Here is a 55269-nt window from a genome sequence, read left to right on the forward strand (position 1 = left end):
GGGCTGTGGGTCTGTTTTTGAAGGAATTGATAGGGGCCGCTTTGGCGACACCACCCGGATTACACGGATTTACCGGCGCAGGACGTCCAAAGCCGTCTCCCGTCGTGGCGTTGTTTTCGTTTCTGGTCGATAGCGAGATTTTGGACCAGCGTATTGAGATCGAAGGCCGTATGGAGCGGCCTGCGCACCGTGCCCATGGCCCTTCCACAGACACCTCTATGGATCGTTGCGTGCCACATGACGTGGATGGTCAGGCCGGTCCGACCGTGACGTGCCGGTTGGAGGAGCTCGCCTGGGCAAGATCCGGGGACAAGGGAGACAAGGCCAATATCGGTGTGATCGCGCGCCACCCTGATTATATGCCGTGGATTTGGAAGAGTTTGACGCCGCATGTCGTGACGCGCAGGTTCAAGGGAGAAATCAATGGGCCGGTTGAGCGGTTTTACTTGCCCGGGTCGGTTTCGATGAACATCCTGTTGCATGAGGCGCTGGGCGGAGGTGGGGTGTCAAGTTTGCGCAATGACTCTCAGGCCAAAAGCTTCGCTCAGGTGTTGTTGGATCTGCCCGTGAATATCCCGGAACACCTGCTGCACTGCAAACCGGGATAACGCGTTCTCGACTATTCAGCCGCGTTCGGGGTCGTGTGTGCTGTGGCCGTTCGGCAAAGGTCGCCCGCGTTTTTGGGGGACATCCAGCGCCGCACCAGCAACCTGGATGCGTAGAAACTGAGGTGTCCACATCGAGAAGCATCCACAGCAGACCGTGAAAGTCGGCTATTGGGATTTCGACCTGGTGCTGTCCCTGTTTGTGGGGCCCGCACATGCCCAAGGCGGCGGCAATATCTGTGGGTTCGAATGTTAGGTCAATCCACAGCACACCTACGGCAAGCGCCATCCCGACCGATATCAGCAGTTCTGATGGTAGCGATGCATGAAGCGGAACGTGCCCGACCTGGTAAACCTAGGCCGCCTGAGATGTCGGGATGGCAAACCCCAGAACGGGATGTGAAATATTGTGCAGGTTGATTGCTCCCAAAGGTTCTGCATCGGGGCAAATTTCTGAAAACTCATGACTGACCACGATGGGGCGGTCGATTTTCTTGCCATAGTCACCTAGCCGGGCAGCTGTATTGGCAGCGCTGCCAATAACGGTGAAGTCCAGCCGCTCGCGCGAGCCAACATTGCCGTAGGTGACTGACCCATAGGCAATGCCGATGGCACATTCGCTCCGTTGCCCGCCCGCGCCGTGATCCGCCTGGTCGAGATGGGTGACGATTTCACGCGCCGAGGTCAGGGCATTGATCCGCGCCTGTCCCGGGTCGGTGTCGGCGGGAAAGACGGCCAGAACCGCGTCGCCAATGAATTTGAGCACTTCGCCACCGTGATCGTGAATAATAGTCGATGTGGTTTCAAAAAACTGGTTCAGCAATTGAATATAGGGAACGCGCCCCAGTTCTTCCTCCAGGCGGGTCGACATGCGCAGGTCACAGAACATGATTGCGGCATCTATGTCATCTCCGTCGCCCCGTCGAATTTCGCCGCCCAATACACGCGCGCCTGATCGTTTTCCGACATAAGTTTCGAGCAATACCTGGGCGTTTTCGCGCTGCATGAAGACTTCATAGTAGCGGGCGATGACCGACGAACATTCAAAAATCAGCCCCAGATTCGAAGTCGAGAACCCGTCGGGGTGGTCGCTGGTCAATGTCAGAACATTGATCCTGCCGTCAGAAAACCGCAACGGCATGGCAACATAATCGGTTGCCCCTTCCTTGCGCAGGTCGTCGATGATTGGAAACGCTTCTGGTGCGGAGGCACTGTTGATCCGGTGACGTACGCCGCCCAACCCATTCGAGACATGACGCAATGGGCTGTTGATATAGGCGGGGTGGTCGTAGATCTCATAAGACGGCGCGTAGGTTGTGATTTCTTCGGCCTTGCGCTGCCAAATGAAGTTTTTACCCGCGATCAAGGGGTGCAGGGACCAGGCCATGACAGACAGACGCGACAGAAACACGCCGTGTTCTACCAGCTTGTCAGCCAGGGCGGCGGTGAAGTCTTCGGGAGTTGGTAGGAAGGCCGCGTCGCGCAGGAGCCAATCTATGACCGGACCACTGATATTGCCGTAATCGGGGGTGGTGAGATCATTGCCGTCCAGATCGACGTCCGTGAATGCATCGGGCATAAAACCGATGTAGCCGCGAATGTCTTCGGCTTCGTGCATGGGGGTGTCGTACATCCAAACAGCGTTTTCGATCTGCTGGTCGGCCAGGATCATATGGCGGTATCCTGCGGTGCCTTTGAACGGGCAAAAGGTCTGAAGGGCAGTGGGGCTGGTCAGGTCGGCCTGAATGTCGTCAGGCGGGAAATAGAGCGCCGGTTTCAGCCTGGTTTCGAACATCACTTTGGCTCGGGTGCTGGAGGCAAGCACCTGTCCGTGGTGGCGGATCGTCACGCGCCCCTTCATGGATCGGATTTCAATTCCGTAGCCAGGGGAAGGAGAAGAGGAGTTGTGAATGTTCATGAGCGCGCGGGTCCTGCAGTGGGCACCTGGTATTGTATCATGTGGGGAGTGCAGGGCAAAATTCCAACCGTGATGCGAAGAATGTCCACGAGGCTCCCGCCCGTCAGCAGGACATCCTGGATGTCCTGCCGCCCGTTGGGCATGGCATTGCGGAGCAGGGCCCGCAATGCGGTTGCACAGTGAATCCGCGCGCCGCTCAGATCATTTGAATCACGTTCTTGTTGATCGCCAGCACATAACCGCGACGGGCGATGTTCTTGACCAGTAGTTCACTGACCAGTTGATTGCCCAGGGTATCGCGCAGCCGTTTGATGCGCGTTGCGCCTGCCGCTTCGTCGCAGTCCGAAGTATCGCGGCCCGAGATCATCGCTTCGATTTCGACACCGGACAGGACATCGTCGTCCAGCCGGGCCTCGGCCAGAACGGACAATGTCTCCATCGCAGCCGCAGTCAGCTTGAATCCCATCGAATTCAGATAGACGGTGTTTTCTTCACGGCTGATCAGAAGTTCGGTGACTTGGATGCCGGATCGTTCGATTTGCGCCATGCGACGGTTCATCGTGACCAACATTACCAAAAACACCAAGGCCGCAATCAACATGGCGGTGGCGAATATCAACAGAACAAAGATCACCATCCGATAGCTGACCAGCGTGTCTGAAAATGCCGTGCCGGATTGTGCCAGAATTTCGAGCAGCTTGATTTCGGCCTGGGTCGTCAGGTCGCTTTCAATGAACAGCCGCTCAACGCGGGCGTTGAACGCATTGGCATCGGGCAAGGTTGCCAACAGGACCGTTCCAGCCACAATCAGAATGGCGACGATCGCGGCCATTCCATAGGCGACAATACGGGTGCCGGATCTGCGTGTTTCAGAAACGGAGATAGTAGGTTCCGGCATTGGCCTTCCTTTGTTGCAATCCTTCGGGACCAAAGACGGCGAGAACATTCAGCAATGTCCATCCTGCCGCCGACAGCCGGGGCGAGATCTCGGATTTGGCGGATCCCTTGTCGCAAGAACCATTCAATTGCGCGACACCGTAATGGAGCCGCAACGGATTATCCTGTTTCGCCTTGTAGTCGGCATAGCATGCGTCGGCAAAGGAAGGCGCAGGCAACAGGCCGACCAAAAGGCCGACCAGGGCGGAGATCATGAGCATGTGTTTCATGTCGGTATCCTGCGCTGGTTGGGGCGGTTATTCAATAACAACAGGGATTTGAGCGAGTTGATATTCGATAACAAGGCCCCGATATTGCCTGTCGGAGCCGAGAAACACCAGGTTCAGGTCATGCCGCGTTCGCCGATGGTTCAAACGAAAAACCGGGCTGGGCGAACAGAACACGGATCACACCTGAAAGGAAAAACGATGTCTCTTGCTTCCTCCCAATCCAACCGCCCTGCTTTGCATCGCCGGTTTATTGCCATCGTGCTTGCTGCATCTGTTGCTGTGACCGGGTTTACGGCCGCTCCCGCCCGTGCCGGTGATGACCTGGGTAAAATTCTGGCGGGGCTGGCCGCGATTGCTCTCATCGGGGTTGCAGTTGAAAAGCGCCGCAAAGACAAGGCAGAGGTCGTCACCCGAAATCCAGTCCATGTCGACCCATACAAACCCAAACATGGCGGGCCGCGGAATTTGCCGCCGCGTGTGGCCCGGTATGACTTGCCCCGTCATTGTGTCAGGACGTTTCCCGGGGCTGGGGAAACGCGGATTCTTGGTTTGCGTTGTCTGAAGAACAATTACAGTTATGTCGGTTCATTGCCCCAGGCCTGTCGTGTCACGGTGGATACGGGGCACAAGCATCGCACCGGCTACGTTGCTCGTTGCTTGAAGAAACGCGGATATCGGATCACCCGCCGCTAAGTGCGGGATCGAGCAGGCCCCCACGTTGCAAGGGGGCGGGAAGAGGTGGGCGGTGTGCCTGCCTCTTTTCCCTTGTGTTGAACAGGTGTTTTCTGGTTTTCAGAAGGGTATGAATTTACCGAATTTCGAGATGGAAACCCATTTGCAGGCGCAAGGATACTTGCACATCGCGGGGGTTGATGAAGTCGGGCGGGGTCCATTGGCCGGCCCTGTCGTGGCTGCGGCGGTCATTCTGGATCCCGATGCGATACCGGATGGGTTGAACGATTCCAAAAAGCTGTCGCACAAGCGGCTGATCGCGCTGGAGGCCGAAATCCTTGCTCTCGCCAAGGTTGGGATCGGCGAGGCGAGCGTCGAAGAAATCGACGAACTCAATATCTTGAGAGCTTCGCACGTGGCGATGATGCGCGCGGTTGCTGCTCTGAAACCGGCAGCGGATTTCCTATTGATTGACGGCAATTTGCTGCCGCGGGGATTGGAGCGGCCCGCCGAAACTGTCATCGGCGGAGATGGGCGTTGCGTGTCGATTTCGGCAGCTTCAATTGTGGCCAAAATGTGTCGCGATCGGATGATGGTGGATTTGGCGCAACAGTATCCAGGATATGGATGGGAAAAGAACGTTGGTTATCCCACCAAACAGCACCGTGAGGCACTGCAAAATCTGGGGGTAACCCCACATCATAGACGTTCATTCAAGCCCATACACAATATCTTGTATCAAGAGTGAACCGTAAGCATTTGTTTCAAAAAAGAAATTGACCCTGATTCGCCTTTGACTCATCCTGTCATTAACCAAATGAGCGCAAAAATGCGCCGCGGTTTAGAGGCAGAGTGATGACAAAGACCATGACCCAGAGCGCAACTGCGCTCCCATTAAACACGATTCTTGACGGGGACTGCATCGAAGTGATGAACAGTCTGCCCGCGAATTCGGTCGATCTGATTTTCGCGGATCCCCCGTATAACCTCCAGCTCAAAGGGCAATTGCACCGCCCCGATAACAGTCAGGTTGATGCTGTTGACGACCATTGGGACCAATTTGCGAGCTTCAAGGTCTATGATGATTTCACCCGCGCATGGCTCAAGGCGGCGCGTCGCCTGCTGAAACCCAATGGCGCGATCTGGGTGATCGGATCGTATCACAACATCTTTCGGGTGGGATCTGCCCTGCAGGATCAGGGCTATTGGATTCTCAATGATGTCGTATGGCGCAAATCAAATCCGATGCCGAATTTCCGTGGCAAACGGTTTACCAATGCGCATGAGACGATGATCTGGGCCTCCAAGGAAGAAGGGGCCAAATACACATTCAACTACGAAGCACTGAAATCCCTGAACGAAGGAATTCAGATGCGTTCGGATTGGGTGTTGCCGATCTGTACCGGGCATGAGCGCTTGAAAGATGAAAACGGCGACAAGGCACATCCGACACAAAAACCGGAAAGCCTGTTGCACCGGATTCTTGTCGGCTCGACGAATCCTGGTGACGTCATTCTGGATCCCTTTTTTGGAACTGGGACAACCGGTGCCGTCGCCAAGATGTTGGGACGGGATTTCATTGGTATCGAACGCGAGGAGAGCTACCGCAAGGTTGCAAAAAAACGGATCTCCAAAGTGCGAAAATTTGACCGTGACGCGCTGCAGGTGAGCACGTCCAAACGGGCCGAACCACGCGTTCCCTTTGGGCAATTGGTCGAACGCGGCATGTTGCGTCCTGGCGAAGAGCTGTTTTCGATGAACCAACGGCACAAGGCCAAGGTTCGCGCTGATGGCACGCTGATCGGAGGTGACGTAAGGGGATCGATCCACCAGGTTGGTGCCGCGCTGGAGAACGCCCCATCGTGCAACGGTTGGACCTACTGGTGCTTCAAACGTGATGGTAAAACGGTACCAATCGACGTGTTGCGCCAGCAAATTCGCGCAGAAATGCGAAACTGATCAAAAATACCTCATAAACAAGAACACCGCCGGTGCCTGTGGCCTGTCACGTGGCACTAAACTGCCCCGCCTTGCGGCGGGGCTTTTTTATGTGGGCGATTGCCGACATTTGTAATTGGTTTCCGAGTTCATTTGCTCCGGCGGCGCTCGAACCTCCGTCGGCCGTGGGTCCGCTGCCAGCCACCAAAGTTTGATTGCGGTTTTGTGAGTGACGAACAGGATGGTCTTTGGCCCGATCACAGCTCAGCAAAATACCGGCTAAAGAGGTCCTTTGTCCGGTCTGCTGAAATCCGCTTGCGCCGCTGCTCCAAGGCCCGAAACCCTTCCTGTTTGACTGTGGGGAGGGCGATAGACCACAAGAGGCCATGCGCAAATAGATTTCTCGCTTGACCGCACCCAGCTTTCATTCGTCGCCGCAGCTGCATGTCCATGTGGAATCCGCACGGCTGCAGCGACCGGCCTGTGTGCGCAAGCACTCGGGCCAATGCACCGCCGGTTGGACCGGAAGCCTAACCGACATGCACAGAGTTCAGCCGGGTCAAGACGTTGATGTGCCAGCTTGGTTTCTCCCGATGGACAGGTGAAACTCATCACCGGCCCACCTATGTTTGACAACAACGTAACCGAATAAGTCGTCTTGTGAACATCGAGACCGACCACGACATGTTGACCCTCGAACACTCTCACAAAACACGACAGATGTGTTGCTTGCTTGACCGGGCTGAAGACGATTTTGTGTGGAGTATTCGGATATCGCAGCAGGTCGCCGCGCCGCCGTCCCGAATGGTGGGGCATCAATCCGGCCAATGTGTGAGGTGGCCAGGTTTGATTGCGGCAGAGGGTCAGCTGCGGCAGTGCATCTTCCCTATTGTCGAGCCTCTCGGCATACTTTTTATTCAATTCTAACCGTGACAGATGTGAACAAGATCTGCTGGAGCAAAGAAACTGTCCGGAGACTTGGCTATTGGCGATGCCATTTTGCAATCTTTTCCAGTATTTCCGTTTTTCTGACCGGTTTGCTCAGGAAGTCATCCATGCCGGCCTGTAGACATTTCTTTTGATCTGCAGGCATCGCGTTGGCCGTCAAGGCCACAATGGGGCATCTCTCCAAGCTCAAGTTCTTTTCTATCTCTCGAATGGATCTTGTGGCCTCAATCCCGTCCATGTCTGGCATGGACATATCCATCAGGATGATATTGGGTGATAATTTTTCGAATTGGTCCACTGCCACCCGTCCATTTTCAGCAAATGATACAGATGCCAGAGTCGATTTCAGCATCTTTTCCACAACGATTTGGTTGGTTCTGTTGTCATCGGCCACCAAAATGCTCAAATTTGAAAGGTCCAAATTGTCCTTCGGCGGGAGGGGGGCTGTATCACTCTTTGGTCCTTTGGGGGGAAGTAAGCTTCTTTTCAAAACCGACATCAAGTGATTTGATCTGATTGGCTTCAAGACCATTTCGTCAATGCCAAGTTCCTTTTTCGTGACCAGATCCAACGTGGTGTCGGTGGACGACAGGATAATCAGCGGAGCGCTCTTCAGCGCTTCAATCTGACGAAGTTTCTTGGCAAGGCCCAAGCCATCAAGGCCGGGCATTTGATAATCCTGGATAATAATTTCAAAAGGCTCTTCAGGTGAGCACTCGTCAATCAAGCGTAAGGCGTCATTGCCGGAAGACGCCAAAGTCGGCCGCATGTCCCACGAGGAAAGCCGTTCAAAAAGAATTTGACGGTTCAGAGACAAATCATCGATAATCAATATACGTCTGCCCTTCAAATCTACCCCTGTATCACAGGGAGGTGACACGGGGATCGCACAGGGGATCAGAGGAAGAGTGAGCGTAAATTCCGAGCCAACATTGGGTTCTGATTTGACCGAAATACTCCCGCCCATCAGCGCAGTGAGACGAGTGGATATCGCGAGTCCCAGACCTGTTCCCTCAAATGTTCTGGTAGCAGTGGATTCCACCTGTTCGAATTCACCGAAGATTTGCCGGATCATATCTTTGTGGATGCCGATGCCTGTATCGACAATGTTTATTTTGATGTCGTAGGCTTCACCGGCTTGTTCCCCCGAGACGTCGATGAAGACATATCCCTCAAGGGTGAATTTCACTGCATTCCCCGCGATATTCGTCAGAATCTGACGTATGCGCCCAACGTCTCCCAGAAAGGCAATTGGAAGCGTTGGGTCATAGCGCATTGTGATTTCAACACCCTTTTCAGCTCCTTTTGGGGACAGAAGGGTGACAACATCCTCGATGGCGGTTTGTAAATTGAACGGTGCCTTTTCCAGCTTGAGCTTTCCCGCCTCAATTTTGGAAAAATTGAGAATATCATTTATGATCGCGAGAAGCGCAGAGCCGGATTTGAAAATCGTTTCGGCATACATTTGCTGATCTTCATTCAGATCTGTTTCAAGCATCAGTTCCGCCATACCGATGACGCCATTCATTGGCGTTCGAATTTCGTGGCTCATATTGGCGAGGAAGTCGGATTTCGCTCTGTTTGCTGAATCAGCAGTCTTGCGGGCCAACATTAGCGCATGTTCACGCTCATCTCTTTCCGCAAATGTATCTTCAAGGACGCCAACAGACATGTTCAACGCCTGAAATTCATGAGAGGCGAACCAGGGGAGTGTTTTTGTCGGGGGGATGGCTCCTGCAATTGCATGTGACATCCGTTCGTGGATCAAGTGCAACGGGCGCATGGCCAAAACATGAGTGAGAGACAAAAAAACCAGGGACAGTGTTGCTACGGTTACAAGGGTCGTCAACAACGCCTGTGTAACATTCTGGCGGATCATTTCTTCGCCTTTGCGTGTCGACCATTCGACAATCATTGTGCCAAAGTTCATTCCCTCCAACTCGATGTGGCGCCTGAATTCTGCGACACTTTCGGGGGTTCTTTCGATATGACTTTGTGCAGAAGCGACGACTTTCCCGCTGGTGTTCAGCAGGGAGATGGAAACAAGATTGATGTTTCGTGTGACAGCCTCCTGCATCGCGGTTTCCAGGACCGGGGTATCTTCGACGAGTATCGCTTCGAGCATCAAGCCGCTGAGCAGTGACACCGTCAGGTCGGCTTGTGAGGTCAATTGGGCCTCGAGCCGTTGGGTTTCGATCCTGCGCTCAATCAGCCCAACCGCAACGGCAACACCAATTGCTGCGATAAGCAGCGATCCAACGATTTGAACCAGGATGCTTGCACGCTTCATCGTTGTCGTCCGTATTTGCTGTCTTAAAAGGAAGTGGAGTGTTCGATCGCGCGACGAACAAAGTCATAGTCGGCATCGCTGCCCTGCAGAAAACCGTGTTTGGCGACCTTCATGACATGGTCGGCGTTTTGCGGATCAACCATGATTTCTTCAATATGCGTCGAAATCTCATTGGATAGTCCAGCTGCCGCAAGCCAGGGCTTGGTGACGTTTTCAAACCTGAAAAGGGCACGGATCGGGACACCCTTGGCGACGAGCTTTAGGAAAGTGCTTTCCTTTAGGGCACCAGCCGAAAACTTCCCGGCACCGACGGCCTCTCCCACGATGTCATGGCGCCCCAGAAAAGTGTAGGAACTCAGGTCATTACCTGAGATCCCCGCATTCAGGAGATGGCTTTGTGCGAGGTATCGTCCGATCGTGGACAGTTCGTCGCCAAACGCAAAGCTTTGCCCTTTCAGATCAGCCAGGGTTTCAAATTCGCTGTCGGTGCGAACGGCAATGACGCCATTGAACCGTTTGGTCCCGTTCCTGGCTTCGATGGCAATGATCCGAACGTTCGGGTTCAGGTTCTTGACCTTGATATAGGATGCGGGACCAAATCGCGCAAAATCGACAGATCCGTTTGCCAGATTCTCGATGGCGGCATCGTAATCCTTGTCGATTTTCATCTTTATTTTTACCGGCTTGCCCAATCGCGTGGTGAGCTGATCCGACAAAAACGCCAGAAAGGGGCCGTATTTGCGGACAGTTTCGGTCGGCTTGTCCGCAGCGTAAGTCCCGAAAACCAAATTGAGTTCCGCCCGACCCAGGTTCGGAAACATCAAAACCGAGAGTAAGATCGCGAGATGGAGCAGGCGGGCGAATGTGATGCTCAACCCACTGCCCCGTGTGAAAGTCGCGGTTTTGTTACGCATTGCGGATCCCTCCGTGGTTCAAAGCTGGCACCGCATAAGGGCGCGCGTTCACCAACTGTGCCTGATGGGATCAAAATATTTCGTTAACCCACCCGGGTTTTACCTGATTTGACTCAGGCGAAGATTCCTTGGTGGCGTTAACCATTCCGTAGGATTTTCCGAGTTTTTTAATGAGATTGAAATAAAAGTTGAGGCACAACTTTAAGTATAGGCGGAACATAACGTGATCAAATCTGTCAGCCGCACCGTGTTGCACTCAGTGCTGTTTGTGCTCTTTGGAGGGCTGTTTTCGGTCTTCCTGTCGACGCCTGTTGCGGCGATCCCATCCCCGGAACTTGTTATCGGTTCAGTTTCGTCTCTCTCCCAGATCCTTACAGTTGCAATCGCAACGGTATCGGGTGTCGGCGCCATGCTGTTTGGTCGATTGGGGATAAAGCCTCGGTCTTCCAACAAAGCGAGACGAGTGCCCAGCTCTGTCAAATGGGCGCTCGCCGTGATGATCGCAGGGTTGATCGGTTTGAACGTCTGGCAATATCAAACGGCTCAACAATCTGAACAGGACAGATTGCAGGCGACACTGGTACGACCGGCGAGCTTTTCCGGAACCAAGATCCAAGACGAGACGCTTAAGGAAAAGCGGTTTTCGGCTCAGGTTGAGCACCCCTTGGCAATTTCGACAGACAGGGCAGCGCAATTGTTGAGCATGCCTGCGGGAGAATCGACCTCTTTGTTCTATGATATTCGTGAAGCCGGCGAGAACGAGATGGGAACCCTGCCGGGGTCGACCCATGTTCGGTTCCCGGATTTTCTCCAGAGCACACCGCTGGAGCCGGGACAAAGTGTAGTTCTGTTCTGCCACAACGGGAATCGAAGCTCGGAAACATGCGAGGCGCTGGCAGCACAGGGTATTGACTGTAGGTTTATTGCCGGAGGGATTGAAAAATGGATCGTCGAGGGGAGACCATTTTCGGATGCCGAGGTCGAAAGCCTGTCAGATCTGCGTGCCATCCCGGAATACCCAAACAAATCGGTGTTGATGAGCACCAGCAAATTCAAGGGTCTTCTGGAACAGGGAAACGTGCAGGTGGTGGATACAAGGTACCCGGGGGATTTTGAGGCCGGGCATCTGCCAGGTGCGGTCAATATTCCGATCCGGGCTTTGCCAACCAGCGAACTACAGTCCAGAATTGCTGACTTGCGCAGAGATTTGCCGACGGTGGCCGCGTGTTATGACCGGCGAAGTTGCTTTATGGCTCAGGTTTTGGGGCTGGAGTTGACCCGTGCCGGGTTGGACTTCAGGGGACGCTATACCACACCCTGGGACTATTTTATTCCCCCGGCACCAAAACAGCATGTGCAAAACTGGCTCGCAGATCAGCAAAAGACCCTGTGGTCTCGGGCGATTGATTATCTGGCTTCGGCGCTGGTCTGGGTTGGGGACAAAAGCCATCTGATCCTGGCGCTCATAGGTCTGTCGGTGATCACGCGCCTTCTTATCCTTCCCGTCGCGCTCAAAGCCGAGAAGGACCAGATGATCACATCGGCATCAGCAGACGAGATGTCCGACATCAAGGATCGGCTGCGAAACGATCCTGTGCGCAAAGCCCGGGCCATTCAGGCCTTCTACAAGGACAAAGGACTGACGCCGGGGCGTAACCTGATAGCTCTGTTGTTCCTGCCGGTGACCATGTTGGGGGTCTCCGCTGCGCAGCAGGCGGGGGAACGGACACAGGCTTCGCTCTTGTGGCTGGACGAATTGGGGGTACCTGACTCCAGCTATGCCGTGCCTTTGTTGTTCACAGGCTTAGCTGTTGTGTATTTGTGCTGGGCGATCGCCAAAACCCGCCGTCAGGCATGGCTATGGGCGATTTTTGGCGGCGCTGGGCTGTTCTTTCTGGTCTTTGGATTGAATGCAGCGGCCGGTCTGTATCTGTGTTCTGCCTTGGTGCTGCTCCTGTTTCAGCGGGCCTATGTTACCGGGCATCTGGCGCGAGCGCTGACATTGGGGCGGGGGCTTGTGCATCAGGTTTTCCGAACCCGGCTGCCGCGCGGCTTGGTCCCGCTGAGCGACACCGAGGCATTGATTGGTGCCGGTAACAAGGCGTATCGCCTATCGGTGCTGACCAAGGCTGGCATTCAGGTGCCCAACGGCGTCGTGTTGCGGCAGTCTGCGTTGACCGATTTCAGCGCCCTGACTGGCGCAGATCGGCGTCGGTTTTCCAACAGGGTGTGGTCTCTTGCTGGTGGGCATCTGTGCGCAGTGCGCAGTTCTGCGGCCAACGAAGATGGGGCGAGCCAAAGTTTCGCCGGTGTCTTCGAGAGTGTTCTGGATGTGCAAGAGGATGGTATGGCTGATGCTCTGGATCATGTCATCGCTTCGTTCCAGTCTGCCCGGGCATTGAGTTATGAGGGCGAAGGCGCAGCGGATGGCAATGTTCTGGTCCAGCAGATGGTAGACGCAGAATATGCCGGAGTGCTGTTCACCCAGGACCCATTGGCACCGGGCATGTGTATGGTCGAAATGGTTGCAGGGTGCGGTGAGGATCTGGTTTCCGGTCGCGTGACCCCGATCAGCCTGCGATTTGGTCGCTATACCAGAGAGCTGCTCGACGGTGACCCTGGTGAAATTGATCTTGGGCCCTTGCTGGCGTTGGGTGAGCGTATCGAGAAGATCTTTGGAGGGCCGCAGGATATCGAATGGGCTTATGCCAATGGGCGGTTTCAAATTGTTCAAAGCCGTGACATTACCACCTTGTCCGCGGGTTCGGCTCTTGAACAGGTCCGGGTCCGGGAATGGGCGCGAATCCTGATACGCTTTGCAGGTTCGACCCCGGGGCCCGCAATTCTGGAACAGGATGAAATGTCCGAAGTTTTGCCGCGCCCGACACCCTTGTCCTATTCCGTCATGGCGACCTTGTGGGCTCCGGGTGGAAGCGTTGATCTGGCGTGCCGCGACCTGGGTGTCCCCTATAAGCTGCCCGAAGGTGGCGACGGACATCTGGTCCACCTGTTTGGCAAGACATTTGTTGATGCCAAGCTGAAAGAAAGCATGACCCTGCATTTGACAGAGTCCCAGGCGCGCAAGCTGCGCAAGAAGGCATCAACCTATCCGCAGGAGTTTCGGCAGAACACAATCCCGCGGTTGGCGGAGGCGCTTTCGTTCTATCAGGCGGTGGATTACGCCAAGTTGCCTGTGGATCGGATCGTGCACAGCATTACCGAGCTTCATGATCTGTTGGTGCATGACATTTATGTCGAGGCGGAAAAGATCAATATCCTGGCTGGTTTCACCATGACCGAAGCCCGGACAGCCGCAACCGGAGATCTGAGTCTGAACAGCCATCTCATGCAGGCCGAACTTCCGCATGCGCCCAGCAGCATTATGGCACGGTGTGCCGCATTGGGCGCCACGCAGGGCAAGGCCCAGGCGCTGCGCCTGATGGGGCACCGGGCCCTGTTCGATTATGAATTGAGCAGCCCGCGCTATGGGGAGGCGACTGAATTGTTGTGGCCGTTGCTCAACACCTCTGTTCAGACTCTGGGGCCGGACCCACAGGTTCCGGCGAACCTTCCTGCGGACTTGGCGAAAACCATCGATCTGGCGATTGCCTTGCAGGATCTGAAGGAACAGGCAAAACACGAAGCCTTGCGAATCTATGCAGAGCTGCGCCGGGCATTTCTGGCCCTGGGGGAGGTCAGCACGCTGTCCGATCTGATTTTCCAATTGCGCCTGGAGGAGATCACCCAGGCAGACTGGAGCGACACGGCGGACCTTGTGGCAATGGCAGAACTCAGAAAGGCAGAGGCCGAGATCAAAAGGAAGCTTGCTCCCAAAGCGGCCTCGCTGACCTTGCGCGATTGCGAACTTTTGTCGATGGGTCTCAAATCCACGGCCCATGCGGAGTCGGCGTTGTCGGGAACCTGCGTGTCCGGCGAAGGCCAAAAGTCCGGCAAGGTGTTCTGGGTCGACCAGGACGACGGCGACCCCGAAGCGCTGTTTGAAGGTTTCGAGGACGGAGACATTCTGGTCTGTCAGATGGTCCATCCAGCATGGTTGCCATGGGTGCAACGGTCGGGAGCCGTGCTCAGTCAGGTTGGTGGGTGGCTCAGCCACATGGCAATCGTTGCTCGTGAAAAGAAGGTCATGATGCTGGTGGCCTGTTCCGGTCTCGAACAGCTGACCCACGGCGAAATGATCACCGTGGGAGAGTCCGGGGACATCGAAAAACTGTCCGTAGAGCAGAGTGTCGAAGTCGCCTGACGCTTTTCCCCGGCACGGGTTTGTCGTGCCGGGGAAACCTGCCCGTTAGGCGAAATGCTGGTCAACGATGCGTTGGACCATCGGTGCAAAATGCCAATAGTCCGGCGTGTCCATATCCGCGCGTTTTCCGGCCTCATCCAGATAGCGCACTGCAATGATTTGCTTGAGATTGGGGTTCTGTTGAAAAACCTCCACCTCTTCGGGTGTCATGGGCCCGCCCTGAAGGTTCAGAGAGTGGATCGAGGCATCGGACAGGCGGTTGAAATATTCCGGCTTTGTCGCGCACAGATACCGCTTTGCGGCCACATGGTAGCGCACGCAATCGGTGACGACGGTCGGGAAGAACTGTTCCAGAACCTTGGCACCGGCCTCTTCGTGGTACCGGTCTTCGGTGTCGTTCATGGTGAAGGTGCCAAATTCCGATGTGAAATGGCCGATGTCGTGCAACAGCGCCGAGACGATGATGATTTCGTCCTGGCCATTCTGTTCTGCGATGGCTGCGCCTTGCAGCATGTGCTCGGCCATGGTCACGGGTTCACCCAAGTATTCTTCACCGCCGCGCCGCTCAAAGATATCCCCGAGAAAGGCGACAATGTTCGTCTGGGTCAGGGTCGAAAAATCAGGTGCGTTCATTCTGCAGCTTCCTTGAATTCAGACAGGACGGCCAGGGTCGACAACAGGCCATCCTTGTCAGCATAGCATCCTTGCAGCCAACGCGATCCCGCGCCAGAGTAGCCTTTGCGGGCATGGAGCACCCGTGTGTTGTCGACGATAAAGCTCTCGCCCGGTTCCAGCTTGAATGCCACGCCCATGTCCGGGTCGTCGATGTAGGACCCCATTTGGCGGTACGCCGCGTAATAGGCTTCCATCTGGTCAAAGGGGATGTCTACAAAAGGGGCCGAAGACCGGTTGTTGAACCGGATGCCAATCAGCTGCCCATCCGGCGACAATTCGATCATCGGGCGTCGTGACCGCAGCCACACGCCATCCGTTCCCTTGTATTCGAACCGGGCCGGATATCCGGACAACAGGGCAAATCCTTCGGGATTGTCTGCGCGCAGACGTTCGGCGACGCGAAAGCCATCAACGACAATACTCTCGCCACCCTCGGCGGAGTTTTCCAGGCAATACAGGATCTGTAGGGACGGAACAGGGTCGCGATAGGGATTGTCAGTATGGGCCTGCAGACCCAGTCCAGTATAGGCCAGATTCGTAGGGTTCACTTCGGTGCGAACTTCAAAGTGGCGGCCATAGTTGGTTTCGCGCACATAGCCGAATTGGTCAGCGACCTGGATCAGCGCACCTTCGGTTGTCGGACCGGCGGTCAGTTTGGCAAAACCCAATTCCGCAATAGCGGCAAGCCAGTCTCGCTTTGCTGAAGAACTGGATTGTACCGCCGTCCAGTCAAAGCTGGGTGCGGTCCGGGCGCCGTCCCAGGTTGTCACGTTCCCGGCCAGCCAGCCCAACGGTGCGGTTTTGTCCCGGTCATAGGCATTGTTGACCAACCAGCTGATGGGGAAGGCAACGGTTTTGTCTTCAGGCGCAAAGGTCACGCTCAGGGTCTCTGCCGCGACCGAAGCCGTGGCAATGCGGGTATCTGCGGGGATGTCTCCGATGGTGATCAAACGCTGACCGTTTCCCGGCGCGCGGGTCTGGTCATCCAATGCATTGTCACGCAGCCAGACGGCATGAAACCGCAAGGGGCGGGACGTGCCATCAACAAGGGTGAGGAAGGTGCCTGAAGCATCGACGTGAACGGAACTGGACATGACTGGGTCTCCGATTTGCCTGGTTCTGGTTGCGCATCTACCCGTGAAATGACATTAAAAGAATTAATTCTTTTTGGTAAATAGGCCAGGAAAAACTAATGTCTCAATCGCGCAAGCAATCTGGGCTGCCTCCTCTGGACTGGTTGCGTGTGTTCGAGGCAGCTGGCCGACACGGGAATTTTACCGCAGCAGCCCAGGAACAAGGGGCGACACAGGCAGCCGTCAGCCAACGAATCCGCAATTTGGAAAGCTGGTTGGGACGGCCGCTGTTTTCGCGGGGGGCCCGTGGAGTGACCCTGACCGTAGATGGCGAAAGCTATTTGCCGCTGGTCCAGGAGACGCTCAGAACCTTGGAACAGGGCACGGTTGATCTGTTTGGAAAAAGCCCCCGTGAAATTCGGTTGGCCGCCCTGTCATCGCATCTGGATACGCTTGTTCTGCCGCGGGTGGTGCCGTTCTTGGCCGCCTATCCGGACCTGCGTTTTGTCACCAATTCGGTGCCACTGCGTTCGGCTTTTGCGGATGAAAGCACAGCTTTGCAATTGCGCTATGGTCGCGGGCCCTGGCCTGGGCGGCAGGCGCATCTGTTGCACCCCGAAGTGTTGCAACCCATGATGCCCACCCACTGGGATCCGGACGACTGGAAACTCCGCCCGGCGATCGAACTTCGGGGCGAACGCCCCGGATGGCAGGAATGGGCACGTGCCTTAAACCTTCCGGTGCCCCATTTCAGCGGGCTGAACGTGGATTCCATGGGGCATGCCTTGCGCGCGGCGCGGTTGGGCCAAGGCATTGTTCTGGGCTCCCGTGTGCTGGCCCGGCATTTTCTGGCAACCGATCAACTGACCCTGATTGATGTTCCGCCACTGCCCTGCGCCGAAGGGTATTGGCTGACCTGGCCGGACAGTTTTTCGGCATCCCGTCGGCGGCGCAAGCTGCTCGAAGAGTTGATCGCGGCCCTGAGCCAGCCTTAGGTGTGGCCACAGATCACGCGGGTTGCACGGCATCCGGATAAGCCGCAACAAAAGCCGAGTGTTCGGCACAGGCCACCTCTACGCCCAGCAAACGGGATAGGTCTGAAATTTCGACGCCCCAACGCCGAGCGTTGTAAAGTTGCGGCATCAGGCAGATATCGGCCAATCCCGGGCTGTCGCCGGTACAGTAGGGCGACTGGTCAAACTGTGCCAGAAGGGTTTCGAAGGCCTGCAATCCGGGGCGAATGAAATGTTTCATCCAATCGCCGGGCATTCCTTCGGCACCGCCGCTTAACCCTGTGGCATATTTGGCGACTTGCAGGTTGCAAACCGGGTGAACATCCACGGCAATAGAGTGCGCCAGCGCCTGAACCTTGGCCCTCTGTGCGGGCCCAGTTGGCAAAAGCCTCAGATCACGGGTCTGGTCAAGATAGTCTAGAATGGCCAGGGATTGGGTCAGTTGCAGCCCGTCAATCTCCAGGACCGGCACAAATCCCTGTGGATTGCGTGCCAGATGATCGCCAGATCGCTGTTCGCCCTTTGTCAGATCAATCGAAATGGCCCTGTATTCAATCCCGGCCAAATTCAGCGCAATGCGCAGTCGATAGCTCGCGGACGAGCGCCAATAATCAAATAGAATGGTGTCGGTCATCTCGTGCCCCTGTCCGTTGGCAAACAACCGGCTCGCAGGAGCCGGTTGTCATCAGTTTAGTGCGACTATGTGCAAAGGATAGCAGGATCAGGCGTCCTTGTTGAGTTCCTTGGCGTGCAACCAATCGGCGTGTTTGGGCGCTTTTTTGGTCACGGACCATTCATTCAGCATGTCCCACTTCACCTCGTCCATGCGTTTCAGCATGGCTTCTTCCTCTGGATCCGGGCAGGCCAGCTCGACACGGTGGCCATTGGGATCAAAGAAATAGATCGAATGGAAGATCGAATGGTCGGTCACGCCCAGAACATCGACGCCATTGGCCTCCAGATGCTCTTTGAATTCGATCAGGGTAGCGCGGTCCTTGACCTTGAATGCGATGTGCTGCACCCAGATCGGGGTGTTGGGGTCGCGCCCCATTTCCGGCTTGGTCGGCAGTTCAAAGAACGCCAGCACGTTGCCGTTCCCCGCATCCAGGAACAGATGCATATAGGGGTCGGGTTCATGGGTTGATGGGACATGGTCCTCGGCAATTGCCAGGATGAAATCCATGTTCAGCATCTTGCCATACCATTCAACGGTTTCCTTAGCGTCCTTGCAGCGATAGGCAACGTGATGGATTTGTTCGATTTTCATGTTCATCATTCCTCTTTCAGAGCGGCAGCCTTCAGCGCCTGGGTCAGCACGGTGCGATCACCAATGTGATTGGCCAACACCAGGATCAGCCGGGCGTTCAGCGCGTCACTGTCGGTTTTCTCCAGACCTTCGTGGGCAGACAAAAGTTCGGCATAGAAATCATCTGCGCCGTTGATGTTTGGGGTCAGGTTTAGATCGGACATGGGTGTTACTCCTTGCCTGTTGCCCGGCGGATCGCGTGCCGGAACTGGTTTTCATCAAAGCTGGGTCGACGGGCGGCGACGTGCTGGTCCGGGCGGATCAGATAGACACCGCTGTCATTGTCCCCCAGGTACCGTGCCTTGAGCGCCAACGTCGGGTCGTCCTTGACCGACAATGCCAGGCGGGTGACTTCGATGCCGTCCTCTTCGATCAGATCGGGGGCATCGGCGTCGATGGTCAGCAGAGTGAATTTGTCAGCAAGTTTCGGCAACAGGAACTCATCCCCCAACGGGACATCCGGGCAAGGTGATCCTGGCCGGGTGCGGGCCGGACCATCCAACGCATCGGCCGAATTCAATGGCGATCCGTCATAGGTGCACGGCACCGACAAACGGCCCGAATTCACCAATGGGCGGGCGAATTCATACTGTTCGCTCAGATCCAGAACCGCATCGCGCAGGACGCGGGACATATCGGATTTTGGCGTAATGAAATCGGTCGACCGCGATGAATTCAGAATGTTCTCGTCCGCGCCGTACACACGTTCGTAATCATAGCTGTCCAACAGGCTTTCGGGTGCCTTGCCGTCCATCACCAGTTTCAGTTTCCAACACAGGTTGTCGGTGTCCTGCAGGCCCGAATTTGCACCGCGAGCACCAAAGGGGGAGACCTGATGCGCGGCATCGCCGGCAAAGACCACCCGACCATGACGGAACTGCTCCATCCGGCGGCACTGGAAGGTATAAATCGACACCCACTCCAGTTCGAACTCGACCTCTTCGCCCAACATCGCTTTGAGCCGCGGGATCACGTTTTCGGGCCGCTTTTCGCGCTCCTTGTCAATGTCCCAGCCCAACTGAAGGTCAATACGCCAGACCCCATCGGGTTGCTTGTGCAACAGGGCGGACTGACCACGGTTGAACGGCGGGTCAAACCAGAACCAACGTTCGGTTGGGAATTCGGCCTCCATGATCACGTCGGCGATCAGAAAGTTGTCCTCGAACACGCGGCCGACAAAATCCTTGCCCATCATTGCGCGGATCGGGGATCCGGCCCCATCACAGGCGATCAGCCAATCGGCTTCGACGGTATAGGACCCTTCAGGGGTTTCCACTTCGACCTTGACGTGATCATCATGGGTGCCAATGGCTTCGACCTTGTTGCGGCCCCGAATTTCGATGGGTGCCCCTTCGGCCTGCAATTCGCGGACCCGGTTTACCATGTATTCTTCGAAATAATATTGCTGCAGATTGATAAAGGCGGGACGCTGGTGGCCCTCTTCGGGCAGCAGGTTGAAATCATAGACCTGCCGGTCATCAAAGAAGACCTTGCCGATGTTCCATTTCACACCCTTGTCGACCATCGGCTGGCCACAACCCAGACGGTCCAGGATTTCCAGCGGGCGTTTGGCATAACACACAGCGCGCGAGCCAAAGCTGACCTTGTCATTGTCGTCCAGCACCAGCACTTCGACACCCTGCTGGGCCAGATCAATTGCCGCGCCCAGGCCGATGGGGCCGGCGCCGACGACGATCACCTTGTGACGTGCTGGGGATGATGCATCCTGATCCGCATGGCGTTCATACGGATACAGGGGAACTTCGAAAATCTTGTTCATCTGTTCTCCTCCTGAATTCGGGCTGTGCCATGGGCACATCTTCTCTGTGTCCCGGCACGGGTCTGCGCCGGGAGGATGGTTTCATGGTCTCATCGATTGGACCGGGGCAACACGATCTGGATCAAGGTGCCCCGGGCGGCCGTTTTGGGTCAGCCTTGCAGGGCGGCCCACATGTCCAGATCGCGCTGGGCAGTCCAGATCCGCGGTGTGTCGATCCCGCGTGCTTCGTCATAGGCGCGCGCCACGTTGAATGGCAGACAGTGTTCATAGATCGCATAATCGGCGAACTTGGGGTCGCATTCGGCGCGCACCGCGTCCCAGGCTTCTTTCAGCGATCCACCGCGGGCGGCCACTTTGGCGGCCGGGCGATAGGTGCTTTCGACAAAGTCACGGGTGCTCTCGATGGCGCGGTTCACAGCCTCTTTGCCGATCAATGCACCACCGCGACCGGGCGCAATCGCGTCCACGTCAAAGGCCGCGATGTTGTCCAATGTGCTGCCCCAGTCGCCAAAATGTCCATCACCGCAATAACAGGCGGAATGGTCTTCGACGATGTCACCGGTGAACATGACGTTCTGATCCGGCACATGAATGACGATGTCACCTGCTGTATGGGCACGACCCAGATGCATCAGGTCCACACGGCGGTTGCCGAGATAGACGGTCATATCTTCGGAAAAGGTCGTGGTCGGCCATGTCAGGCCTGGGATGCTTTCGTGACCTTCGAACAGGCGGGGAAACCGTTGGAATTCGCTGTCCCAATCTTCCTGGCCGCGTTCGACAACCATTGCACGGGCGGAGTCGCCCATGATGATCTGCTGCGCATCGAACGCCGAGGCCCCCAACACGCGGACAGCGTGATAATGGGTCAGGACCACATGGCTGATCGGTTTGTCGGTAACCGAACGCACGCACTCGATGACTTTGTTGGCCAAACGCGGTGTGGCCTGGGCTTCGACGATCATGACGCTGTTGTCACCGATGATTACGCCCGAATTTGGGTCGCCTTCGGCCGTGAACGCATAGAGGCCGTCACCGATTTCGTCGAAGGTGATTTTCTTTTCTGTCATGTCCCCTTGGGACGCGAATGCTTTTGCCATTTGTCAGATCCTTATTCTGCGGGCCATGTCACGGCGGGCAGGATGGTGCCCACGCAATCGCCAAATCCAATAGTGAACCCATCGCCGCGGGCATTGCCGCGCAGGGTCAGCGTGTCTCCGTCTTCGATAAAGCCGCGGGTTTCCCCGGTGTCGAGCGTGAAGGGTTCGCGCCCGGCCCAGCTGAGCTCCATAAGAGAGCCGTATTCCTCGCGCACAGGGCCAGAAATCGTGCCCGATCCCAGCAGGTCGCCGGCGTTCATCTCGCAGCCGCCAATGGCATGGTGGCACAGCTGTTCGGCCGCCGAGTAATACATGCGGTTGTAGTTGGTTTTTGAGATAACCGACGCGCTGTCAGCGCCGTTTGGCTGCATCAAAACTTCGAGCTCGATGTCATACAGGCCGTCTTTGCTGCCGTTCAGATAGGGCAGCAATTCCTTGTCCCGCGGCGGGGTGGGCGCGCGGAAGCTCTCCAGCGCGGCGGCGGTCACGATCCATGGGCTGATCGAGGTGCCAAACGCCTTGCCCTGAAACGGGCCGAGCGGCTGGTACTCCCAGCCCTGAATGTCGCGTGCTGACCAGTCGTTCAGCAACACATAACCAAAGATCATGGCATCGGCCTGATCCACCGTCACGGGCTGGCCAAATTCTGAACCGGTGCCGACAATCGCGCCCATTTCCAGCTCGATGTCGAGCCGCTTGGAGGGGCCAAAGGACGGCATATCTGCGTCCGGTGCCTTGGTCTGGCCATTGGGGCGGTGGATCGGGGTGCCCGAAACCACAACCGACGAGGCGCGGCCATTGTAACCGATCGGAATATGCAGCCAGTTGGCGGGCAGATCCGGAGAGCCGCGCAGGATGGCCCCCATGTTCTGGGCGTGCTGCTTGCCGGCATAAAAGTCGGTGTATTCGCTGACACCAAAAGGCATGTGCAGCGTGACATCGGCCATTGGAACCAGCAACGGTTCGACCTTGTCGCGTTCGGCGGCCCCATCGGAGAGCAGAGCAATCAGGCGATCACGCAGGGCGGCCCAAACGGCAGGCCCTTCGTCCATCAGGTCGTTCCAGATGGGCAGTTCGAACAGGGCATAATCTGCAAGCGTGATCAACCCGGCGTCTTCAGCGGCCTGCATGTCCAGGATCATGTCACCGATGGCGACCCCGCAACGGGCATCGTCGCTATCGGTTGAAAACACGCCATACGGCAGGTTGTTCAGCGGGAACGGGTGGTTGGCATCATTTGCCGATGTCACCCAGCTTGTCATCAAGGGCATTGGTTTTCCTTTGTCGGGAGGTGCGTGCAAGCACACACCCTACATTGTGTCGATGCGCCGTAGGGTGCGTGCTTGCACGCACCGTTGGCCTTATTTCAATCCGGGTGTACCATCGAATTTCTTTTCGATGTCGGCCCAGCAATCGATATAGTCATCTTGCAGCGGTGCGTCATTGGCTGCAAATGCGGTGAGATGTTGCGGGAAGCGGGTTTCGAACATGAACGACATGGTGTTTTCCAGCTTTTCCGGCCCCAGGTTCGAATTCGACGCGCCCTCGAACGCATTCTTGTCAGGTCCATGTGGGAGCATCATGTTGTGCAGGCTCATGCCACCAGGAACAAAGCCCTGTGGTTTGGCGTCATACTGGCCGTAGATGTTGCCCATCAGTTCGGACATGATGTTCTTGTGGTACCACGGCGGGCGGAAGGTGTTTTCCGCCACCATCCAGCGGTCCCGGAACAGAACAAAATCGATATTTGCCGTGCCCGGTACACCCGATGGCGCCGTCAACACGGTAAAGATCGATGGATCCGGGTGGTCGAACAGGATCGCACCCACAGGGCAGTACGTTTTGAGGTCATATTTCACGGGTGCATAGTTGCCGTGCCAGGCCACCACATCCAAAGGCGACTGACCAATATCCGTGCGATGGAACTGGCCACACCACTTGACGGTGACAGTCGATGGGACCTCCCGGTCTTCAAACGCCGCCACCGGGGCTTTGAAATCACGCGGATTGGCCATGCAGTTGGCCCCGATCGGCCCGCGACCTGGCAGTTCGAATTTCTGACCGTAGTTTTCACAGACAAACCCACGACAGGGGCCGTCCAGAACTTCGACGCGATACACGAGACCACGCGGAATGATGGCAATTTCCTGTGGCTCCAAATCAATGATCCCCAGCTCGGTCGCAAAGCGCAGGCGGCCTTCCTGTGGGACGACCAGCAGTTCGGAATCAGCGGAGAAAAAGTAATCGTCCACCATCGACTCGGTGACCAGATATACATGGCTGGCCATGCCGACCTGGGTGTTCACGTCCCCTGCGGTGGTCATGGTGCGCATACCGGTCAGCCAGGTTTGGCCACCGTCGGAATGGGCAACCGGATCCCAGCGATACTGGCCCAGGCTGATGACATCCGGATCGACGCAGGGCGCGGATGTCCACAGGGGCAGGTCGATCTTGGTGTATCGATGTGAATGTTTGACCGATGGGCGGATGCGATAGCACCAGGTCCGTTCTGGTGGGTCAGCGGTAAAAGCGGTGCCGCTCAACTGTTCGCCATACAAACCATAGTCGCATTTTTGTGGGCTGTTCATACCCTGGGGCAGGGCGCCGGGCAGAGCCTCGGTTTCGAAATCATTGCCGAACCCGGGCATGTATCCTTCATTCGGACCGGCAAGTGATGGGGCCTGTACCATCCGATGCGGGGCAATTTGAGGTTTCATTTCGCGCGTTCCTTTTACTTACTGCTTGCTTCGGTAATAGTTGATTTTGTAACTAACAAGGGGAAGGAGATCACAATGACCCAAAAAGATGACTTTGCCTTGCGTGAATTTCTGCCGTTTTTACTGAACCAGGCAGCCGAAGAAAGTTCGCTTGCCTTTCAACAGGTTTACAAGGATCGCTATGGGATGTTGCGCACCGAATGGCGGGTCCTGTTTCATCTGGGAATCTATGGTCAGATGACGGCCAAAGAAATTGGTGATCGGGCAAAAATCCATAAAACCAAGATCTCAAGAGCTGTCCACAAGCTGACGCAAAAGCGATTCGTATCACGGACCAGGGATGAATATGACCGCCGGTCCGAACATTTGGCGCTGACTTCGGCCGGAGAAACCGCCTATCGCGATCTGCGGGCTGTGGCCGAAGACTATGATGTGAAACTGGCAGCCCAGTTTACCAAAGGCGAAGTTGCCCTGCTGCGGATGATGTTGAGACGCCTCGCGGGGATGGAATAAACTGTTGCTCTGGCTCTCGAAATTTCCGAATCCAGACCCATATCAAACGTAACATGCGCAAAGGGGCCGAGGATGGTTGCTGAACCAACACTGACATTGGAATCGGCCGGCCGGGCAATGCCGCTGATCTCCTGGCTCATGCAACAGGGGCTTCAAGGTGCGGGCCAACAAGAGATGCTGCAGGGATACTGCCAGCGTCTCGAGGATATGGGGGTGCCCCTGTGGCGCCTGCATCTGGCACAACGTGCGTTTCATCCGAAATTCGGCGGCCTTGGGTTTAGTTGGACCAGGGCGGATGGCCTGTCGCATGAACATTACGAACACCGCGACTCCCCCCGTGACGAATGGGTGCGCAGCCCATTTTATCAAATTCTGACAAATGGCCTTGATGAGTTTCGGGCTGGGTTGGATGTGAACGAGGATTTCAGTGTTTTTCCGCTGCTCGAGGATCTGCGCGGTCAGGGCGCAACAGAGTATTTCGCCACCGGATTGTGGTTTGAAAAGCCGGACGATCGTGAAATCGACCCCAATCATGCGCCCGAAGGGGTTTTGATTTCCTGGACAACTGACCGGTTGGGCGGGTTTGAGGATGACGACCTGAACATCATCCGCGGGAGCCTTCCGTATTTGGGGCTGGCGTTAAAGTCATCGTCAAATCGGCAGATGGCTGCCGACCTGTTACGGGTCTATCTGGGGCGGGACGCGGGAAAACGGGTGCTCTCTGGCGAAATCCAGCGCGGCTCTTCGCAGCGGATTGATGCGGTGATCTGCTATTTTGACCTCAAGGATTTTACCAGCCTTGCCGAGAGCATTCCGGGCACCGAGCTGATCGAGATGTTGAACGATTATTTCGCCTTGGCGGTTGCAACAATCCAGAACCACGGCGGCAATATTCTCAAATTCATGGGCGACGGCATGTTGACCATGTTTGATCTGGGCAGCATCGAAGAGGATGCCACTGCCGCGTTGAATGCGGCATCCGAACTTCAGGTGAAAATCCGTGACCTGAACCGGACGCGCGAGGCCCAGGGGTTGACCACCACCGGCTTTACCCTCGCGTTGCACGCTGGCGAGATTCTCTATGGCAATATTGGTGCCGAAAACCGCCTGGATTTCACCGTCATCGGGCCGACTGTGAACTTGACCTCGCGGATTTCGGGGATGCACCGGTCCGTTGGGCAAAGCATTATTATTTCAGAATACGTGCATCGCGCCGCGCAACCTGCCTCCCATGATCTGGTGTCATTGGGGCGATATATGCTGCGTGGCGTCGCTGCGCCGATCGAATTGTTCACCATCTTCGAAGGGTGACACCCCCGGCGGCGGCTCAGATCTCGATTTCGACGCCGGGCAGGTTCAGGGCTTTCATCATGTCCCGCAATTCCTGACGCGCAGCGATGTTCGAAATGTTCAGCTGCTTGACCCCGATGTCCTTGAGATCCAGCAGGGTCAATCCGCGGGGGAACAATTCGCGGAAGATCACCCGTTCGGAAAATCCGGGCGCGACCCGGAACCCGATGCGTTTGGACAGCATGGTGATGGCGCGTTCCATCTTTTCCTTGTTGACCATACGTTGGGTGCCGACACGGTTGCGCACGACGATCCAGTCGATTGGCTTCAGCCCGGCCTGGGCCCGCAGCTGGCGGGCATTCCACACCATTTCCGAATAGACCGATGGTCCGACGATCTTTTCGCCCATTTGATCGGTATGCGCCAACAAATCGAAATCAACAAAGCTGTCGTTGAGCGGTGTGATCAGGGTGTCGGCCAGCGAATGCGCCACCTGGCTAAGCCGCGTGTGTGATCCGGGGCAATCAATCAGGATAAAATCATTGTCTGGCTCCAACGCGGCCACCGCAGCGGACAGTCGATGGTCATAGATGTTTTCGCCGGGTTGCAAAATGGACGCGTCGATTTCGGGCAGATCGTGGCATTCCACCATCGGCAGGTTCAATCCCGCCTTGTTGGCAAAGTCCTGCCGGTTCTCCAGATAGCGGCCCAGCGACCTTTGACGCAGGTCCAGATCCAGCGCGCTGACCTTGTGTCCCAGACGAACCAATGTGGTTGCGACATGCATGGACACCGTCGATTTCCCTGCGCCGCCCTTTTCGTTGCCGACGACTATGATATGCGCCATTGCCTGCGTTCCCCTGCCAATGCGAAACCCGCACGATTTAGTTGACGCGACTATATGTTGTGTCGCGCTTCAAGAAAAGCGTTTGGATGACGAAAGACGCACGGCCCAATGGATGTCGGGCCATGCATGATTGTTTTTTAACTTTTGCGCGGCTTGGATGGGGGCCGTTTTGGGCGGGCATCACCGCCTTTGGGTGCGCCCCCGCTGGTCTTGCGTGCTTTGTTCTTTTTGCTGCTTGGCTTGCCTTTTGGCGGCTGTGGCCCCTTGAGCGTTGGCCGTTTCAACTGGGTAACGGTCATCTTGGGCTCTTCGACGGGTTGCTCTGTCCGTGGCTTTGGCGCGCTTTTCTTGGCAGCAGAGCGTGGCTTGTCCGAATTGTAATCGGGTTTCTCCGACCAACCTTCGCCCTTGCGGTGTTCTTTCGCGCCATGGGGTTTGGGTTTGCCACCATAGGGTTTGGGCTTGTCGCCGTATGCCTTGGGCTTGTCGCCATACGATTTGGGTTTGTCACCGTATGCCTTGGGTTTGTCACCGCGGGGTTTGGGCTTGTTGCCGAATTTGGCGCGACCGCCCTGTCCCAGGTCAGGGGCCTTGTCCAGACGCTTCAGGACTGCTCCTGGTTCTATTTCACCCTTGTCGCCAATGGCTTCCAGGAATGCCGCGACTGCGGTTTCCTTGATTTCTACAAAGGTTTCGGTGTCCTGCACCCGGATGGCACCAAACACATCGCGATCGGTGTTGCCGGCCTTGCACAGCATGGGCAGATACCGACGCGGTTCGGCTCCGGCGTCGCGTCCACCCGCAATCGAAAACCAGACGCTGGGACCAAATGCGGCCCTGTTGTCCGAACGCTCCGGGCGGGAATCCGCTGCGCTCAGCTCTTCGGGGGCCGAGCGTTGGGCGTGATACAGGCGCAAATAGGCGGCGGCGATCTGTTGGGGCGTAAACTGATCCAACAGGCTCTGAACAACCGGCGTTTCGGCGTCGGTCACGGCGTCGTGCCAGGTGGCGTCTTGCAACATACGCTCTTGATCGCGGGCACGGACATCATCCGCAGATGGTGCTTCGCCGAATTGCGCGTCCAACTTGGCCCACCGCAACAGACGCGTCGCCTTCGAGCGCATCTTGGGGGGGGCGATCAGCGCGCTGACACCCTTGCGCCCGGCGCGTCCTGTCCGGCCGGACCGGTGCAACAAGGTTTCATGGTTGTTGGGTAGCTCGGCGTGGATCACCAGATCCAGCCCCGGCAAATCGATGCCACGCGCCGCGACATCTGTGGCCACACAGACACGAGCACGGCCATCACGCATGGCCTGCAATGCATGGGTCCGTTCCGTCTGGCTCAATTCACCGGACAGCGCAACGACCGAGAATCCGCGGTTGGACAGTCGGGTAGTCAGCCGGTTCACCATGGCGCGGGTGTTGGCAAAAACGATGGCGTTGGGCGCTTCGTAGTACCGCAGTACATTGATGATTGCGTTTTCAGCGTCCTGATGGCCGACATGCATCAGCCGGTATTCGATGTCGGCGTGCTGTTCCTTTTCGGCCACTGTGGTGACACGCTGCGCGTCCTTCTGATAGCTCTGCGCCAGCGCCGCGATACCTTTGGGCACGGTGGCAGAAAACATCAGGGTCCGGCGGGTTTCCGGGGCTTCGCCCAGAATGAACTCAAGATCTTCGCGGAACCCCAGGTCCAGCATTTCGTCAGCTTCGTCCAGAACGACACCGCGCACCTGGCTCAGGTCGATGGTGCCGCGCATGATGTGGTCACGCAAACGGCCCGGCGTGGCGACGACGATATGCGCCCCACGCGCCAGCGCCCGGCGTTCGTCGCGCATGTCCATGCCGCCGACGCAGGATGCGAGCGTTGCGCCCGCATTGGCAAAGAGCCAGGACAATTCGCGTTTGACCTGCAAGGCCAGTTCCCGCGTTGGCGCGATGATCAAGGCCAGCGGCGCGTCCGCAGCTTCGAATTTTTCACCTTCCAGCAACGTCGGTGCCAATGCCAGGCCAAACCCGACTGTCTTGCCCGATCCGGTCTGTGCCGACACCAACAGATCGCGTTCGGTCAGATCTGGGTCGGTCACGGCGGTCTGCACCGGAGTCAGGGTTTCATAACCACGCTGTTGCAGCGCATCGGCAAGGGCTTGTTTCACGACGGAGCGGCTTTCTCGTGGCAAGGCCACGCAGAGGAGGGAGAAGAGAAATCAAAAAAGGCTGCCTCGAACCAAGGCAGCCTTTGGTGTTTTGGTCCGGCTTGGGAAGCTTAGAAGCCCAGGCCTTCGTATTTTTTCTTGAACTTGGACACACGGCCACCGGTGTCCATCAGGCGCGCACCGCCACCGGTCCATGCGGGGTGCACGGATGGGTCGATGTCCAGCGCCATGGTGTCGCCTTCTTTGCCCCAGGTGGAGCGCATTTCCAGCATGGTGCCGTCGGTCATCTTGACGTTGATGACGTGATATTCGGGATGGGTGTCTTTTTTCATGATACCGCTCCTCAGGCTTTCTTGGGCTTGTAGTGTGCGTCTTCGGCGATACGTGCGGATTTACCACGACGTGCACGCAGATAGTACAGCTTGGCACGACGAACACGACCGCGACGAACGACGGTGATGCTGTCGATATTGGTCGAATGCAGCGGGAACACACGTTCTACGCCTTCGCCAAAGGAAATCTTGCGAACGGTGAACGAACCGGCAATGCCGCTGCCGTTTTTACGGCTGATGCAGACACCTTCATAGTTCTGCACACGCGAGCGCGAGCCTTCGGTCACCTTAAAGCCGACGCGAATGGTATCGCCAGCTTTGAAATCGGGGATGTTATGCCCCAGGGCGGCAATCTGTTCCGCCTCCAGTTCTGCGATCAGGTTCATCTGATCATCTCCTAACTGCTTGCGGTTGTTCCGCAAAGGTTTTCGCCGTCCAAGAGCTCTGAGCCTTCATCGGGTCCGCGTGTCGCGCCCGCCAGAGATTAGCCGTCGTTGCTTTCCATTGCTGTTCACGTTGACCAACCGGTCGAAGAAAACCGGGCGTATGTCAAAGCGGAACAGGCCCAGACGACTCAGACGAGTCCCGGACAGGCGGTGTATAGGCAGGTCAGCCGTTTAGATCAAGGGGCGATTGCGGCATCAGCCACAGCGAAAGATAGCGTTCCAAATGCGCGGACGCTGGTCTGTCATTGTGCAGCGCACAAAAGTGCAAGGCGATGGTGTTGATCAGAAAGGCCTGAACACCTTCGGCGAGGATTTCAGGCGACGCATCTGTTCGAAAGACCGAACCGCACAGCCACGGTGTGAGGATCTCGATAAAGCGGCCAAATGTCATGGCGATAGGGCCGATGTCATCCTTTTGGGCAGCCCCTGAATGGCGCAATATTACATCAAAAACATATCGTTCATGCGCCATAAACCGCATCAGAGGGGTTAGCGCCGAAATCAGGTTTTGGAGGGATCCCGGAGCGTCCTGTCCCGCCAGATCATCCAGAATTACGTCGACCCGCGCCCCGATCAGACGATCCATCAGCGCGTCTTTGTCGGGGAAATGGGCAAAGAATGTTCCTTTGGCCACACCTGCGCGGCGCACGACCTCTTCGACACGCAGTGCGCCATAGCCGGTTTCGGAAATCACCTCTTCGGCTGCCGCAACCAAACGGGCGCGGGTTTTGAGCGTGCGGGATTGGAGTGCTTCGGGCATGCGAGGGTTTTTACACAAAATGTGACCGGGGTCAAAAAATATAATTGACCACGGTCAATTTATGGTATTTAAAATGACCGTGGTCAATTATGGAGAACGTGATGACACGAAAACGCATTCTGATTCTGGATGGGCACCCAGCTCGCTCTTCGATTTCCCATCAGTTGGCGCGCACCTATTTTGATGCGGCCAAACAAAATGGACATGACGCCAGAATCGTGGCGCTCCATGATCTGGATTTTGATCCCGACTATGGGTTTGGGGGGTATAAAAACCAAAAACCGCTCGAACCGGATCTTGAATCGTTTCTGGACTCTCTGGAGTGGTGCGAGCATTTCGTCATGACCAGCCCCATGTGGTGGGGTGGGCTGCCAGCGAAACTCAAAGGGTTGATCGACAGGACGTTTTTGCCCGGGCGGACGTTTGATCCCAGGGGCACAGGGTTGCCGAAACCGCTGTTATCGGGGCGCAGCGCCCATGTCATCCTGACCTCGGACAGCCCGTGGTGGTATTTTCGGTTCTTGTTGAACCGTCCGCTGTATTGGCAGCTGAAAAGACAAATCCTTGGGTTTGTCGGCTTCAAACCAGTCAAGGTGATGCATTTTGCACAGGCCAGCCATCCAAAAGACAAAGACGTTGACGCCTGGATGCAGAAAGTCAGCGTAATGGGAACCCGGGCGGCCTAGTCGGGCTTCTTCCTGCTATGGACATCCCACAAGTCTGGGCGCCTTTCCCGGGTGATCTTTTCGCTCATCTCGTGACGCCATTCAGCGACCTTGCCGTGGTGCCCGGACATCAGCACATCGGGGATCGGGCGTCCCTTCCACTCTGCGGGACGGGTGTATTGCGGATGTTCCAGCAAACCGGAGGAAAAGCTTTCCTCTTCGGTCGAAGCCTGGTTGCCCAATACGCCCGGAATCAGTCGCACGGTGGCGTCGATCAGCGCCTGTGCGGCGATTTCACCGCCGGTCATCACAAAATCGCCCAAGGAAACTTCCTGAATGCCATAATGTTCCAGCACCCGTTCATCGACCCCTTCGAACCGGCCACACAACAGCGTCACGCCGTCACAGCGCGCCAGGCCCTGCATCATCTTTTGATCCATCGGGCGGCCGCGCGGTGACAGGTATATGATGGGCCATTGGCCCTGCACACCTGCCATCGTGTGCTCGATGGCATCGCCCAAAACATCTGGACGCAGAACCATGCCCGCACCACCACCGGCAGGGGTGTCATCGACATTGCGATGCTTGCCCACGCCGAATTCCCTCAGATCCACGGTCTCCAACTGCCACAACCCCTGTTGCAGCGCTTTGCCTGTCAGGCTTTCTCCCAGCACGCCGGGAAAGGCGGTTGGGAACAGTGTGATGATCTTGGCCTTCCACACGCCCACCAGATCCGGCGTCGGCGTCATCAGCTCACGCGGTTGAAACGTGGGGCGGATTGCCTTGCGGCCATGGGATTTGGCGGGGGCGTGTGCGGGAGTATGGGGCGTATCGTCGGACATATTCGCCTCTTATCGCGTGCCGGGGCAAAAGGAAACGTCAGCTTTTGGGCAGCCGGGTCCAGCTTTTGCGCAGGAGCTGGCGGCGTAGCCTGTCGGCCTCCCTGTCGCTGACCGTGCTCTGGTTGATGGAGAGCAATTCATCACGCAGATCAGGCGAGCCCTGTACATTGCTCCGGACGGGGAGCGTAAGTGCCTCTACCACATGTGCAGGCAGCCCGAGCAGATCCAAAACCGGATCCAGCGGACCCAGCGGACCTGTCATGTCCTCCAATGCGGTTTCGCGAACTGTAATCGGGTGAATGGCCTGTCGGATGGCTTCGACCTGGCCGGATAAATCTGCGGCCGCGCCATATTGCTTAACGAATGCGTCCAGGGGGATCGTCAGACGCCCGGCGCGCAACAATTGCCAATAACAACTGTCCAGCCAACCGCTGCGCCGCGTGGAGAGATAAAACAGCAATTCAACAGAGGGCCCCATGACTTCGGTTATCGCGGTGCATATCGCCTGCATCAGCGTTGGTGCCGCAGAATAGTCCCGGACCCCATGGCGGCCGACCAGAAATCCGCACAGATCCTCGGTCGAGATCAACATGGGGCGGGGGTCATCTGGGTCACAGGCTTCGAGGACGCTGGCAAATTCCATCAGAAAAACCGCCAGGGTGAGCGGGTCTTTGTCCTTGGAATAGGCTTGGGCCGAACGGGCAGCAGACAGGATGTCGTCGCGAAACACCAGTTGAACATGGGGCGACAACAGGTCGGCCTGTGCAGCCAGTGCAGTTTGAACCGTGGTTGTCGCCGTCTTGTGAAATCCAGGATGAACGACAATCCGACGCATCAGAAAACCCCGTCAGGCGGGTCAATGACAATGCGGCGTTGGTCCAGGTCCACAGTGGGGACCGCAGCCAAAGTGAACGGCAGCAGGACCGCTTCCTTCAGGCCCGGGCCCTGAATATCCAACAGATCCGAAGCGCCGTGGTTGAGCACCTGTTTTACCTGTCCGATCAGCGCGCCACCGGTGTCATACACATCCACGCCGATCAGATCGGCGTGATAGTATTCATCATCCGGCAGAGAGGGGAGCTGATCGCGTCGCGCAAACAGGCGCAATCCCTTGATCGCGTCGCCCTGTTCCTTGGTTTCGACTCCGCCCAGACGGGCAGTGAACCCGCCTTTGACCGCGCGGATCAGATGCAGCGAATAGCTTTGGCTGCCGTCTTCGTTGGTCAGGGGGGAATAGGTTTCGATTTCGTCCGGGATGGCACAGAAACTCTTGATGCGCACTTCGCCACGCACACCATAAGATCCGCTCACGGCGCCAACACAAATAAGGTCACTCATGGTTTCATCTCCGTCGCAGAACTCGGGTCAATCCAAAGAAAGGGGTGCCCGATACGGTGATCTTTCGCAAGATCAGTAAAACAAGTCCGTGACCAAAAGGCCAAGGTTTCGATGGAAGATCTGACAGGGTTTACCGCGTTTCGATCGGCACCGCGGGCAGGCGGTCTTCCCAGCCCTTGGTTTCCAGTTCGGGTGTCAATGCGGTGTCTTCCGGATGACCCAGACAGAAATAGCCAATGAGTTGCCAGGCAGTTGGTACATCCAGATCGGCGTTCAGTTGGGCGGGATCCAGAACAGAAACCCACCCCAGCCCGAGGCCTTCGGCCCGCAGGGCCAGCCAGAACAGGGTGATGGCCGTGACCACGGAATAGCGCCGCATTTCCGGCATGGTGGCAGCGCCCAACCCATGGCCCTTGGCGGTGGCATCGTCGCAGTAGATCGCCAGTTGCACCGGAGCTTCGCGCATGCCGGATAGCTTTAGCCGGCTGTAACGCGCTGCCCTGTCACCAGAATATCCGGTAAGCGCCTGTGCATTGGCCTTTTCAAAATTCTCGAGCGCCGCCGCGCGGGCGGTATCGCTGGTCACGCGGATCACGCGCCAGGGTTCGCTCAACCCCACCGAAGGGGCCAGTCGAAAGGCGTCGAGGCAGCGCGTCAGCACCGCCTCATCCACCGGATCCGTGCGGAACCGGCGCACATCGCGCCGGAGCCGCATCAGCAGATCAAGCTGATCGCGGAATTCATCATCGAATTCAGCGTTCCGCGTCATCCCAATCTTATTCCGCGTCGGCAGAAGCGTCTGCTGCCTTGGCAGCTTTCTCTTCGGCGCGCTCCTGGGCTTTCTTGCCTGGGGTGCCTTTTTTCGGGTTCGAACGCTCGGTCTTTTCGCGCACGCCGGCTGCTTCCAGCATACGGGCGATACGGTCGGTGGGCTGGGCGCCCTGGCTCAGCCAGTACTGGACGCGTTCGATGTCCATTTTCACGCGCTCTTCGCTGTCTTTGGCCAGCAGCGGGTTGTAGGTGCCCAGCTTTTCGATGAAGCGGCCGTCGCGCGGCATGCGGCTGTCGGCCGCCACGATGCGATAGAAGGGACGCTTTTTCGAGCCGCCGCGGGCGAGACGAATTTTCATAGCCATGGGTGTATCTCCTTTAGATGGCGTAAGCAGGCAAGGGCCTGTTATTCTTGGTGTTTCTTGTGGTGTTGGATGACTTCCTGAATGATGAAATTCAGAAAATTCTTGGCGAATTCGGGGTCCAGATCGGCCCGGTTGGCCAGATCTTCGAGCCGCGCGATCTGTGTCGCTTCGCGGCTCGGGTCGGAGGGGGGCAGGTCATGTTCCGCCTTGAGGCGGCCCACGGCCTGGGTGTGTTTGAACCGCTCGCCCAGCGTATAAACCAGGATGGCATCGAGCCGGTCGATGCTTTCGCGGTGTTCTTTCAGCAGCTCGGCTGCGCGGGTCACGGGATCAGTCATGCGGGCCTCTGCACTGCGGCGTAGAAAGGGCGGGAAACGAAAAAACCGGGGGGTGACATGCGTGCACCACGCGTGCACCACCCGTGCACCGCCGCGACGCAGCATCAACACCCGAAAACCGGCGGAACATATCAGTCCATTCAGTCAATGGCCCAGCCTTTCGGTTTGAACAGCGGATCGGCGTAGTGGCTGATTTCCATGTCGATGCCATGCGACAGCTGAGAATCGGTCAGCTGGGCGGGTGAGGGATGGCGATAGACCGCGTCGTTGCCGTCGATGGTCTGGGCGTCATTGTCCTTTTTTGCACCCAGCCGTTCGGCCAACCGGATCGAATCCAGGTTCTTGGGGTCGAGATAGCTGACCGCTGTCTCCCAACCCATCTGGGTGTAGAAATAATTGCGTGCCGCATGGGTCGCTTCGAGCGCATAGCCGTGACCGGCGGCATCGGGCCAGATGATCCAGGCGATTTCACGTTCGGGCCAGGCCGCAGGCATCCAGCCCCCGGCCATGCCATAGGTTTCATCCGTCACCTTGTCGTGGATCATCCACATGCCAAAGCCGCGCACCTGCCAGTGGCCGATTTCGGCGGCATAGAGCATCCAGGCCTCATAGGTGTTCAGCGGCCCGCCCATAAAACGCGAGCGGTAAGAGCTGAACGTGGCCTTGAAGTCCGGGTAATCCTCGGCTTCGGGGCCACGCAGGACCAGACGTTTGGTTTCGATGACGGGGATATTCTTGGGCATCAGGCATAGGCCTCCATGCCGCCGTTGACCACAGCGTCAGGTCCCGGATGGCGCCACACATGGGTGGTGCCAAAGGCCGGGTGTTCGTATTCAGATTCGAATGTCGCGCCGAGGCGTTCGGCCACCCGTTGGCTGGGGGTGTTGGCCGGATCAATCAGGCTGATCGCGGTGGGCCAGCCCAGAATGTCATAGGCATAGGCGCGCGCGGCCAGCGCCGCTTCGGTTGCGTAACCTTTGCCGGTGGCGCCGTTCATCAGGGTCCAACCGATTTCCGATTCGGGCCAGCCTTCGGGCCCCCACAGGCCGACGTGACCGAGGAACGTGCCGGTTTCCTTGTCATCCAGCGCCCAGAAGCCATAGCCGCGCATCACCCAATGGCCCAACAGCATGGCGATGGACCGCCATGTTTCGTCGCGCCGTTTCGGGCCGCCGACAAATTTGGAAGCGTCGGAGGCAAAGAAAGCGGCTTCGGCGTCCAGATCGGCCTCGCAGGGGGCGCGCAGGATCAGGCGTTCGGTTTCCAGCCGGGGGATGTTGATGTCCAATGTCATGCGGCACCTGTTGTCAGGTCAGCCGGGGCCGGGTGGCGGTACACCATTTCGGTCCCGTGGCTGACATTTTCATAGGTGCGTTCGTGCCAGGCACCCAGACGTTCGGCCAGCGCGACGGAGCGGGCGTTGCCCGGAAAGATGTTGCTGGAGAGCGTGTCGAATTCCAGCACCTCATAGGCATAGCGGCGGGCCTCAAGGGCGGCCTCGCGGGCGTACCCTTTGCCTTCGGCGCCTTCGAACATGACCCAGCCCAATTCCGGCTCGGGCCAACCTTCGGGGGCCCAGAGGCCGACAAAACCAACCGGGTCACCATCGCGGGTGTCGACCATCCAGAAGCCAAAGCCGTGCAGCGCCCAATGGCCGATCAGGCTGGCGAACCAGCGCCAGGCGTTGTTGCGGTCCAACGGTCCGCCGAATCCCCACGACCGATCCGCATCCGCAAAAAATGCGGCCACGGTTTCAAAATCCGCTGCAACCGGTGCGCGCAGCACCAGACGGTCGGTTTTGAGGGTGGGGATGTCGAGAGTCAGCATGGAATTATTTCTTTTTCCCGAACCCGCTGAGACCACCGGGCAGACCCATGCCGCCGCCCAGACCGGGCAGGCCGCCGGGCATACCGCGTCCGCCGCCCATCGCCTTGGCCGCGGCCTCCAGCGCCTTGGGGTCCATGCCTGCGGCCATCTCTTCGGGCGAGGGGCCGCCCTTGCCGCCGAACATGCCGGACATGGCCTGTTTCAGCATCTTGCCTTTGCCCATCTTGCCCATCTTTTTCATCACGTCGGACATCTGGCGGTGCATTTTCAGCAATTTGTTCAGGTCGCTGACCTGTTGCCCCGCACCGGCGGCGATGCGTTTTTTGCGGCTGGCCTGGAGCAACGCGGGGTTGGCGCGTTCCTTTTTGGTCATGGATTGGATCAGGGCGATCTGGCGTTGGATGACCTTGTCGTCCATGCCGGCGTCCTGCACCTGTTTGGCCATTTTGCCCATGCCGGGCATCATCGACATCATGCCTTCCATGCCGCCCATCTTGAGCATCTGATCGAGCTGCATTTTCAGGTCATTCATATTGAAATGACCCTTCATCATGCGCTTCATCATGCGTTCGGCCTGTTCGGCCTCGATGGTGTCCTGGGCCTTTTCGACCAGCGCCACGATGTCGCCCATGCCCAGAATCCGACCGGCGATGCGATCGGGCTCAAAGGTTTCGATGGCGTCCATCTTTTCGCCCAGACCGACAAAGCGGATGGGTTTGCCGGTGACCGCGCGCATCGACAGCGCAGCACCGCCGCGCCCGTCGCCGTCCATCCGGGTCAGGACCACGCCGGAGATGCCGATCTTGTCGTCGAATTCCTGGGCGACCTCGACGGCGACCTGACCGGTCAGGCCATCGACCACCAGCAGGGTTTCGCGCGGGTCGACCACATTGCGGACGTCTTCGACCTCCTGCATCAGGATTTCGTCGATGTGCAGGCGCCCGGCGGTGTCGAGCATATAAACGTCGTAGCCACCCAGCGCGGCCTGCTGTTTGGCGCGTTTGGCGATGTCGACGGGTTTCTGGCCCTTGACGATGGGCAGGGTGTCGACGCCGATCTGGGCACCGAGCACGGCCAGCTGGTCCATCGCGGCGGGGCGGTAGATGTCGAGCGAGGCCATCAGGACCTTCTTGCCGTCGCGATCCTTGAGCCGTTTGGCGAGTTTGCCGGTGGTGGTGGTTTTACCGCCGCCCTGCAGGCCGACCATCAGGATCGGCGCGGGTGGGTTGTCGATTTTCAGCTTGCCAGGGTCTTCGTCGCCGCGCAGCGTGTCGACCAGCGCGTCATGCACGATCTTGACGACCTGCTGGCCGGGGGTGACGGATTTGGTGACCGATTGGCCGGTGGCCTGATCCTGGACCTTTTTGATGAATTCACGCGCCACCGGCAGCGAGACGTCGGCCTCGAGCAGGGCAACGCGGACTTCGCGCAGGGCGGTTTTGACGTCTTCTTCGGAGAGGGCGCCCTGTTTGGTCAGGCGATCAAAGACGCCGGAGAGGCGTTCGGATAGATTTTCAAACATGCCTGCGGGCTCCTTCGCCGGTTCATCTGGGGCGCTTCCAATGTAGGAAGCAGGGGTTCAATTCACAATTGCCGCCCCGCCCAATTTGGACTGTGGAGGCAAACCATACAGTTTTGCCCCCACGGGCGAAACTCGCTGGTGGGGGGCGATCCCTGAACGCATGTCAGGGACCGGAAGGTTTCTCACTTCCGGATGTTTGGGCAGGCGTTACGCCGATTGGGCGTCAGAGTCAAGCGGGCCAGAGTCCATCGGAGTGGCGGGCAGCCAGGCGTTGACCGCGTCGGTCAGACGCTGTGCTCCGGCCCCGGAGGTATAGGCGGCGACAATCGGGTGGTGCCCCGCGCTCATCCCGTCGTCCAGCACCAGAACCGGACGGTGCAGCGTGCGGGTGCGGCCATCGCGGCGCGACGTGGTGGTTTCGGTGACGGCATGGGACAGGTCAGAGAGTTTATGTTCGACGGCGGTATAGCCGAACACCGATTGCCGCCGCAGGATGATTTTATCGGCGCTGCGATCAAAAATGACCTGAACCCGGCGCACAAAGACACAAAAGGCAGCTACCCCCATACCGCCGCCAAACACCACAAAGATCAGCCCGGCCCAGACGCCGGTCGACACAATGGCAAGACCGGGACCGACAAAGGCGAGGATGAAAAACACCAGCATGATCCCGATCAGCCAGGGGGTATCGGACAGGATCAGCTGATCCGGGGTGTTGCGTGTGACCTTCATGTCGGCAGTGTAGCAAAGCCCGCCCGTCTGGAAAGGGGGGACTTGCACCGGCGGGTGACGTGTTTCATGTAGGCCCCACCTGTGATTTGAGCCCAAAGTGAGACTGACATGGACGCTTCTTTGACCTATCAGGACAGCCTGCCTGTTTCCTCGGACGCGCTGTTGGCGCGGTTGGATGGTTGGGGGATCGGCTATCGCCTGCACAGCCATGTGCCGCTGCGCACGGTCGAAGACAGCAAGGCCGTCGAGGACCAGTTCATGGTGCCGGGCGAGAATGCGCTGCGGATCAAGAACCTGTATCTGCGCGACAAGAAAAAGCGCAATTACCTGATCACATTGCAGCAGGATCGCGAGATCGACCTGAAGGCGCTGGGTGCCGAGTTGGGGATTGGCAACCTGTCGTTTGGGTCTGCGGATCGGTTGTTGCAAAATCTGGGCATTCGCCCCGGCGCGGTCAGCCCGTTGGCCATGGTGAATGGTGTGGACAACGGCGTACAGTTTTTCATGGAGTCAGCCGCGCAACAGGCAGATGTCATTTATATGCATCCGCTGGTGAATGATCGGACCGTGGCCATGGACCGGGGGGATATGATGGCGTTTTTTGACCGGATCGGCTGTGCGGTGAATTGGCTGCCGTGATCACGGGCCTGATCACGGGCCTGACGGCGGGCATAGGCGGATCCAGACGCAGTCAGGGCGTCCGATCATCCCCCAGCGCGCGGTCCAGAGCGGATTGAACATGGGCCGCCGAGGGGTTGATGAACAGATGCCCGTCGGCGTGAAAGCTGACATCATCCAGATGATCGGGAAAGGCCAGCGGCAATTCCGTGCAGGCCAGGATGATTGCGGTGCCGGGCGTGGCATGACGGTTGCAGACCCGCAGCAACCGGGCGCGGGCCTTGGGCGCGGCATCCCCATTGGAAATGCCGTGGAAATCATCGTCGATCATGGATTGCATTTCGGCGATGTCGGGATCGGGCAATTGCGCATTCGCAGCGATGCCCGCAGCCGCCAGATGGTGGGCATAGCTGTCTGATTGCATGGTGACGGTGGTGCCCAGCACCAGGGCCGCGTTTGCGCCGGTGGCGGCTGTGCCCCGTTTGGTGGCGGTGGCTGTGGCTTCGTAAATGCTGAGGACGGGCAGGGTGACCCCACGCGTGATGGCGTGCAGGCGCGCGTGCGGTGTGTTGGAGGCGATGATGGCGAAATCACACCCCGCCCCCTGAAGGGTGAGCAGCGCGGTGCGGAACACGGTGTCAAAAGCGGCCCAGCTGAGTTCATCGCCGAGGGATCCGCGCAGGGCGCGGGTCTGGGCCTGAACCACGGATTCGATGGTCATGGGCGGGATCGGCACAGGCGCGGTATGGCCGTGAGCCGCCGCGCGGCGAGAGGCCCCCTGGGCAATGGCGCGATAATAATCGAGCGTCGAAGCCCAGCCGACGCCGCCCAGAATGCCGATCTTTTTCATCTGCGCTCTCACTCTTTCTGACTGTGTGCAACCATTGGCGGGTACCCTATTTTGTGGGGGCTATGGTTTCCAGTGCCGAAAGAGAGCATGTCGCAGAGCGGGGCCCGGGCTGTGAAAGATCCGGGTCCCGCCAGGTTATCACAGTGCTCAGGCGGCCAGTTTGGCGATTTCGCCCTGGGCCTTGGTCAGGGCGGCGGTGGCATCGGCGGCGGTGCCTTCGGCGGCGACAAATTCGATTTCGGTGATGCCGACAAAGTTCAGAACCTGGGTCAAATAGGTCGATGCAAAATCGACCGGGGAGCCCATCGGAACCCCACCCGAGGCATAGGCCACAATGGCGCGTTTGCCGGTCAGCAGGCCCTGAGGTCCAGTTTCGGTATAGTGGAACGTGCGGCCCACGCGGGCGACCAGATCAATCCAGAGCTTTAGGCTGGCGGGAGCCGAAAAGTTATAGACCGGCAGGCCGATGACGATGGTGTCGGCGGCGATCAGTTCATCAACCAGCGCATCGGATTGGGCCAGAGCGGCGGTCTGGGCGTCGGTGCGCAGGTCGGCGGGGGTGAAATTGGCACCGATCCAGGTTTCGGAGATCTGTGGCAGCTCCTGTTGCGCCAGATCCCGGCGGATGACCTGGTCGGGGGTCAGGTGGTCAACGATTTGCGATGACAGGATACGGCTGGCGGAATCCGAGAAACGGGCGGAGCTGTCGATATGGAGGAGCGTGTGTGTCATGGTCTGGACCCTTGTGTGGTTTTGTGCGTGTTTGCATGTGATGAGGGTCAAATGGGTTCTTGCAAAAACGAACGCAATGTCGGATATCTCACATGTACTGTGCGTTTTTGCGTAGTGATGGATTTTGCGGTATGACGACATTTGTGAACAACAAAATTTGCGAACAAAGGTGAGCCTGAGGTGAGCATGGACAATTGGGATGAAGTGCGCACCGCCTATCAGGTGGCGCGTATGGGCACCGTCAGCGGTGCGGCGGAAGTGTTGGGGGTGCATCATGCCACGGTGATCCGCCATATTGATGCGATCGAAGCGCGGTTGGGGGTCAAGCTGTTTCAGCGCCATGCACGGGGGTATACCCCGACCGAGGCCGGACAGGATCTGTTGCGGGTGGCGCAGGCGACCGATGATCAGTTCAGCCAGCTGGTCGGGCGGCTGAAGGGGCAGGGCAATGATGTGTCCGGCGAATTGGTGGTGACGTCGCTGGCGTCTGTGGCGCCTCTGTTGTCGCCGGTGTTGGTGGATTTTCAGCGCGAACACCCCGGTCTGATCATTCGCTATCTCACCGGAGACCGGGTGTTCCGGCTGGAATATGGCGAGGCCCATGTGGCGATCCGGGCCGGCAATGCGCCGGAACAGCCCGACAATGTGGTGCAGCCGTTCATGGCCCAGGAGATGGGGCTGTATGCGTCGCAATCCTATGTGGACGTCTATGGTGTGCCGGCGGACACGAATGATTTTGCCAACCATCGCTTTGTCGGCAATGACGACGTCAACAGCCGCGCCCCGTTTTCGCGCTGGCTGCGGGAGTTTGTGCCGCCCGAGGCGATTTCGTTCCTGTGCACCAACACGATCACCATGCGCGAAGCGGTCCTGCAGGGGGCCGGGATCGGGTTCTTTTCGACCTGGGAGGCCAAGAATTATCCCGAGCTGGTGCAGGTGATGGAGCCCGTGCCGGAGTGGTCGGGCAAGCTGTGGCTGGTGACCCATGTGGATCTGCACCGCACGACCAAGGTGCAGACCTTTCTGAAATTTCTGAAATCCCGCGCCAAGGAGTGGACCTGTTGACACCTGAGCTGCGTGGGCATCTGGCGATGCTGATTTTCTCCTCGCTGGTGGCGGGGTCGTTTTCGTTGGGGTCCATGGTGGCCAATGAAATCGCACCCGAGGCGCTGACCGCGGTGCGGTTCGGGTTGGCGGCGATTGTCATCGGGTTGGCGGCGATGATGACAAAGGGGCTGAAACGGCAGGATTTTGCAGCGCCCTGGCGGTATCTGGTGCTGGGGGGGCTGTTTGCGGCCTATTTCGTGCTGATGTTTTACGGGCTGAAAACCGCACCCCCAGTCAGCGCGGCGGCGGTGTTCACTCTGACCCCGGTGATGAGCGGTATCGTCGGCTGGTTCCTGTTGCGCCAGATCACCACCCCGCGCATGGCGCTGGCGTTGGCGATTGGCGGGGCGGGGGCGCTGTGGGTGATTTTTCGCGCGGATCTGGCGGCGCTGATGGAGTTCAAGGTCGGGCAGGGCGAGATCATCTATTTCGTCGGCTGCGCCAGCCACGCGATCTATACGCCGATGGTGCGCAAGCTGAACCGCGGGGAAAGCCCGGTTGTGTTTACCTTTGGTACCTTGGTGGCGGGGGGTGTTTTGCTGACCATCTATGGCTGGAATGACATCCGGGCCACCGATTGGATGGGGCTGCCCGGGATCGTGTGGATCGGTTTGGCCTATCTGGTGGTGTTCGCCACGGCGGCGTCATTCGTGTTGCTGCAATTCGCGGCGATGAACCTGCCATCGGCCAAGGTGATGGCCTATACCTATCTGGTGCCCAGCTGGGTGATCCTGTGGGAAATCGCGCTGGGCAACGGTGTGCCCAACGGGCTGGTATTGGTCGGGATCGTGATGACGGTTGTCGCCCTGGTGATGCTGCTGGAGGGCAGCGGGCGCGCAAAGCTTCAGCGCGGATAATCGGGGCCAAAGGGGCGATCCTGGGTACCGGGAGCAGAGCCGGCGGCCAAAGTCAGGGTCAGCGTCAGGGTCAGCTCCGGGGGCGGCGGGTCAGCCGTGGTTTCAGGTCTCGGGTTCGCTGAGTTCGGTGGCCAGAAACCGTTCAAACGCATCCAGGTGGACCGGTTCGAACTGGCCAAAGCCCTGCATCCAGACGCTGGTCGCGCGCATGGCGTCAGGTTGCAGTTTGCACCATTTGACCCGGCCGCGTTTTTCCTGGGCGATCAACCCGGCGCGGGTCAGGATCATCAGGTGTTTGGAAATTGCCGCCAGCGACATTTCGAACGGTTCGGCCACATCGGTGACGGCCATGTCATCTTCGAGAAGCATGGTCAGAATGGCACGCCGGGTCGGGTCGGCCAAAGCAGCAAAGACAGTGTCGAGTTCGTGGGACATCAGCCCAAACTAGAAGGGTCGGCCCCGGAAGAAAAGCGCGCAAGTCGGCGAAACAGGTCGGGATACTCTGGCAGGGCCAGATCCGGCAGCTGCGCGGCATCGGAAAACAGGTACCACATCAGTTGGCTGTGTTCCTGGTTGCGGATGGTTGGGGTGCCCTGCCATTGATCCACCACGAAATAGTGAAAGCAGGAGTCGGTCGGTTGCTGTTCGATCGTGGCAAAATAGCGTTGCGAGAGGGGGACAATCCCGACCTCTTCGGCCAGTTCGCGGGTCAGGGCGCTGTGCAGATCTTCGTCAGCTTCGGCCATGCCGCCAATCACGTCCCATTTGTCGGCACGATTGCGACGGTGTGCCGACCGTTGCCCGAGCAAGAGTCGACGATCGTGTACAATGAGAGCGCAGGCAAAATCCGCCATGACATGGATCCAGAACATAAAAATAATGTCGCTGGTGTACGCCGAGCGCGGGGGTAAGTGCAAGAATTTGATCGACATCGCACCGGTGTTCTGTGCAAATCGCCGGGTTGTATCCCCAGGAGACCAAACATGGCGTTGAAATACTGGCTGGTGATTGCCGTTTTGGGAATCGGCTGGGGCATGTCATTCATGTTCAATGAAATCCTGTTGCGTGAACTGGGGCCGCTGTCGGTGTCGATGGGGCGGGTCGCCTTTGGGGCGCTGGGATGTTGGGTCTATGTGCTGGCCACGGGCAAGACCGTGCAGATCGGGTGGCGCAGGGCCTGGGCATTGCTGGGGTTCGGGGCGCTCAGCTATGCGGCACCTTTTGCGTTCTATGCGCTGGGTCAGCAGTACATCGCCAGCGGCGTGGCCGGGATCGTGAATGCGACCACACCGGCGTTTGCGGTGTTGGTGTCGCATTTCTGGCCGGGCAGCGACCGCGCGACGGTGTTGAAGTCGCTGGGGGTCCTGTTTGGGTTCGCCGGGATCGTCGTGTTGTCATTGCCGGTGATTGGTGGCGGGGGTGACTCGGCGGTGTGGGCGGTTCTGATGACGCTGTGCGCGCCGGTCTGTTATGCGTTCTCGGTCAATTTCGCCCGATATTTCCGCGATCTGGAACCTGTGGTCATGGTGGCGCTGGCGCTGAGTGGGGCGACGGTGTCGATTGCGCCATTGGCGTTGTGGATGGAAGGGGTGCCGGTGATCACAAAGCTGGAAACCTGGGCGGCGCTGTGTGTGATCGGGTTTGTGCTGACCTCGGCGGCGTTCATCGTGTTCTATTGGGTGTTGCCCAAGGTGGGGCCCACCAACATCACCATGCCGACCCTGATCGCGCCGGTGTCGGCGTTGGTGCTGGGCACCTGGGTGTTGAACGAGCAATTGTTGCCAGAGCATCTGATGGGGATGGGGGCGATCCTGATCGGGTTGCTGCTGATCGATGGGCGGTTGTTTCGGAGACGCGCGCGCGGGTGAGTGGCTGCTGAGAGGACATCAGAGTATCGCATCGTTCGCTGCTGGGTCGAGCGCCAAACATAGCGGATGGTCAAGGGCTGCACTGCGGGACTTTGCTTCCGTTGGATTTTGCGTCCAGCTTTATCTGCTTCACCCCGATTTTCCATCGTTGGTGTTGGATCAGTGGGATTGGATTGATTCAGAGACGGAGAATTCGACGGTGTAAACTCGCTACTGACTTTCCCAATTGAGTTCCAATCGCAGGGCAGTTCCCAAATTGGATATTGGGATGCTAATGCTAAGAAACTCCGACTGGTTCGAAACGGTGCCGGAAAAGACACCAACAACTTTTTCCTCGCCATCAATATGGGCAAGAACTGGTGCGCCAGAGTCGCCATGCATCACGGAGCACTTTTGAAAAAATAGCCTGTGATCCACGCTGTTCTCTGAAGCTCCACAATCACCGGCGACCGACAGAACATGTGGTCTTAAGGCCGCGTACCCTGCAAGGAGGAAAGATGTGCCTTCAAGTTCTCTCGTGTCCATCGAGTGCGGGGTCAGAAATCCTGTCTCTCGACCGATTGGGTCCTTCAAAACTAACAAAGCCCAATCCTGAGAGAAGTTACTCCTGAAATCACGGCTGCGGATGTTCTGCACCGGATCGACAATATACCTGGCGACCTCAGAAACAGCTTCCCCTGCACCTCGTTGGTAACCTGCGACAAACCGAATGCTCTGTGCCGGAATCCATGATTTCCGGGGGAAGTTGTACAAACAATGCGATGCCGTGAGCACAATTCGCTCGGACAGAAGTGTTCCGGTGCAATGTTGTCTGACCTCGGTGCTGGCGAAATTTACGCGACCAATAGCTCTCCATGGCGGCATCGATGCATCCACAATTTCGCGTTCTCGGATAGCTTGGCAACCTTGAGCCAATTTTTTACCGACCCCGCACAGCGCATCCAACTCGAGTACAAAAGCATCATCACCAAGTGGCCCGACATCCGGAACTTTCGAGGCTTCGGCCATACCTGCCGGTGTCGAGAAAAAGGCGGAACAAATCACCACCAGCGCGACTATCGCAGTATGCTTCATCCTCACGTCCTCCTTAGGAAAATATCAAGTAAGTATATTGTCACGCGATCTACACAAATTGATTTCAGTTCGAAATTTTTGCCACAGGGCACATCCAACATATAGGTTTGATCAAGAAATGTCAGGTTCGGGCTCGGAGCCGCCTTTTGCTGCATCGGGTCAGAACAATGTGGTGGAGCCTTTGGTTCGTCTGCTCCTGTTCCCTGGTCCGGCGGGATATGGTCTGGCCAAAAGTATCTGGCTGACAGTTGAGTGTGTTGACCTAGCCTGATGGGTGGCCCTAGTCGGGTAAATGCGGGATCTGCAAGATCAACCAAAAGGTTGAATATGCATTTTCGGGGGATTTTCCTGTTTGTGGGGCGATCCTAGCCAGTGGATGGCGTGTTTCGAATCCCTTCTTTCTTGGTAATCTGTTTGTTTTCAATATGTTAAGGTGCGGCGAAAGAGTCTGTCAGAACAATTGACTCTGTGCCCCCGACGCCTTAGCACCACCCATGAACAAGCGTGAGGGAAACGCCGGTGACTGATGACGACCAAAAGCAGCGCATGGCGCAGCTTGAGGCGCGGCTCGCACAGGCAAAGCAGGCGCAAGCGCCCAAGCCCCGCGCGGATGAGCACTATAGCCTCGCCAATCAGGCCTGGCGCATGGTGATTGAACTTGTTGCCGGTCTGGGGATCGGTTTTGGCATTGGATACGGGCTGGACAGCCTGTTCGGGACAATCCCGATCTTTCTGGTGCTGTTTACATTGATGGGTCTCGCCGCCGGGGTGAAAACAATGCTCCGCAGCGCGCAGGAGATCCAGGAACAGAAACTGGCCGAACAGGCCGACAAAGACACGGAAAGCCGGGATTGATCACGCCGAATGATCACCGGGCGACAGGAGAAACGAACTGATGGGCAAGATATTTTTCTATATCGTTTTGGCAGTGGTGCTGGTTTCGGGGCTGCTGTTCGCGCCTGAGCAATCCGGCCTGCAGATCCATCCCATGGAGCAGTTCGAAGTCAAATCGCTGTTTGGTGGCCATGTCGGCATGTTTTCGGTCACCAACGTGACGCTGTGGATGGCGCTGACCATCGTCGCAACCATCGCGTTGCTGGTGCTGAGCACATCGCGCCGCGCCATCGTGCCCAGCCGGGCGCAGTCGATTGCCGAGCTGGCCTATGGGTTCATCTACAAGATGGTCGAAGATGTGGCCGGCAAGGACGCGATCAAGTTCTTTCCCTACATCATGACCCTGTTCATCTTTATCGTTGTGGCCAACTTCCTGGGTCTGTTGCCCATGTCGTTCTCGACCACATCGCATATCGCCGTCACCGCAATCCTGGCCGCATTGGTGTTCATCACCGTGACCGTGGTCGGGTTTGTCAAGAACGGTGCCGGGTTCCTGGGTCTGTTCTGGGTGTCGAGCGCGCCGATGGCGCTGCGTCCGATCCTGGCGATCATCGAATTGATCTCGTACTTTGTTCGCCCTGTTAGCCACTCTATTCGTCTGGCGGGTAACATCATGGCGGGCCACGCGGTTCTGAAGGTGTTCGCGGGTTTTGCAGGCGCCCTGGGCCTGTTCAGCTTCCTGCCGATCTTCGCTATCACCGCGGTCTATGCGCTGGAGGTCCTGGTGGCCTTTATCCAGGCGTATGTCTTTACCATTCTGACTTGTGTGTACCTGAAGGACGCTCTGCATCCGTCGCACTAAGTTTCGAACCTACTCATCATCTAATCCCAACAATTCCATCGTAAGGAGAATACACATGGAAGGCGATCTCGCACACATCGGCGCAGGCCTGGCAGCAATCGGTTCCGGCGCAGCCGCTATCGGTGTTGGTAACGTAGCTGGCAACTTCCTGGCTGGCGCTCTGCGCAACCCTTCGGCAGCTGCTGGTCAGACTGCTACTCTCTTCATCGGCATCGCGTTTGCAGAAGCTCTGGGCATCTTCTCGTTCCTGGTCGCTCTGCTGCTGATGTTCGCCGTCTAAGACCCTTCGGAACCTATTTCCTTACGGTTGGGCGGTGCGCCGGATACCGGATGTACCGCCCAATGTAACGGCAAGTTCCTTAGGAGGACGACATGGCGAGCACTACAACCGATACAGCCCACGGGGCTGCCGAGGCCGCACACGGCGGTGGCTCGGCAATGCCGCAGCTGGACTTCTCGACCTTTTCGAACCAGATCTTCTGGCTCGTGGTCACGCTTGTCGTGATCTACCTGGTCCTGTCGCGCGTCGCATTGCCCCGCATTGCAGCCGTGCTGGCGGAACGTCAGGGTACCATTACCAACGACCTGGCTGCTGCCCACGATCTGAAGGCAAAAGCAGTCGAGGCCGAAAACGCCTATAACAAGGCTTTGGCCGATGCCCGTGCTGATGCACAGCGCATCTCTGCCGAAACCCGCGCCGAAATCCAGGCTGATCTGGACGAGGCAATCGCCAAGGCGGACGTCGAAATCTCTGCGAAAGCAGCGGAATCGGCCAAAGCCATTTCGGCCATTCGTGCCGAAGCGACCGAAACTGCACGGTTGGTTGCTTCCGACACTGCGGTGGAAATCGTGGCGGCTTTGGGTGGCAAGGCCGACGCCGATGCAGTGGCCGCGGCCGTTGCAGACCAGATGAAAGGATAAGAGACATGCGTAATCTTCTCGCCCTTGTCCTGACTGTTGGTGTGACCAGCCCCGCATTTGCGGCCAGCGGTCCGTTCCTGTCGCTGGGCAACACGAACTTTGTTGTTCTGCTGTCGTTCCTGCTGTTCATTGGCATCCTGCTGCTGGTCAAAGTGCCCAGCCTTTTGGGTGGTCAGCTGGACAAGCGGGCCGATGGCATCCAGGAAGAACTGAACGAAGCACGCGCCCTGCGTGAAGAAGCTCAGACCATCCTGGCGTCCTATGAGCGCAAGCAACAGGAAGTTCAGGTCCAGGCCGACGCGATCGTTGCCGCCGCCCGTGAAGAAGCCGCTCTGGCTGCTGAACAGGCCAAGGCAGATCTGGCCGAGTCCATCGAACGTCGTCTGGCCGCTGCCCAGGACCAGATCGCTTCTGCCGAAGCCTCTGCTGTCAAGGAAGTGCGCGATCAGGCCATCACCGTTGCGGTTGCCGTCGCAGACAAGGTGATCTCGGCACAAATGACCGCAGCATCGGCAAACAAGCTGATCGACGCGGCCATTTCGGACGTGGATACAAAATTGCACTGATCGCAGATCCTGCGTTCATCACGTGATCAAGAAACCCGGCCCCTGGTGGTCGGGTTTTCTGATTTTTGGGCATGTTTAGTGTGTGGGCTGCGGGTGTGGCAGCGTCAGGCCAATCTGATAGCTGCGGTGCAGAAGCGATTGGCGGCGCGCGTCGGATCCGGTTGATCCGCACAAGAGTTCGAGCCGTCGGGGGGACAGGCCGAAATACCCAAAGGTGCCGTCGATCCACGCGGTTTCCAGTGCCGCCAGATACCCCTGATCGCGAATTTCATCAGAGCGCGCGCCTGCAGGCACCAGCAGGACCCCAGAGCGGGGGCGTTGCAGCGATAGGTTCGGATCGGCGAGCTGATCATAGGCCCATCCCCAGGTCCACACACGGTCTACCCAGCCTTTGGTCATGGACGGCATCCCCCACCAAAACAAGGGAAACACCAGACAGATGGCATCGGCCCGCGCAATGCGGGCCTGTTCTGCGGCGACATCCGGCATTGGGGTCTCGCTGTTGGCGTCCACATCGCCTTGGGACCAGCGCGGATCAAAGCCTTCGGCGTGCAGATCGGCGAGCTCGACCGTATGACCCGCGGCGGTGGCCCCGGCCATGAACTGCTGCGCGACAGCCGCCGAAAAGGCGTTTGGGTTGGGATGGTCGAGAACCGTGAGAACATGCATGAAAACCCCCTGAGTATTGCCTGCTCGAACACTGTCTAGGATCTCAAGCCTGCTTGAGGTCAAGGGAAAATACCCGGGTGGCAGAGGGGGCTGGGGGCCGGATCAGTCGTCGCCCAGTTCGTGGCGCAGCCGTTGGCGGGCGATGGTTTCGTTCCGGTCGGCTTTGATCTGGGCGATCAGGCAGGTTTCGACGTAATCGAGGTGATCTTCGACGGCGGTGCGGGCCCGGTCTGGGTCACGGGCCTGAAGCGCGTCGTTGATGGCGCGGTGCTGGTCCAGCAGGGCGGCGCGGGAGGTGCGTTGTTTGAACATGATCTTGCGATTGTAGAACACGCCTTCACGCAGCAGGTCGAACATCGACCGCATCATGTGCAGCATCACCACATTGTGGCTGGCATCTATGATGGCGGAATGGAACTGCGCGTCGAGTTTGGCCTCTTCTTCGGGATTGCGTTTGGTCTGGGCGACTTCCATCTTGTCCAGGATCGTCTGGATGACTTTGAGGTCGCTGTCGGACCCGAATTTTGCCGCCCGTTGCGCGGCCAGCCCTTCCATGTCCCGGCGGAATGACAGGTAGTCGAACACCGCCTCGTCCTGGCTGGCGAACAGCTGGATCAGCGCGGGGGAAAAGGCCGAGCCCAGAACATCGGCCACAAAGATCCCGGAGCCCGCACGGCTGCTGAGCAACCCGCGCTGTTGCAGCTCGGCGACGGCATCGCGCAGGGACGGGCGGGAGACGCCCAGTTTGTCCGACAATTCCCGTTCCGAAGGCAGCCGCTCTCCTGGACGCAGGATGCCCCGGAGGATCAATTGTTCGATTTGCCGGACCACGGAGGTCGATAGCTTTTCGGGTTGAACTTTTTCAAAGGGCATTGGGTCATTCCTGTTTGGTAAAGTTATATGACCAAATCGGGCGGGCATCAATGACGGCTGCGCCGTGACCTGGGACCGTGGTCCGGGGAGGCGCGCGACAGGGGGCGGATTCGGGGCCTGAATTCCCAACATTTTGTGGATAACTTTGTGGGTTCGGCTTCATATAGACATAAATCGTTGACTCCGGGCGATGGCGGGCCTCACATTTGGGGTCCAACAGGAATCGGCCGCAGGTATCCATTGAGGTTTTCCAAACTCAGACTTACAGGCTTTAAAAGCTTTGTTGATCCGACCGATCTGATCATCGCGGACGGGCTGACCGGCGTTGTCGGTCCCAATGGCTGTGGCAAGTCGAATCTGTTGGAAGCCCTGCGGTGGGTGATGGGGGAAAACCGCCCCAAGGCGATGCGGGGCGGCGGCATGGAGGACGTGATCTTTGCCGGGACTTCGAGCCGGGCGGCACGCAATTTTGCCGAAGTGTCGCTGCTCATGGACAACACCGAACGGTTGGCACCATCGGGATTCAACGACAGCGATTCGCTGGAAATCATCCGACGGATCACCCGGGACATCGGCAGCGCCTACAAGACCAATGGCAAGGACGTGCGCGCCCGCGATGTGCAGATGCTGTTTGCGGATGCATCGACCGGGGCCCATTCCCCGGCGTTGGTGCGACAGGGCCAGATTTCCGAGCTGATCAATGCCAAGCCCAAGGCGCGGCGGCGCATTCTGGAAGAAGCGGCCGGGATTTCGGGACTGTATCAGCGCCGCCACGAGGCCGAATTGAAGCTGAAGGGCACCGAACAGAACCTGTTGCGGGTCGATGATGTGGTCGAGCAACTGGCCGCCCAGTTGCAGCAATTGGCCCGCCAGGCCCGTCAGGCGGCGCGATACCGCCAGATCGGGGATCAGCTGCGTCTGGCCGAAGGGATGCTGCTGTACCGGCGCTGGCGCGAGGCCGATGAGGCCCGGTTGGCCGCCGAAGACGTTCTGAAGACCCGCACCACCCAGACCTCTCAGGCCGAGGCCGCTGCGCGCGCGGCCAGCCAGCGGCGCGAGGGCGAGGAAGAGAGATTGCCGCCCCTGCGCGAGGAAGCGGCCATTGCCGCCGCCATCCTGCAACGGTTGCAGGTTCAGCGCGATGCCCTGAGCGATCAGGATGCCCAGGCCCGCCAGACCATCGAAACCCTGACCAGCCGGATTGTGCAACTGGGGCAGGACATCGAACGTGAAACCGGGTTGAACCGGGACGCTGGCGAGACCATCGAACGGCTGGAGTGGGAACAGCGCGAATTGTCCAAGGCCGCCGATGGCTATGATGACAAGCTGGAAGACTCTGCCGAACAGGCCCGGGAGTCCGCGGCGATCCTGCAGGAGCGCGAGGACCACCTGTCCCAGGTCACCGAAGATGTGGCGCGTCTGGTGGCGCGTCACCAGTCCGCACAGCGATTGGTGGAGGACAGCCGCAAGACCCTGAACCGATCCGAAGGAGAGGCGGACAAGGCGCGTCTGGCCGTGGATCAGGCCCGTGGCACGCTGGAACAGGCCGAAGCCGATTTCGAAACCGCGCAAACCGCGGAAGAAGAAGCCATGGAAGCGGCCGAACAGGCCGAGGACATGCTGGCCGAAGCCGATGAAGCCCGGACCGAGACCCAAGCACGCGAAGCGGACGCACGGGCGGAACTGTCGGCGGCAGACGGCGAATTGGGGGCCCTGCGCGCCGAAATGACCGCGCTGGCCAAGCTGGTCGATCGCGATACCGCCGAGGGCGGTCAAATTCTGGATGAGTTGCGGGTCGAGCCGGGGTTCGAAAAGGCGCTGGGGGCGGCGTTGGCCGATGACCTGCGCGCGCCTTTGGTGGCGTCGGACGGGCCATCGGGCTGGGTTCAACTGCCCGGATATGATCAGGATGCGTCGCTGCCCGCGGGGGCGACGCCGCTGGCGCTGCATGTGTCGGGCCCCGAGGCGTTGGGCCGCCGGATTGCACAGATCGGTCTGGTCGAAGGCGATATGGGATCGCGTCTGCAACCGATGTTGCAGCCCGGTCAGCGCCTGGTGTCCTCAGAAGGCGATCTGTGGCGCTGGGACGGGTACCGGGCCTGGGCCGAAGACGCCCCCAGCGCCGCCGCCATGCGGTTGGAACAGCTGAACCGCCTGGAGGCGTTGAAGCAGGAGTTCGAGCGGGTCGGTGCGATTGCAGACGGGGCCCGCGCCGCACATGCGTCCCTGTCACGCAGGTTGATCGAGGTGACAGAGGCGGACAAGGCCGCGCGCCAGGCCCGCCGGGTTGCCGACCAGCGGGTGGCGGATGCGGCACGGGCGCTGAGCCGGGCCGAAGCGGAACGCAACCTGTCCGAAGGTCGGTTGGAAACGCTGGGACTGGCGGTCACGCGCCACACCGAAGATGCGATGGCGGCCCGCCAGCAATTGGGCGACGCCGAAACGGCCATGGCCGATCTGGGAAATCTCGAGTCGGCGCGGGCCAGTGTCGAAGACATCAAACAGACGGTGGAAGCCGCGCGCATCACCATGCTGACCCATCGGTCGTTGCATGACGAATTGCGCCGCGAAGGCGAAGCCCGGACCAAGCGGTCACAGCAGGTGACCAAGGACCTGAGCGGCTGGCGTCACAGGTTGGAGACCGCAGAGCGGCGGATTTCGGAACTGGTCGAGCGGCGGGACGCGTCTCAGGAGGATCTGGAAGACGCCCATGCGGTTCCCGAGGAGATCGCGGAAAAGCGCGAAGAGCTGTCGGGGGCCATTACAGAGGCCGAGGCGCGCAAGGCCGAGGCCAGTGACGCATTGATCGGCGCCGAAACCCGGCTGCGGGACGCGGTGCAGGACGAGCGGGAAACCGAACGTCTGGCTTCGGAGGCCCGGGAAGCCAGGGCCGCCGCCGAAGCCCGCACAGAGGCGGCGCGCGAAACGGTGCAGGCCGGTGCCGAACGCATCGCCGAGGAACAGCAGCTGACACCGGCGCAATTGCTGACCCAGTTGGACGTTGACCCGGACGCCATGCCAAATGCCGAAACGCTGGAGGCCGAAGTCAACCGGCACAAACGCCAGCGTGACTCGTTGGGGGCGGTGAACCTGCGGGCCGAAGAAGACGCCCGCGAGGTTCAGGAGGAATACGACACGCTGGTGTCAGAGAAGTCGGACCTGGAAGAAGCGATCAAGACGCTGCGCAGCGGGATTTCCAGTCTCAACCGCGAAGGGCGGGAGCGGCTGTTGACTGCGTTTGAACAGGTCAACAGCAATTTCGCCATGCTGTTCAAACATCTGTTTGGCGGTGGCGAGGCCAATCTGGTCATGGTGGAAAGCGATGATCCGCTGGATGCGGGGTTGGAAATCATGTGCCAGCCGCCGGGCAAGAAGCTGTCGACCCTGTCGTTGTTGTCGGGGGGCGAGCAGACGTTGACCGCAATGGCGTTGATCTTTGCCGTGTTCCTGGCCAACCCGGCCCCGATCTGTGTGTTGGACGAGGTCGATGCGCCGTTGGATGATGCCAATGTGACCCGGTTCTGTGACCTGCTGGACGAGATGTGCCGCCAGACCGACACGCGGTTCCTGATCATCACTCACCATGCGGTCACCATGAGCCGGATGGATCGTCTGTTCGGGGTGACCATGCAGGAAAAGGGCGTGTCACAGCTGGTGTCTGTGGACCTGAAGAAAGCCGAGGCCATGGTCGCCTGAGGGCGGCGCGGGATGAGGTGGCCGGATTTTGGGGGTCGGCCAAAGAACCGTGGCCAAAGAACTGTGGCCAGAGAGCTGTGGCCAGAGAGCTGCGGTCCGGGAGGTTCTGTCGCGGAGGATTGCCGGGCGATAGGTCAGGGAATTTTGGGCCGGGTCAAACCCCGCAAAACCATGGCCTTGCGGGGGCACTCTTTGAAAAAATTCACTAATACAACACGCTGAGCATAGCGTTTTTGATATATATCCGAAAGGCAATATATGCGTCTTTCACGGTGCCGGACCATACGTCAACTTGGGCTTTGGTCTGTGCTCGGACCAAAGCCCTGACCAAGGCCCTGACCAAAGCCCTGATTGGCACCCTGACCAGAGCCGGAGCGGAGGGTTAGAGACGTCCCAGCAGGTCCGTCGTCGGCCAGGCATCCGCCGGAAGCCCCAGTCGCTGTTGTTCCTTTTGCACGGCCACCCGTGTCCGGGCCCCCAGAATGCCATCGACCTTGCCGACGTCATGTCCGCGTGCTTGCAGTTTCTTTTGCAACTGTTTCATCTGGGCACCGGACAGGCCAGGATCGGGCGTGCCGGCATCATATATGGGCGCGCCCTCGAGCCGGGTTGCGAAATAGGC

General features: G+C 58.3%; 57 protein-coding genes (2 of these 57 cut by a window edge). 19 read left to right on the forward strand and 38 right to left on the reverse strand.

Annotation, left to right across the window (positions count from 1 at the left end; translation table 11 throughout):
• Nucleotides 1–608 carry the 3' end of an acyclic terpene utilization AtuA family protein gene (locus tag QEZ52_RS02990; protein WP_406647858.1) on the forward strand. 1168 nt of this gene lie to the left of the window's left edge, so 608 of the gene's 1776 nt are visible here — the last part of the coding sequence; its start codon lies off the left edge, out of view; the stop codon is at nucleotides 606–608.
• A 352-nt stretch (nucleotides 609–960) separates the two neighbouring features.
• Here QEZ52_RS02990 and QEZ52_RS02995 read toward each other — a convergent pair whose 3' ends face one another.
• The 3 genes from QEZ52_RS02995 to QEZ52_RS03005 all read right to left on the reverse strand — a co-directional run bounded on the left by QEZ52_RS02995 (nucleotide 961) and on the right by QEZ52_RS03005 (nucleotide 3689).
• A complete protein-coding gene (locus QEZ52_RS02995; RefSeq protein ID WP_406647860.1) occupies nucleotides 961–2523 on the reverse strand; it encodes a DUF427 domain-containing protein in 1563 nt (520 codons plus the stop codon).
• A 196-nt stretch (nucleotides 2524–2719) separates the two neighbouring features.
• Nucleotides 2720–3421, reverse strand: a complete 702-nt coding sequence (locus QEZ52_RS03000) for a hypothetical protein (RefSeq protein WP_406647861.1) — start codon at nucleotides 3419–3421, stop codon at nucleotides 2720–2722.
• On the reverse strand, nucleotides 3393–3689 hold the full coding sequence (locus tag QEZ52_RS03005; protein WP_406647862.1) for a hypothetical protein: 297 nt from the start codon (nucleotides 3687–3689) through the stop codon (nucleotides 3393–3395). The genes QEZ52_RS03000 and QEZ52_RS03005 overlap by 29 nt, the downstream gene beginning before the upstream one ends.
• A 198-nt stretch (nucleotides 3690–3887) precedes the next feature.
• Between QEZ52_RS03005 and QEZ52_RS03010 the strand changes: the two genes are divergently transcribed.
• The 3 genes from QEZ52_RS03010 (at nucleotide 3888) to QEZ52_RS03020 (ending at nucleotide 6320) form a co-directional block, all read left to right on the forward strand.
• Nucleotides 3888–4382 carry a hypothetical protein gene (locus tag QEZ52_RS03010; RefSeq protein ID WP_406647864.1) on the forward strand — a complete coding sequence of 165 codons (495 nt, stop codon included), beginning with the start codon at nucleotides 3888–3890 and terminating at the stop codon, nucleotides 4380–4382.
• A gap of 109 nt (nucleotides 4383–4491) precedes the next feature.
• Nucleotides 4492–5109: a ribonuclease HII gene (locus tag QEZ52_RS03015; protein WP_406647865.1), complete on the forward strand. Its 618-nt coding sequence runs from the start codon at nucleotides 4492–4494 to the stop codon at nucleotides 5107–5109.
• Between the two features lie 107 nt (nucleotides 5110–5216).
• Nucleotides 5217–6320 (forward strand): site-specific DNA-methyltransferase, encoded by a 1104-nt coding sequence (locus QEZ52_RS03020; RefSeq protein WP_406647867.1) that lies wholly within the window; start codon nucleotides 5217–5219, stop codon nucleotides 6318–6320.
• 961 nt (nucleotides 6321–7281) lie between these two features.
• On the opposite strand, the gene QEZ52_RS03025 is transcribed toward QEZ52_RS03020, so the two are convergent.
• A complete protein-coding gene (locus QEZ52_RS03025) occupies nucleotides 7282–9537 on the reverse strand; it encodes a response regulator (RefSeq protein ID WP_406647868.1) in 2256 nt (751 codons plus the stop codon).
• Between the two features lie 23 nt (nucleotides 9538–9560).
• Nucleotides 9561–10451, reverse strand: a complete 891-nt coding sequence (locus QEZ52_RS03030) for a PhnD/SsuA/transferrin family substrate-binding protein (protein WP_406647869.1) — start codon at nucleotides 10449–10451, stop codon at nucleotides 9561–9563.
• 463 nt (nucleotides 10452–10914) lie between these two features.
• Between QEZ52_RS03030 and QEZ52_RS03035 the strand changes: the two genes are divergently transcribed.
• A complete protein-coding gene (locus QEZ52_RS03035) occupies nucleotides 10915–14712 on the forward strand; it encodes a PEP/pyruvate-binding domain-containing protein (protein ID WP_406647871.1) in 3798 nt (1265 codons plus the stop codon).
• Between the two features lie 45 nt (nucleotides 14713–14757).
• Here QEZ52_RS03035 and QEZ52_RS03040 read toward each other — a convergent pair whose 3' ends face one another.
• Nucleotides 14758–15345 (reverse strand): HD domain-containing protein, encoded by a 588-nt coding sequence (locus tag QEZ52_RS03040; RefSeq protein WP_406647873.1) that lies wholly within the window; start codon nucleotides 15343–15345, stop codon nucleotides 14758–14760.
• The gene (locus QEZ52_RS03045; RefSeq protein WP_406647875.1) at nucleotides 15342–16481 is read right to left on the reverse strand and encodes a gamma-butyrobetaine dioxygenase; all 1140 of its coding nucleotides are present in this window, start codon (nucleotides 16479–16481) and stop codon (nucleotides 15342–15344) included. Before QEZ52_RS03045 ends, QEZ52_RS03040 begins: the two co-directional genes overlap by 4 nt.
• A gap of 98 nt (nucleotides 16482–16579) precedes the next feature.
• Between QEZ52_RS03045 and QEZ52_RS03050 the strand changes: the two genes are divergently transcribed.
• Nucleotides 16580–17455, forward strand: a complete 876-nt coding sequence (locus tag QEZ52_RS03050; protein WP_406647876.1) for a LysR family transcriptional regulator — start codon at nucleotides 16580–16582, stop codon at nucleotides 17453–17455.
• Nucleotides 17456–17468: 13 nt separating this feature from the next.
• Here the strand turns inward: QEZ52_RS03050 and maiA are convergent, their stop codons facing one another.
• The 7 genes from maiA to hmgA all read right to left on the reverse strand — a co-directional run bounded on the left by maiA (nucleotide 17469) and on the right by hmgA (nucleotide 24376).
• The gene (gene maiA / locus QEZ52_RS03055) at nucleotides 17469–18107 is read right to left on the reverse strand and encodes a maleylacetoacetate isomerase (protein WP_406647877.1); all 639 of its coding nucleotides are present in this window, start codon (nucleotides 18105–18107) and stop codon (nucleotides 17469–17471) included.
• Between the two features lie 87 nt (nucleotides 18108–18194).
• Nucleotides 18195–18740: a VOC family protein gene (locus tag QEZ52_RS03060; protein ID WP_406647878.1), complete on the reverse strand. Its 546-nt coding sequence runs from the start codon at nucleotides 18738–18740 to the stop codon at nucleotides 18195–18197.
• 5 nt (nucleotides 18741–18745) lie between these two features.
• Nucleotides 18746–18943: a DUF2783 domain-containing protein gene (locus tag QEZ52_RS03065; protein WP_406647879.1), complete on the reverse strand. Its 198-nt coding sequence runs from the start codon at nucleotides 18941–18943 to the stop codon at nucleotides 18746–18748.
• A 5-nt stretch (nucleotides 18944–18948) separates the two neighbouring features.
• A complete protein-coding gene (locus tag QEZ52_RS03070) occupies nucleotides 18949–20559 on the reverse strand; it encodes an FAD-dependent oxidoreductase (protein ID WP_406647880.1) in 1611 nt (536 codons plus the stop codon).
• A gap of 149 nt (nucleotides 20560–20708) precedes the next feature.
• Nucleotides 20709–21659, reverse strand: a complete 951-nt coding sequence (locus QEZ52_RS03075) for an MBL fold metallo-hydrolase (RefSeq protein WP_406647881.1) — start codon at nucleotides 21657–21659, stop codon at nucleotides 20709–20711.
• A gap of 11 nt (nucleotides 21660–21670) precedes the next feature.
• Nucleotides 21671–22930 (reverse strand): fumarylacetoacetase, encoded by a 1260-nt coding sequence (gene fahA, locus QEZ52_RS03080; RefSeq protein ID WP_406647882.1) that lies wholly within the window; start codon nucleotides 22928–22930, stop codon nucleotides 21671–21673.
• Nucleotides 22931–23020: 90 nt separating this feature from the next.
• Entirely contained in the window at nucleotides 23021–24376 is a 1356-nt protein-coding gene (gene hmgA, locus QEZ52_RS03085; protein ID WP_406647883.1) for a homogentisate 1,2-dioxygenase, read from the reverse strand.
• A gap of 75 nt (nucleotides 24377–24451) precedes the next feature.
• Here hmgA and QEZ52_RS03090 point away from each other — a divergent pair, with 75 nt between their 5' ends.
• A complete protein-coding gene (locus QEZ52_RS03090; protein ID WP_406647884.1) occupies nucleotides 24452–24889 on the forward strand; it encodes a MarR family winged helix-turn-helix transcriptional regulator in 438 nt (145 codons plus the stop codon).
• Between the two features lie 72 nt (nucleotides 24890–24961).
• Nucleotides 24962–26200, forward strand: coding sequence for an adenylate/guanylate cyclase domain-containing protein (locus QEZ52_RS03095; RefSeq protein WP_406647886.1), 1239 nt, complete (start codon nucleotides 24962–24964; stop codon nucleotides 26198–26200).
• 16 nt (nucleotides 26201–26216) lie between these two features.
• Here QEZ52_RS03095 and QEZ52_RS03100 read toward each other — a convergent pair whose 3' ends face one another.
• From QEZ52_RS03100 to QEZ52_RS03120, 5 genes are all read right to left on the reverse strand, one after another.
• Nucleotides 26217–27026 carry a division plane positioning ATPase MipZ gene (locus tag QEZ52_RS03100; protein WP_406647887.1) on the reverse strand — a complete coding sequence of 270 codons (810 nt, stop codon included), beginning with the start codon at nucleotides 27024–27026 and terminating at the stop codon, nucleotides 26217–26219.
• Between the two features lie 137 nt (nucleotides 27027–27163).
• Nucleotides 27164–29182, reverse strand: coding sequence for a DEAD/DEAH box helicase (locus tag QEZ52_RS03105; protein ID WP_406647889.1), 2019 nt, complete (start codon nucleotides 29180–29182; stop codon nucleotides 27164–27166).
• A 110-nt stretch (nucleotides 29183–29292) separates the two neighbouring features.
• Nucleotides 29293–29514 (reverse strand): 50S ribosomal protein L31, encoded by a 222-nt coding sequence (gene rpmE / locus QEZ52_RS03110; protein ID WP_406647890.1) that lies wholly within the window; start codon nucleotides 29512–29514, stop codon nucleotides 29293–29295.
• A gap of 11 nt (nucleotides 29515–29525) precedes the next feature.
• On the reverse strand, nucleotides 29526–29900 hold the full coding sequence (rplS, locus tag QEZ52_RS03115; RefSeq protein ID WP_406647891.1) for a 50S ribosomal protein L19: 375 nt from the start codon (nucleotides 29898–29900) through the stop codon (nucleotides 29526–29528).
• A 223-nt stretch (nucleotides 29901–30123) separates the two neighbouring features.
• Nucleotides 30124–30720 (reverse strand): TetR/AcrR family transcriptional regulator, encoded by a 597-nt coding sequence (locus QEZ52_RS03120; RefSeq protein WP_406647893.1) that lies wholly within the window; start codon nucleotides 30718–30720, stop codon nucleotides 30124–30126.
• Between the two features lie 101 nt (nucleotides 30721–30821).
• Here QEZ52_RS03120 and QEZ52_RS03125 point away from each other — a divergent pair, with 101 nt between their 5' ends.
• Entirely contained in the window at nucleotides 30822–31406 is a 585-nt protein-coding gene (locus QEZ52_RS03125) for an NAD(P)H-dependent oxidoreductase (protein ID WP_406647895.1), read from the forward strand.
• Here the strand turns inward: QEZ52_RS03125 and trmD are convergent.
• The 11 genes from trmD to QEZ52_RS03180 all read right to left on the reverse strand — a co-directional run bounded on the left by trmD (nucleotide 31403) and on the right by QEZ52_RS03180 (nucleotide 39120).
• Complete coding sequence (gene trmD / locus QEZ52_RS03130) at nucleotides 31403–32227, reverse strand: tRNA (guanosine(37)-N1)-methyltransferase TrmD (RefSeq protein ID WP_406647897.1); 825 nt, start codon at nucleotides 32225–32227, stop codon at nucleotides 31403–31405. The genes QEZ52_RS03125 and trmD overlap by 4 nt on opposite strands.
• A 37-nt stretch (nucleotides 32228–32264) precedes the next feature.
• Nucleotides 32265–33062 (reverse strand): hypothetical protein, encoded by a 798-nt coding sequence (locus tag QEZ52_RS03135; protein WP_406647898.1) that lies wholly within the window; start codon nucleotides 33060–33062, stop codon nucleotides 32265–32267.
• Nucleotides 33062–33565 (reverse strand): ribosome maturation factor RimM, encoded by a 504-nt coding sequence (gene rimM, locus QEZ52_RS03140; RefSeq protein ID WP_406647899.1) that lies wholly within the window; start codon nucleotides 33563–33565, stop codon nucleotides 33062–33064. The genes QEZ52_RS03135 and rimM overlap by 1 nt, the downstream gene beginning before the upstream one ends.
• Before the next feature lie 130 nt (nucleotides 33566–33695).
• Nucleotides 33696–34334, reverse strand: a complete 639-nt coding sequence (gene bluB / locus QEZ52_RS03145; RefSeq protein ID WP_406647900.1) for a 5,6-dimethylbenzimidazole synthase — start codon at nucleotides 34332–34334, stop codon at nucleotides 33696–33698.
• A 7-nt stretch (nucleotides 34335–34341) separates the two neighbouring features.
• On the reverse strand, nucleotides 34342–34701 hold the full coding sequence (gene rpsP, locus QEZ52_RS03150; protein ID WP_406647901.1) for a 30S ribosomal protein S16: 360 nt from the start codon (nucleotides 34699–34701) through the stop codon (nucleotides 34342–34344).
• Nucleotides 34702–34742: 41 nt separating this feature from the next.
• Nucleotides 34743–35039: a chorismate mutase gene (locus QEZ52_RS03155; protein ID WP_406647902.1), complete on the reverse strand. Its 297-nt coding sequence runs from the start codon at nucleotides 35037–35039 to the stop codon at nucleotides 34743–34745.
• 140 nt (nucleotides 35040–35179) lie between these two features.
• Nucleotides 35180–35782, reverse strand: a complete 603-nt coding sequence (locus tag QEZ52_RS03160; RefSeq protein ID WP_406647903.1) for a GNAT family N-acetyltransferase — start codon at nucleotides 35780–35782, stop codon at nucleotides 35180–35182.
• Nucleotides 35782–36333 (reverse strand): GNAT family N-acetyltransferase, encoded by a 552-nt coding sequence (locus tag QEZ52_RS03165; protein ID WP_406647904.1) that lies wholly within the window; start codon nucleotides 36331–36333, stop codon nucleotides 35782–35784. Before QEZ52_RS03165 ends, QEZ52_RS03160 begins: the two co-directional genes overlap by 1 nt.
• Complete coding sequence (locus QEZ52_RS03170) at nucleotides 36330–36866, reverse strand: GNAT family N-acetyltransferase (RefSeq protein WP_406647905.1); 537 nt, start codon at nucleotides 36864–36866, stop codon at nucleotides 36330–36332. Before QEZ52_RS03170 ends, QEZ52_RS03165 begins: the two co-directional genes overlap by 4 nt.
• Nucleotides 36867–36870: 4 nt before the next feature.
• Nucleotides 36871–38388 (reverse strand): signal recognition particle protein, encoded by a 1518-nt coding sequence (gene ffh / locus QEZ52_RS03175; RefSeq protein WP_406647907.1) that lies wholly within the window; start codon nucleotides 38386–38388, stop codon nucleotides 36871–36873.
• A gap of 207 nt (nucleotides 38389–38595) precedes the next feature.
• Complete coding sequence (locus tag QEZ52_RS03180; protein WP_406647908.1) at nucleotides 38596–39120, reverse strand: hypothetical protein; 525 nt, start codon at nucleotides 39118–39120, stop codon at nucleotides 38596–38598.
• A gap of 108 nt (nucleotides 39121–39228) precedes the next feature.
• Between QEZ52_RS03180 and QEZ52_RS03185 the strand changes: the two genes are divergently transcribed.
• Nucleotides 39229–39759, forward strand: coding sequence for a prolyl-tRNA synthetase associated domain-containing protein (locus tag QEZ52_RS03185; RefSeq protein WP_406647909.1), 531 nt, complete (start codon nucleotides 39229–39231; stop codon nucleotides 39757–39759).
• A 52-nt stretch (nucleotides 39760–39811) separates the two neighbouring features.
• On the opposite strand, the gene QEZ52_RS03190 is transcribed toward QEZ52_RS03185, so the two are convergent.
• A complete protein-coding gene (locus QEZ52_RS03190; protein WP_406647911.1) occupies nucleotides 39812–40588 on the reverse strand; it encodes an aspartate/glutamate racemase family protein in 777 nt (258 codons plus the stop codon).
• 147 nt (nucleotides 40589–40735) lie between these two features.
• Entirely contained in the window at nucleotides 40736–41320 is a 585-nt protein-coding gene (locus QEZ52_RS03195) for an FMN-dependent NADH-azoreductase (protein ID WP_406647913.1), read from the reverse strand.
• 186 nt (nucleotides 41321–41506) lie between these two features.
• Here QEZ52_RS03195 and QEZ52_RS03200 point away from each other — a divergent pair, with 186 nt between their 5' ends.
• Both QEZ52_RS03200 and QEZ52_RS03205 read left to right on the forward strand, forming a co-directional pair.
• Complete coding sequence (locus tag QEZ52_RS03200; protein ID WP_406647915.1) at nucleotides 41507–42385, forward strand: LysR family transcriptional regulator; 879 nt, start codon at nucleotides 41507–41509, stop codon at nucleotides 42383–42385.
• Nucleotides 42382–43284, forward strand: a complete 903-nt coding sequence (locus QEZ52_RS03205) for a DMT family transporter (protein ID WP_406647916.1) — start codon at nucleotides 42382–42384, stop codon at nucleotides 43282–43284. The genes QEZ52_RS03200 and QEZ52_RS03205 overlap by 4 nt, the downstream gene beginning before the upstream one ends.
• A 102-nt stretch (nucleotides 43285–43386) precedes the next feature.
• On the opposite strand, the gene QEZ52_RS03210 is transcribed toward QEZ52_RS03205, so the two are convergent.
• Nucleotides 43387–43719: a helix-turn-helix transcriptional regulator gene (locus tag QEZ52_RS03210; RefSeq protein ID WP_406647917.1), complete on the reverse strand. Its 333-nt coding sequence runs from the start codon at nucleotides 43717–43719 to the stop codon at nucleotides 43387–43389.
• Nucleotides 43719–44138 carry an NUDIX domain-containing protein gene (locus QEZ52_RS03215; RefSeq protein ID WP_406647918.1) on the reverse strand — a complete coding sequence of 140 codons (420 nt, stop codon included), beginning with the start codon at nucleotides 44136–44138 and terminating at the stop codon, nucleotides 43719–43721. The genes QEZ52_RS03210 and QEZ52_RS03215 overlap by 1 nt, the downstream gene beginning before the upstream one ends.
• A 129-nt stretch (nucleotides 44139–44267) precedes the next feature.
• Here QEZ52_RS03215 and QEZ52_RS03220 point away from each other — a divergent pair, with 129 nt between their 5' ends.
• A complete protein-coding gene (locus QEZ52_RS03220; protein ID WP_406647919.1) occupies nucleotides 44268–45152 on the forward strand; it encodes a DMT family transporter in 885 nt (294 codons plus the stop codon).
• 210 nt (nucleotides 45153–45362) lie between these two features.
• Here QEZ52_RS03220 and QEZ52_RS03225 read toward each other — a convergent pair whose 3' ends face one another.
• Nucleotides 45363–46226, reverse strand: a complete 864-nt coding sequence (locus tag QEZ52_RS03225) for a trypsin-like serine peptidase (RefSeq protein ID WP_406647921.1) — start codon at nucleotides 46224–46226, stop codon at nucleotides 45363–45365.
• 519 nt (nucleotides 46227–46745) lie between these two features.
• On the opposite strand from QEZ52_RS03225, the gene QEZ52_RS03230 reads away from it, so the two are divergent.
• From QEZ52_RS03230 to QEZ52_RS03250, 5 genes are all read left to right on the forward strand, one after another.
• A complete protein-coding gene (locus QEZ52_RS03230) occupies nucleotides 46746–47081 on the forward strand; it encodes an AtpZ/AtpI family protein (RefSeq protein WP_406647923.1) in 336 nt (111 codons plus the stop codon).
• A gap of 40 nt (nucleotides 47082–47121) precedes the next feature.
• The gene (locus tag QEZ52_RS03235; protein WP_406647924.1) at nucleotides 47122–47922 is read left to right on the forward strand and encodes a F0F1 ATP synthase subunit A; all 801 of its coding nucleotides are present in this window, start codon (nucleotides 47122–47124) and stop codon (nucleotides 47920–47922) included.
• A 55-nt stretch (nucleotides 47923–47977) separates the two neighbouring features.
• Nucleotides 47978–48202: a F0F1 ATP synthase subunit C gene (locus QEZ52_RS03240; RefSeq protein WP_406647925.1), complete on the forward strand. Its 225-nt coding sequence runs from the start codon at nucleotides 47978–47980 to the stop codon at nucleotides 48200–48202.
• A 92-nt stretch (nucleotides 48203–48294) separates the two neighbouring features.
• Nucleotides 48295–48843 (forward strand): F0F1 ATP synthase subunit B', encoded by a 549-nt coding sequence (locus tag QEZ52_RS03245; protein ID WP_406647926.1) that lies wholly within the window; start codon nucleotides 48295–48297, stop codon nucleotides 48841–48843.
• Nucleotides 48844–48848: 5 nt separating this feature from the next.
• The gene (locus QEZ52_RS03250; RefSeq protein ID WP_406647928.1) at nucleotides 48849–49409 is read left to right on the forward strand and encodes a F0F1 ATP synthase subunit B; all 561 of its coding nucleotides are present in this window, start codon (nucleotides 48849–48851) and stop codon (nucleotides 49407–49409) included.
• Between the two features lie 75 nt (nucleotides 49410–49484).
• On the opposite strand, the gene QEZ52_RS03255 is transcribed toward QEZ52_RS03250, so the two are convergent.
• Both QEZ52_RS03255 and QEZ52_RS03260 read right to left on the reverse strand, forming a co-directional pair.
• Nucleotides 49485–50078, reverse strand: a complete 594-nt coding sequence (locus QEZ52_RS03255) for an NAD(P)H-dependent oxidoreductase (RefSeq protein ID WP_406647930.1) — start codon at nucleotides 50076–50078, stop codon at nucleotides 49485–49487.
• 102 nt (nucleotides 50079–50180) lie between these two features.
• Nucleotides 50181–50951, reverse strand: coding sequence for a FadR/GntR family transcriptional regulator (locus QEZ52_RS03260; RefSeq protein WP_406647932.1), 771 nt, complete (start codon nucleotides 50949–50951; stop codon nucleotides 50181–50183).
• A gap of 240 nt (nucleotides 50952–51191) precedes the next feature.
• On the opposite strand from QEZ52_RS03260, the gene QEZ52_RS03265 reads away from it, so the two are divergent.
• The gene (locus QEZ52_RS03265; protein ID WP_406647934.1) at nucleotides 51192–54647 is read left to right on the forward strand and encodes a chromosome segregation SMC family protein; all 3456 of its coding nucleotides are present in this window, start codon (nucleotides 51192–51194) and stop codon (nucleotides 54645–54647) included.
• Nucleotides 54648–55029: 382 nt separating this feature from the next.
• On the opposite strand, the gene QEZ52_RS03270 is transcribed toward QEZ52_RS03265, so the two are convergent.
• Nucleotides 55030–55269, reverse strand: partial view of a lytic murein transglycosylase gene (locus QEZ52_RS03270; protein WP_406647936.1) — the end only. The gene runs 930 nt beyond the window's last position; only the last 240 of its 1170 coding nucleotides appear in the window; its start codon lies beyond the right edge, outside the window; it ends in the stop codon at nucleotides 55030–55032.

It is taken from the genome of Aliisedimentitalea scapharcae, from assembly GCF_045277565.1.
GTDB lineage: Bacteria > Pseudomonadota > Alphaproteobacteria > Rhodobacterales > Rhodobacteraceae > Aliisedimentitalea > Aliisedimentitalea scapharcae.

What these genes read in the sequence shown, in the direction of transcription:
- rpsP (WP_406647901.1), bottom strand. Translation starts at nt 34,701, where the DNA reads ATGGCTATGAAAATTCGTCTCGCCCGCGGCGGCTCGAAAAAGCGTCCC.
- QEZ52_RS03070 (WP_406647880.1), bottom strand. Translation starts at nt 20,559, where the DNA reads ATGAACAAGATTTTCGAAGTTCCCCTGTATCCGTATGAACGCCATGCG.
- QEZ52_RS03050 (WP_406647876.1), top strand. Translation starts at nt 16,580, where the DNA reads ATGTCTCAATCGCGCAAGCAATCTGGGCTGCCTCCTCTGGACTGGTTG.
- QEZ52_RS03180 (WP_406647908.1), bottom strand. Translation starts at nt 39,120, where the DNA reads ATGAAGGTCACACGCAACACCCCGGATCAGCTGATCCTGTCCGATACC.
- QEZ52_RS03215 (WP_406647918.1), bottom strand. Translation starts at nt 44,138, where the DNA reads ATGGCGGATTTTGCCTGCGCTCTCATTGTACACGATCGTCGACTCTTG.
- QEZ52_RS03165 (WP_406647904.1), bottom strand. Translation starts at nt 36,333, where the DNA reads ATGACATTGGACATCAACATCCCCCGGCTGGAAACCGAACGCCTGATC.
- QEZ52_RS03210 (WP_406647917.1), bottom strand. Translation starts at nt 43,719, where the DNA reads ATGTCCCACGAACTCGACACTGTCTTTGCTGCTTTGGCCGACCCGACC.
- QEZ52_RS03095 (WP_406647886.1), top strand. Translation starts at nt 24,962, where the DNA reads ATGGTTGCTGAACCAACACTGACATTGGAATCGGCCGGCCGGGCAATG.
- QEZ52_RS03155 (WP_406647902.1), bottom strand. Translation starts at nt 35,039, where the DNA reads ATGACTGATCCCGTGACCCGCGCAGCCGAGCTGCTGAAAGAACACCGC.
- QEZ52_RS03195 (WP_406647913.1), bottom strand. Translation starts at nt 41,320, where the DNA reads ATGACACACACGCTCCTCCATATCGACAGCTCCGCCCGTTTCTCGGAT.
- QEZ52_RS03135 (WP_406647898.1), bottom strand. Translation starts at nt 33,062, where the DNA reads ATGCGTCGGATTGTCGTTCATCCTGGATTTCACAAGACGGCGACAACC.
- QEZ52_RS03245 (WP_406647926.1), top strand. Translation starts at nt 48,295, where the DNA reads ATGGCGAGCACTACAACCGATACAGCCCACGGGGCTGCCGAGGCCGCA.
- QEZ52_RS03220 (WP_406647919.1), top strand. Translation starts at nt 44,268, where the DNA reads ATGGCGTTGAAATACTGGCTGGTGATTGCCGTTTTGGGAATCGGCTGG.
- QEZ52_RS03045 (WP_406647875.1), bottom strand. Translation starts at nt 16,481, where the DNA reads ATGTCCAGTTCCGTTCACGTCGATGCTTCAGGCACCTTCCTCACCCTT.
- QEZ52_RS03040 (WP_406647873.1), bottom strand. Translation starts at nt 15,345, where the DNA reads ATGAACGCACCTGATTTTTCGACCCTGACCCAGACGAACATTGTCGCC.
- QEZ52_RS03255 (WP_406647930.1), bottom strand. Translation starts at nt 50,078, where the DNA reads ATGCATGTTCTCACGGTTCTCGACCATCCCAACCCAAACGCCTTTTCG.
- QEZ52_RS03250 (WP_406647928.1), top strand. Translation starts at nt 48,849, where the DNA reads ATGCGTAATCTTCTCGCCCTTGTCCTGACTGTTGGTGTGACCAGCCCC.
- QEZ52_RS03200 (WP_406647915.1), top strand. Translation starts at nt 41,507, where the DNA reads ATGGACAATTGGGATGAAGTGCGCACCGCCTATCAGGTGGCGCGTATG.
- maiA (WP_406647877.1), bottom strand. Translation starts at nt 18,107, where the DNA reads ATGACCGACACCATTCTATTTGATTATTGGCGCTCGTCCGCGAGCTAT.
- QEZ52_RS03190 (WP_406647911.1), bottom strand. Translation starts at nt 40,588, where the DNA reads ATGAAAAAGATCGGCATTCTGGGCGGCGTCGGCTGGGCTTCGACGCTC.
- QEZ52_RS03240 (WP_406647925.1), top strand. Translation starts at nt 47,978, where the DNA reads ATGGAAGGCGATCTCGCACACATCGGCGCAGGCCTGGCAGCAATCGGT.
- QEZ52_RS03090 (WP_406647884.1), top strand. Translation starts at nt 24,452, where the DNA reads ATGACCCAAAAAGATGACTTTGCCTTGCGTGAATTTCTGCCGTTTTTA.
- QEZ52_RS03000 (WP_406647861.1), bottom strand. Translation starts at nt 3,421, where the DNA reads ATGCCGGAACCTACTATCTCCGTTTCTGAAACACGCAGATCCGGCACC.
- rpmE (WP_406647890.1), bottom strand. Translation starts at nt 29,514, where the DNA reads ATGAAAAAAGACACCCATCCCGAATATCACGTCATCAACGTCAAGATG.
- rplS (WP_406647891.1), bottom strand. Translation starts at nt 29,900, where the DNA reads ATGAACCTGATCGCAGAACTGGAGGCGGAACAGATTGCCGCCCTGGGG.
- QEZ52_RS02995 (WP_406647860.1), bottom strand. Translation starts at nt 2,523, where the DNA reads ATGAACATTCACAACTCCTCTTCTCCTTCCCCTGGCTACGGAATTGAA.
- fahA (WP_406647882.1), bottom strand. Translation starts at nt 22,930, where the DNA reads ATGCCCTTGATGACAAGCTGGGTGACATCGGCAAATGATGCCAACCAC.
- QEZ52_RS03015 (WP_406647865.1), top strand. Translation starts at nt 4,492, where the DNA reads ATGAATTTACCGAATTTCGAGATGGAAACCCATTTGCAGGCGCAAGGA.
- QEZ52_RS03260 (WP_406647932.1), bottom strand. Translation starts at nt 50,951, where the DNA reads ATGCCCTTTGAAAAAGTTCAACCCGAAAAGCTATCGACCTCCGTGGTC.
- QEZ52_RS03075 (WP_406647881.1), bottom strand. Translation starts at nt 21,659, where the DNA reads ATGGCAAAAGCATTCGCGTCCCAAGGGGACATGACAGAAAAGAAAATC.
- QEZ52_RS03065 (WP_406647879.1), bottom strand. Translation starts at nt 18,943, where the DNA reads ATGTCCGATCTAAACCTGACCCCAAACATCAACGGCGCAGATGATTTC.
- QEZ52_RS03125 (WP_406647895.1), top strand. Translation starts at nt 30,822, where the DNA reads ATGACACGAAAACGCATTCTGATTCTGGATGGGCACCCAGCTCGCTCT.
- rimM (WP_406647899.1), bottom strand. Translation starts at nt 33,565, where the DNA reads ATGAGTGACCTTATTTGTGTTGGCGCCGTGAGCGGATCTTATGGTGTG.
- QEZ52_RS03160 (WP_406647903.1), bottom strand. Translation starts at nt 35,782, where the DNA reads ATGCCCAAGAATATCCCCGTCATCGAAACCAAACGTCTGGTCCTGCGT.
- bluB (WP_406647900.1), bottom strand. Translation starts at nt 34,334, where the DNA reads ATGACGCGGAACGCTGAATTCGATGATGAATTCCGCGATCAGCTTGAT.
- QEZ52_RS03185 (WP_406647909.1), top strand. Translation starts at nt 39,229, where the DNA reads ATGGACGCTTCTTTGACCTATCAGGACAGCCTGCCTGTTTCCTCGGAC.
- QEZ52_RS03005 (WP_406647862.1), bottom strand. Translation starts at nt 3,689, where the DNA reads ATGAAACACATGCTCATGATCTCCGCCCTGGTCGGCCTTTTGGTCGGC.
- ffh (WP_406647907.1), bottom strand. Translation starts at nt 38,388, where the DNA reads ATGTTTGAAAATCTATCCGAACGCCTCTCCGGCGTCTTTGATCGCCTG.
- QEZ52_RS03060 (WP_406647878.1), bottom strand. Translation starts at nt 18,740, where the DNA reads ATGAAAATCGAACAAATCCATCACGTTGCCTATCGCTGCAAGGACGCT.
- QEZ52_RS03010 (WP_406647864.1), top strand. Translation starts at nt 3,888, where the DNA reads ATGTCTCTTGCTTCCTCCCAATCCAACCGCCCTGCTTTGCATCGCCGG.
- trmD (WP_406647897.1), bottom strand. Translation starts at nt 32,227, where the DNA reads ATGTCCGACGATACGCCCCATACTCCCGCACACGCCCCCGCCAAATCC.
- QEZ52_RS03030 (WP_406647869.1), bottom strand. Translation starts at nt 10,451, where the DNA reads ATGCGTAACAAAACCGCGACTTTCACACGGGGCAGTGGGTTGAGCATC.
- QEZ52_RS03025 (WP_406647868.1), bottom strand. Translation starts at nt 9,537, where the DNA reads ATGAAGCGTGCAAGCATCCTGGTTCAAATCGTTGGATCGCTGCTTATC.
- QEZ52_RS03235 (WP_406647924.1), top strand. Translation starts at nt 47,122, where the DNA reads ATGGGCAAGATATTTTTCTATATCGTTTTGGCAGTGGTGCTGGTTTCG.
- QEZ52_RS03100 (WP_406647887.1), bottom strand. Translation starts at nt 27,026, where the DNA reads ATGGCGCATATCATAGTCGTCGGCAACGAAAAGGGCGGCGCAGGGAAA.
- QEZ52_RS03120 (WP_406647893.1), bottom strand. Translation starts at nt 30,720, where the DNA reads ATGCCCGAAGCACTCCAATCCCGCACGCTCAAAACCCGCGCCCGTTTG.
- QEZ52_RS03170 (WP_406647905.1), bottom strand. Translation starts at nt 36,866, where the DNA reads ATGCTGACTCTCGACATCCCCACCCTCAAAACCGACCGTCTGGTGCTG.
- QEZ52_RS03020 (WP_406647867.1), top strand. Translation starts at nt 5,217, where the DNA reads ATGACAAAGACCATGACCCAGAGCGCAACTGCGCTCCCATTAAACACG.
- QEZ52_RS03225 (WP_406647921.1), bottom strand. Translation starts at nt 46,226, where the DNA reads ATGAAGCATACTGCGATAGTCGCGCTGGTGGTGATTTGTTCCGCCTTT.
- hmgA (WP_406647883.1), bottom strand. Translation starts at nt 24,376, where the DNA reads ATGAAACCTCAAATTGCCCCGCATCGGATGGTACAGGCCCCATCACTT.